This window comes from Bradyrhizobium sp. CCGUVB4N (genome assembly GCF_024199945.1).
In the GTDB taxonomy this organism is placed as follows: Bacteria; Pseudomonadota; Alphaproteobacteria; order Rhizobiales; family Xanthobacteraceae; genus Bradyrhizobium.
Genome location: NZ_JANADP010000001.1, coordinates 1,305,662 through 1,363,332 on the forward strand (window position 1 = coordinate 1,305,662; position 57,671 = coordinate 1,363,332).

The window sequence follows — 57,671 nt, forward strand, 5'->3', positions numbered from 1 at the left end:
GCGATGAACCGCCGTATCCTACGCCGATCGGCGGGCCTAATTTGCTCTCGTGTCGACCCTCGGCAGCGAAGCGTGATATTCGTCGACGCTGTCGAGGTCTATCATGGTCTTGCCTCCCATCTTGTAGGCCCTAATCCTGGCGTCGCCGATCAGCTCATAAGCCTTGGTCCTTCCGAATTTGCCATAGCGGCAGCCGTCCTTGAACTCGACGAGCCGGCGGCGATTGTTCTTTTCATTCTCAACCATGATTCCCGCATGTGCTTCGATGATCTCCACGAGAATCAAATAAAGCAGCTCTGAACAAGAAAGGATGTCCATGGCGCGACCTGCGCACCCTGGCGTACAAATCGGATGGACCGGAAGCGCTGTTGCTAGGACGTGCCTGCCATTCCCCGTGCTCGGTTGGGCCTCATTAGGCAAGGCCCGGTGCAACAGAGCCATTCAAACCCATCGCTTTGCAATGCCAGTCGTGGAAGCGACATGAAGCAAGTCGTAGCGCAGAGTGAACAGTTTTGGCGTGATGTAACGACGCAATCGTGATCAAAGCTTTGCAACGCTGGTCGCTGCGCCGGTGCGCAGACATCCGATTGAGCCAATGAAAAAACTGAACCCTCAACGCCTTCAGGTAGGCGACATCATCCTGACGTCGGGCCCGGGCAAGGTGAGCAAAATCCTCGCGGAATTGATGAGATCGGAGATCAGTTGGTCTCTCGTCCCGTCGACCAGATGTGGATCAACATCGGGGAAGCGATGCCGGTGCTCCAGGAGGGTGGCCCGGAGATTGCCGGCAGAGTGGAATGCATGGATGCCGATGATCAATCGGCCGCTCTCTCAGATTTGCGGGACCAGCTCAGCGATAGCTGTGGCCCTTGCGGACCGAGATCTCGTCGATGCCGATCGCGCGGGGGCCCGGCGTGCCAGCGCGCTTGAGCTGGGCCCTCATGTACTGCATCTCCAGCGTCTTGACCGTGTCCCAGTCGAGCTTCAGCTCACGGGCGACATCGCGGATTGATGCCTGCCGGCAGCGGCGGCCAACATAGAATGCAAAGCGTTTGGTGAAGTGCGGATTGTCCGCAAGAAAATCCAGCCCTTCGCGTTTCACGGCGCCGCAACGGCGGCAGGCGACGCGCCGCGCTTCGAATTCCAGAACAATCCGAAATCCCGCACTCGACAGGTCGCGAACCTGCCGCACCCGACGCTCGTACCAGCCGTGCTGGACCCGTCCGCAACAACCGCAAGCCGTTTTTTTGAGCGCCGATCAAGGCGCGCGATCCGCACATTCGGATCACCGAACACACCGCGTACGGTCGCTCTCGCCCGAAAGCCTGCGAACGAATATCCATCCGACAGACGCCGCTGTCGCTTCCCCGATTTGGCCATCGCTCAGCATGCCAAAATCGAGCGGCTGTCCGAGCTTACGAAAGCCCGTATCCACGAGCATTTCCGCCGCTATGATCCCCCAAAATCACCCACTCGATTCCCTGAAGGCCCATCGAAATCTATCGGCCGATGGAATCTGCCATTGCGGCCTGAACGGCACGTTTCAAATTCGATTGCGACCGTCCGACGAAGATCGAGCGCTGCCTCGTCGCGACACTATCTCGATGTCCTTGTTGCATCCGAGCAATCTCAAGTCAAAGTAGCCATCGAAATTTATGACGCAGTAAGACCGAGTGTACCATAGCCAAGCGTGGTTTTGTAGGTTCATAGCGAGCGGCGCCGTGTGAATGCCAACCATTCCTAGTAGGTGCGGCGACCGTCGGAATCTAGCATGCTCAGTCGCCATCAAGCGAGCGGACGCAAGCGAGCGGACGTATGGATTAAATTGCACTCGTTGTTGGATGATTGAAAATGTCGGACACGAGACAACGGCTCAGAGCCGCAATGTTCGAGAAGCTTGAGGCTTGACAGACCTGGTGCGGACGAACAGGAAATCGAAGTCCCGACACGATGAATTTTTGGAATGACACACACAAACACACACGGGCACTTCTTTGCCGGTGCTGCTGCATTTGAAAGTCAAGCGCGCGATGTTGGCATCGCCGATCTCTGTCTGACAGGCCGAACCAACCTTATAGAGAGCGTTGAAGAAGCACGTGGCCATCTAAAGGCCGCATTCTCTGTGGTAGGCCAGTACCTGAAAGTGCGAGCGTATGGCTGCGCAACTTGAGACGAGAGGAGGATTCCGATGTTCGAGGCTAAAGACTATCGCGTGTGTTGCCACCACTTTGTCACCCCAACCGACCGCGCCGTCTACCCGGCGCAGGAGCCCTTACTAACCTACCCTGAGGCCCTCCGGCACGTGCAGGCCGAGCAGGCCAAGGGCTACATGGTGGCCTGGGTCATCGACCGCGCCGGAGCAGGCGCCACGAAATGAGATTGGTGATTCGAACGCGAGCGTTCCCACTGGGCCTTGGTATGTATGGGACTGTTAGGGCTTAGTCCCCGGCAGCATCAGCTATGACCGAGTTGGCTGGCGCATTTTGAGGAACCTGCAGGGCCACCATGTCCGCACGGTGGCCCGGGAATTGCTGATCGACAAGCCGACCGTTGAAGGGATTACGTCCGTTGATGAAGTTGACAAGGCTTTCGGGCCGACAGGCGTTGGTTTTGTCCAGGCCAAGGGAACGAGACGAAAGGGACAGATACGAGTCAAATTGCTGCCGACATGCCGCCATCATTGAACGAGCAGCGGCAAGATTATGCCGAGAAGCTGCACAAGCGCATACTGCAAGAGCCGCTTCCGGAGATCGCGGCCGTCACCGAGATCGAGGCGATGCACGCGGCTGATCTGCCGCAGCATTCGCCGCGAGCCGTTGCCGGTCAGAAATGGCAGCTGCTGCGAACGAAAGCGGAGCCAATCAATGGCCTCTTGCTACCGGAAAGGAGGGCAAGCTGATGCTAGAGGCGGAGCAGTGTCGGTGCCATAGCCGGCGTCCATCAGGACCACGCCGCGCGGCAAGCCCACCGCGCGGGCCCGGCGCAAATGATCAAGTGGAATTGCCGGCTTCGTCTTGATGCTGATGTCGGGAACTCCGGCTTGACGTACACGGTTCGTCACCCACTCCTTTGGTAGGTAGAGCCGATAGGCGCCATCGGCTCGACGCTCTTGCGATCGCATGGCATCATCAGCCCGGTGCAGTTATCGCGAAGCGGTTTGGCTCGTTCCGCATGTCCGATCATGCTCGTAAGGCCGTCAATATATGCCGAAAACCGCGACGCAACGTTCCCCGAGTTTGTCAGACCCATCTCAGCCTCCCCACGCTGGAGTTGAGTCTTCTCAAATATATGATTTCTGTCGACAAGGGCCGCGACACTCTGCTCAGTAAGACTAGGTCTGCGTTTTGGTGGTTCGAATCATATCAAGCGGCCTCGGCGAGCTTGTAGGACCAGGTGTGGATGACAGGATACCGATTGACGTCGTCGATGCCGGCCATGATGCGCTCCTTGAGTTCGTGTTTTGAGGTCAACCGGATGTGGCGCAGGACGGAGCGAGCGAATTTGGAGAAGAAGCCCTCGATGAGGTTGAGCCAGGAGCCGTGCTTGGGCGTGAACGTAAACTCGAAGCGGCCTGCCGGTCGTGTATCGAGCCAGGCTCTGGTTTCTTTCGAGATGTGTGCGGAGTGATTGTCGAGAATCAACTTGATCGCGGTACCGGCCGGATAGGCAGCATCGATAAGTTTGAGGAATTCGATGAACTCGCGGCTGCGGTGGCGGTCTTTGACGAGAGCGTGGACCTTGCCGGTCAGCAGATCGATTCCAGCCAACAAGCTGAGCGTGCCATGACGTCTATACTCAAAATCGCGCGCAAAGGCCGGATAGACGCCTGGCACAGGGGGCAAATCCGGCGCCGTCGTCGCGATCGCCTGGATTCCGGGCTTCTCGTCGTAGGAGACGATCGCCACCCGCTTGCCCGATTTCTTCGACCTGGCTGCGCTCTTCTTCAGGATCTGGACCTCGCGATAGACACACAGGACCTCCGCCATTTTCTGCTCGAACTCGGCATCGCGACGCTCCAGATAGTAGCGCACCTTGTGCGGCTTGATTTCCTCTTGGCCGAGAATCTTGCACACCGTGCCCTGGACCAGGTTGGCAACGCATTGGTGTCCCGCCGACGGGCCATGCTCACGCGCATGGCGTGCCAGCAGCCGCGTCGTCCACAGCTCGTGCGGGTAGCCGTGCTCCTTGGCCTTCGCACGCCAAAGACACCAGCCAGGCCTTGGCCTCCGGCGTGATCACCGGCTCCTTGCCCGGTCGCGGTCGGTCGTCGAGTGCCGCCAGCGCACCATAGGCTACCGCCCGCTCGACGCAGCGCTGAACCGTCTGATGATGCACACCAAGTCTTCGTCCCACGGCAAAGAACGACGGGTTCTCGCGATAGGCCAGCAGCATTGCTGCCCGCGACACCCGGCTCGCCGACTCGGTTCGAGACCGCGAAAGAGCCGTCAACGTTTCAATCTCCTTCTCAGTCATCGCCAACTCGACTGCTTGCCGCCATGTTGCCATGATACCAACCCTCGTTCGGACAATCTCAAAACGAGGAATCCACGAACACCCTTCCAGTTCCGTGCCGGCTTCATGGAATCGGTCGTCTAGCGCGCGAACGAAAGAAGATGCTGCCGATCTGTTGGTGACTTTCTAAATCCGCACAAAAATGACGACAAGAATGGGCGGTAGGATGGTGAGGGAACTAAAAAGGCGGCCCGCAAAGGCCGCCGCCGAGTGTCGCAGTGGTGTGTGTTTCAGAAGGAGTATGGTTGCTCTTCGTCGTCGCGGTGATCGGCCGGCGCTTGTTGCTCCTGGATGAGTTCCTGGATCTTGAGGCAGTAGTGCGACCAGATGTTGTCGGATAGATCCTTGAGGAGCTCGTGGACAGCGAGCGCCTGCTCCGGGGTCCATTCGGGATTGATGAGGAAGCTGATCCCGAAGTTGAGGCCGGATGGTTGATGGTGGTTTCTGGTCATGCAACGTGCTCCTTCTCGTTGGTGCTGGCGGGCCGGCTTCGATGCTGTGTGCTCTGGGCCTCGGCGCGTTCCAGAGCTTCCTTGAGGCGGTAGGATTCGCCGTCGATGGAGATCACCTCGGATCGGTGCACGAGGCGGTCGACCAGGCTGACGACACATGCGGCATTTGGGAAGACCTCCGTCCATGCGGCGAAGGGCTTGTTGGTGGTCACGATTGTGGAGCGGGCCTGATAGCGCCGGCTGACGAGTTCGAACAGCAGGTCTGCGTGACGGTTCGAGTAGGATAGATATCCCACCTCGTCGATCGCCAGAACGTCGGCGGCGGCGTAGTGATGGAGCCTTCGGCGCAAAGCGGTATCGCTGTCGAGGGCGGCAAGCTCGCCGAGCATTTCGCTGGCCGATCGGAACAAGACCGAGTGACCGGCGATGAGCGCCTGGTAGGCGATATTCTGCGCGAGGGTCGACTTTCCGACGCCGTTTGGTCCGACGAAGACGATGTTGGTTGCGTCGTTCATGAAGGACAGCGACATCAATTGCTCCACTGCGGCGCGGTCGAGGCGCCTGGACCAGAGCCAGTCGTAATCGGCCATCGGTTTGAAGTGACCGATCCTGGCGTCGCGCAGGCGTCGCTGCAGCGAGCGCCGGGCACGTTCCTCCTCCTCCCATTGCAGCATGGGGGCCAGCCATGGGGCGCCGGCGATTTCGTCCCAGTGTTCGACCAGGCCGTTGAGGCGCAGCGCCTTGGCGCGGTTCAGCAGGGCATCATCAGTGCTCATCGTCGTTATCTCCAGAAGGGGTCAGTTGGTCGTAGCTGTCGAGGCGGTGCGGCCGGACCGTTGTATCCTTGCGCCGCACATGTTCGGGCAGGCTGGTTTCGACGGGCGGCGGTTCACCACGCTCAAGGCGCCGACGTTCGAGTGCGGCGCGGACCGTCGCCGCATGGACGGAGCCCGCACGCAAAGCGTCCTCGACCGCAGCCTGCAATTCCGTTGCGCCGTAGCGATCGAGCAGCCGCAGCAGCGCGGTCGTGAGCGCACCGATGTTGGCGCCACGTTCGGCGGCCCTGATCATCAGGGTCTGACAGACCGGCACGGCTCGGGTGAGGCTGTTGAGGCCGCGATGCTGGCGCGCCTCACGCTTGATCTCGACGAGATCCTTCAGGTGTCGTCGGTCTTCGATCTCTTGGCCACGATCATAGCTGCGACGGTGACTGGCGATCATTTGCGCGCCGTCGAAGATCCGGACCTGGCTGAGATCGGCCCGCACGCTCAGCATGCGCCGAACATGGGTATGGGGAACCGTGTAGTCGTTCAGGTCGAACCGCACATAGGGCGTTTTGCCGACCTTCACGGCGACCTGCTCCTCAACGGGATACGGGTTGGCGGGCAGCGGCAGAAGCAGTGGTTGCTCCTTTGCGAACGCCTGGCGTACTGTCATCTCGCGATCCTCCGGACATGGTCGGTCCGCCGCTTCGGATCGGCACCATTGTTCGGCCTGGGCATTCAGGTCGTCGAGATCGGTGAACTTGCGGGCGATGAAGAATGCCTCCCGGATATGCCGTATAGCGCGCTCGACACGGCCTTTTTCGTTGCCCCGGGCAACCGCGACAGGACGCGGCTCGAACCGATAATGGCCGGCGAAGGCAAGCAGCGTGGGATGGAATCGGATCGCATCACCCTGGCGCTCGAGCACCGCGCTCTTAAGATTGTCGTAGAGCAGGACCCGGGGCAGCCCACACCATGTGTTGAACGCGCCGATGTGGCCGCGCAGGAAGTTTTCCATGCGCGCATCGAGGAAGAAGCGCAGGTAGATGTCGCGCGAGTACGACAGCACCATGACGAACGCCATCAGCGGACGGCGGGCGCGACCGATCTCGATGTGACCGAAGTGCCCCCAATCCACCTGCCCTTGTTCAGACGGCAACGTGCGCAGCCGCAGGAACGCCTCGGCTGGCTTGCGTGGACGGTGCAAAGCGATCAGGTGCCGGAAGTAGCTGGGCGACCCGCGGTAGCCGCGCTCACGCATCATCGCATACAGGCGGCTGGCCGTGAGTGCGGGGAACTGCTCCAGCGTCTTCAGGACGATCGGCAGATAGGGCTCGATCTTCGTGGGGCGCAATATCGGCCTATTCCTGGGCAGTCCGGCCTGGGTCAGGACGCGATGCACGGTCGTGTGATGAACCCGCAACTGCTTCGCAATGGTGCCGCAGCGCCATTTCTCGACGTGATACAGACGCAGAATCTGCGCTTCCAATTCAGGGGTAACGGTCATCGGTCGGGTCTCGGCCTCCATAGGGGTGAGCATGACGAGGCCTCCGGCGACGCACGAAGCCGGTACGAAGGAACAGCGACAACCGACAGCCGCAGAACCGACAGCTCGGCATGGGCATGATCGATGTCGTCGCTCGCTCGCCGACGTCAGTAGGTGCAACAACGACATCGTCCGCAGGCCGGCGCAGTAGTGAACCGACAGGCCATGCGGGTGGAGAGTGATGCGTCACGTTATTGTGCCGCGCCCGGTATCGTCGGGCGCGGGTCGCATGCGCCAGGCGTCCGCGGCGGCTGCGCTGATAACGCCGTCCCGCCTCGCGCAGGCTCTCGCGGCGGGCAGCACGGGCGCAGTCATGGCCGCTATAGCGTTGTCCCCGGTCGCAGTTGCGGCAGATCGTTACCTGCGAACGGCAGCGGCCGCACAGAAAGAAGCGGCCCGTGAGCATCCGCGGCGGTCCTTTCGGAGCGCCGCCGGAGGTTGGTGGAAAAGGTCGACGGAATGCGCTGACAGTGCGATAGTGCAGGCCGCGCACCGTCCGTGGGGCGTGACATCGAGCCCCACTTGCCAGTTGAGATCGGTGTTACGCCGGTTTTGTTTCTGCGGCGCTGATTACCCGCAGATCTACCATAAGGCAGGCGCAAAGCGGGGTACGTCGAAAGGAGCCTCAGGGCGCCCGGAGACGTGCCCCGCGTCTTTTATTCCTCAACTCAGACGCTGGTCGTCGCCGCAAAGGCGTCCGCCCGCTTCGGCGCGATTGGTGAGCGCGCGTGCGGACGCCTTCGCTCTACCGCCGTCGTACCTCGTCGTCATTCTTGCGCGGTTTTAGAAAGTCACCAACACCGATCGGGTGTGCCTAATCGAGTATCGATCCAAAGACTGTGATGCACGTGCGGAGATGAAGCCATCGCCCTACGAACTGCCCCTTGATCACTGATATCAAGACCGAAGCATTCGGGAACGACGGCGGGTTTCACTTCAAAAAATCGAACGGCCCAGAGAATAGATCTCGTTTGCTTGATTCAAGAAATCACGCAATGCTGGTGGTCAAGAGATGGAAGAAAGCAAGACTGAAGTGGACCCTATGCTGAGGACCACTGGGTCTGGTTTTTTAAGTGGAGCTGCTGCCGTTCGTTCTTCCCAGTGACTTTACGCTACTCTTGCCTGCTGCTGTTGTGGCTGTGGGGATGTGGGCAACGCGCAGCGTTGTCCAAGCTTCTCGCTTGCGAGAAGCGTCATATCCACAGCCTGTGCGCCGGTGACACCGGCCCGCCAGACCGCCATCGGCGCGCGGTTTTCCAGCGCCTGATGAGGGCGCTGGAAATTGTAAAATTCGATCCATCGGGCGATTCCGGCTTTGGCCTCGGGGCCATCCGAATACCCCTTGAGATAGATGTCCTCGTATTTGAGCGAGCGCCACAGCCGCTCGATGAACACGTTGTCCATCCAGCGCCCACGACCGTCCATCGAGATCCTGACGCCGGTGGCGGCCAGCGTGCCGGTGAAGGCGGCGCTGGTGAACTGGCTGCCCTGGTCGGTATTGAAGATCTCCGGCCGGCCGAAGCGCGCCAAGGCCTCTTCGAGCGCAGACACGCAGAACGATGTGTCCATCGTGTTCGACAGCCGCCAGGCCAGCACCGCACGGCTCGCCCAATCGATGATCGCCACCAGATACAGAAAGCCCTGGCCGATCGGCAGATAGGTGATATCGGCCGCCCACACTTGATTCGGTCGGTCGATCACCATATGGCGCAGGAGATACGGGAAGATCTTGTGTCCCGGCGCCGGCTTTGTGGTTCTGGGCTTTGGTCCCAGCGCCGCGATGCCCATCTTGCGCATCAACCGCTGCACGCGCTTGCGATTGATGCGACAGCCTTCGCTATTGAGCATCGCCGTCATCCGCCGCGAGCCCAAGAACGGCCAGGCCGTGAACAGCTCGTCGATCCGCCGCATCAGCTCAAGGTCGTTGTCCTTGGCCGGCCGCGGCGGCCGATACACGCTCGATCGCGCAACGCTCAGCAGTTGGCATTGCCGGCGGATCGATAGACCCGCATGATCGCGCTGAAGCAATCCTCGGCGATCCGGCGCGCTCATCTTCCGGACCTCCTGGCTAAGAAATCCCGCTCGACCGTCAATTGTCCGATCTTGGCGTGGAGCTTCTCGACCTCCAGTTCGTGGGCCGCCTCGCCATCCCGACCAGCGCCCGCGTCGAACGCTCGAATCGCTTGATCCTGAAACTGTTTCTTCCAGGCATAAATCTGGTTCACATGCACCTGGTAGCGCTGCGCCAGATCCGTCACCGTTGATTGTTCTCGCAGCGCCTCCAAGGCGATCTTTGCCTTCAGCGCCGAATCGATTGTCCGTCTCGTCTTCTTCGTGGTCCGCTCCGTTTATCAAAACGGAACGGCATCCGCACCACCTAAGCCGCCGGTCCAAAATCCGGGGTCCACTTCAGGGCGAGCGGGACCCGGCCCACCGCTCGCTTAGCGAAGCGCGACTTGGAAATGGAGAAAGGAGTTCGAAAAGTGACGAAATGTATGCTGGTTGCCGGACGTTTCTCCGATGCGGCGTGCGCTCCAACAGGCCAAACGTTTCGCTGAAAGATCTCTTGCTGCTGCTCGAAATCAAATAGGACATGGGCCTTCATAAGTGACAACGATGATCGATGAAGACCTGGCTCGAATTCGGGCTCATCGCAACAACATGCACCGATGCAGACGCGTGCTAGAAACAAGACTGTCGGATGTAGAACGCGAGTTCATCGAAAGACGACTTGCAGAGGAGCAGGCCGCGCTCCACTCTCTTGCTGCCAAAACCTTCCCGCTTACATTTTCATTTCCGAAAGAACCGAACGCCTTCCCGAAACTTCAGGGCGGGCAAGGTTGCGATCGTGCGTAAGTATTAAGTATTGAACCCAATTCGGACTGTGTTCCAGCAACATCGGACCGGGAGGCCGGCGGTCAAATAAATAGGGCAGGTCGGTGCGCATTTCGAACAGCCGGACACCGTGTTGAAGTGCGACGGGCCGCAGTCGCGCTTTATCCGCTTGCTCGGTTTGGGGCCGCTGTTCATTGCGACCCAATGCTGTTTAGGAAGCCTGTCCAACTCGTTGCGCAGGTTGCGATCGCCTTTGTGATGTCGCGCTTGATGTTCTGACCAGCAGTCGCGATGGTTTGCGCCTTCAGTCGCGCCCGGGCCTCGGTGCGGGGGCGGACGTTCGATGTGGCAATGCTGAAGACGGCGTTCGCGGCACTGGCTGATGGACGGCGATGATGATTCGCATTCGTTCAAACGCGCGCGCGGGTAATGTGTCCCGAGTAGCTGTAAGAGTCTCACTCGCAGATCGAACGAGCGATGGCGCGCGGGCACTCTTGACGTAACGCCCGCGTTATTCGACGCGCCACTTGCTTCTTTGTGCGAGCATCACCGCAGAGTCGTGGAGACGCACGCGCGGATTCGCATCGCTTTGCACGGCGTCGGAGCTGCCCGCTCAATAGCTCCGATATACCTCGGTATAGGCCAATATACGCGGGTATGTGCGCACTACGCGTAAAGGATGCGTAGGCGTTGATCGCCGCATGTCGCCGAACGAGCAACAGACAAATTCGTCCAGAGTCATCAACGCGTCGACCGCGGACAGTGCGAAGTGTTGGCATTTAGCCGCGCATCAATTTTGATCGCTTCCCAAGCCCTTTGTGCTTTTGATTTCGTCATGAGGGTTCGCATGGAGAAAAACGATCTGAACGGACAGGTCGTCCAGCACCGAAAGAGAGTTTTAATCGAGATTCGATACAACCACTTGACTTGGGTTCATTCGCATTTGGGGGCTTCGATGTGGCTTAGTCGAATATCAAATCTCGCGCTGGCGTTGTCTGTCCCGGCAGCAACCGTCGCTGCCAATGCGGACGCGTTGTCAATTCACTTCTGGAGCGGGCTGCTTGTCGGTGGATCAATGTTGGCTATTTCCTTCGCGACATCGACGCGAGGGAAGACCGCAGCACCAACCTTAGACGATGTGATGGCCATTAACGCCTTTGAGTCCATCAAGGATGGTATCGCAGTTTTCGACTCCGACAAGTGCGTCCTGAGCAACAATGCTGCAGCTCACATTCTTGGGTTTTCCAATAGGAAAGAGATGCGAGGGCTGGCGCTCGCGGATATTTCGGTTGATCCGCAGCCGAATGGTAAGAGCGTTGCGCAGATGTTTGAAGAGACCAATAAAATCGTCATGCAATCAGGCCATGTCGCGATCGAGTGGTGGCTTCGCCGTAAGGATCAGACCCCTATTCCGATCAGGACAAGTCTTGTGGTGTCTCAATTCGAGGGCCGCCCGATAGTCGTGTGTGGTTGGCAGGACATAACTGACCTGGTCCGCATGCGCGAGGAGCGGTTGAGCCTAGCTAAGAAGTTTGAAAACGACGTGTCGCGGGTTGTCGATGTTCTGGCCGGCTCCATGCGGCACATGCAAGCAGTCTCATTGGCAATTACGGCCTCCACGGACGATGTCTGTCTTCGTACTGAAGGTATAGCCGCGATGGTGAAAAAGACGGAAGAAAACTCGAATGCCGTGTCGTCAGCTGCGCAGGAATTCTCGGCCTCAATCTCGGAGATCGGCAGGCAAGTTTCGACCGCGGCGGACACTTCGCAGGCTGCCCGGGATAAGACGGTGCACGCCGAAGCAACGCTAAGTGAGCTCGTTGCGTCGGTGACAAGGATCAGTAGTGTCGTCCAGCTCATCGAGGGAATAGCATCGCAAACCAATTTGCTGGCGCTTAATGCGACTATCGAGGCCGCGCGAGCTGGCGAATCGGGCAGAGGCTTTGCAGTGGTGGCGAGCGAAGTGAAGAATCTTGCTGCTCAGGCGGCAAACGCGACGAGCGAGGTCGATGTTCAGATACTTGCCATTCAGGAAAGGGCGAGACTGGCGGCGGCCGCAATGGTCGACACCGCTGAAATAATAGACAAGATGCGCGAGATCTCGAGCAGCATATCGGCGGCGATAGAACAGCAATCGATTGTTACGAATGACATCTCAGAGAGCATCACACACATCAGTGCTGATATGCGAGAGGCATCGCGAGATATTGACCGGCTGAATGATGCATCGCGCGCCTCCGGCTCATCGGCTGACCAAGTCGTCGACAACGTCCGAGAGTTGAACAACAATATCGGCTTGTTGCAGGGACAGGTGAGCGATTTTCTGATCAAAATACGAGCGTAGTGCGGTGCACGCTTCGCTTGTCAGTTTCACGAGATCGCGCTCCTGGCTGCTCGTCGATCAACGTCCAACTAGGAGGGACAGCCACGTGTGATCGGCCTCTATCGGATCCATGTATGCCCGAAAACACTATTTTGATGATATTGCGAGGCGAGGCTTGTTCTGAGCTCACGGTCGGCGGGTGATCGCGCCGACCCATTTTCTTTGTGTGGCGGCCCTGTGCCAGAACACGGCCGGAAACCAACTGGCCATCGCACGTTCGCGACTACCATGTTGGCTTCCGATGAAGTGTCCACACTGCCTTGATCAGCGGTGGCAAAAGCGCACCACGCATCGTGCGAGTATTTCTTTGGACTACCAGACGAACTTCGCGCCGTCCGGCAGTTCGCAGGCAAAATCACCCTGGTTCACGACCTCGGTCGCCCCGACCGCTAGCTTGGAGGCCCGCACGGTGAGCTTGCCTTCGCGGCTGAGGCTATGGCGAATGTATTCGGTAACCGGGTGTCCGGAGATGTCCACGGTTTGATGCGCATTGGCGAAGCTGATGCCGTGCTGGGCGCTCACCCTGAAGGCGCCAATAGTCAACCCGCCCTGCACGGCCGGTCCAGGCTTGCCGCCATCGACAGTGGTGCAGCGGCTGAGGTCCAGTATGAGCTTCACATCCTTGCCGCCCTGCAGGGCACTGAGCACTTCGGCGTATTTCGGCGAGGGCTCATCGGCCTTGGCGATCGTGCTCATGCTCGCAGCCACAAACACGGACAACAGGATCGGCAGGCGTCGGCCACTGAACTGCATATACTCTTCTCCTTCAAAACGACCACAGGTTGGGAACGCAGCACCTTGCCCGATGTCGTTCTCGCCAGCATCTCGGCGGATTCTAGACATAAGACTGGTCGCGCTCAGACAACAACATGTGACGCAAACGCACGCAAGCGGTTGAAGGCTAACCTAACGTCACAAACTCGCACGTAAGGTTTCTGAAGTGGTGTGACGACTTGTGACGTCCTCCGCGGGTTCTTCTGGTTCGGCTGTATCCCTTCTAGTCTTACTGCGTCACAAAAGAAGGCGCTGTTTGATCGGGCGAATGCAACAGGGACAGCGTGAGAGGGTGCGGACGATGGCAACGATCAGTCTTCGCCGCATCGTCGCAATCGAGTTCGGGATGTGACGTTCGGGTCGCAGCAGCGGAGCCTCTGGGTCGGTAACCGTTGGAAACCGCAAGTCTCTTGAACGGCCTGGTGGAACGAGATCCCGAGGGGGGAATCGTCTCCCTCTCGGAGACCAGGAATCCGTAGGCTGCGATGCACAGCGTAGCGTGGTGGTGGAAGCCACGCCAACCTCGCCCTTCGAAATGCCCGAGCCCGACCTCTTGTTTGAGATCCTGATAATCGCGCTCGATGCGCCAGCGCAGCTTGGTTAGATCGACTAGCCTTCCAAAAGTGATCGTTTCCGGCAACGTTGAAAGCCAGTATTTGGTCGGCTCGTCCTCACCTTCTGGCCATTCGATCAAAAGCCATTCTTCCGGTCGGCTTTCGGTGAGTTGGTAATCTCGATGCGCGACGCAAACGCGCGCGCGAGCGAAGCGCGACGATAGCCGCTCGGCCGCGCCCTCTCGCCACTTGATCGTGCGCCAGACCCGCTTAGGAAGGCAAAGAGCAAGCTCCTTGACCGAAATCGGTTGATGCTTGTGGTCGCGGCGCAGCAGCTTTGGTGGTCGCCCTTTGCCCGACCATTTTTTCGGCGGTAGCGGCGCCGTGTCGGATGTCCACACCGTGGTGTTTGGCAAGATACCAGCCACATAGGTCAACGCCAACGCGCTGATGCTGGTCCGCAGGTCCGTGTTGCAGCCATATCCGGCATCCATCAGCACCACGCCGCGAGGAAGCCCGGTTCTGCAGGCTGCTTCGATCTGTTCAAGCGCGATCTCTGGCTTGGTCTTAAAGCTGATCTCCTTGGGCACGCCCGCTTTGCGCCGACGTTTCTTATCTGCCGCCCATTCCTGCGGCAGATAGAGACGATACATCGCCGGCAGACTGGCGTGGTGATTGGCAAGCGACAGGGATACCGCGACTTGGCAGTTATCCTGCTTGCCGAGCTGCCCGCAATATTGACGCGCCACACCGACCGAGTGCGCTCCCTTCTTGGGAAAACCGGTGTCATCGATGATCCACGCTTCGATCGGTCCATGGCGCTCTATCGCCGGCAGTACCATCTCACCCACTTTGGCCAAAACACCCTCGTCAGACCAAGGCGATTGGCCGACGAAGTGCAGCAGCGACTGATGCTGCGCCGCCGTCCGATCAGGTGCCGTTACCGCTGCCATAGGCTCAACGCTTTTACGCTCCCCCGGCATGATTAAGCCGATGCAATAATCAAACAACGGCTGGGCCCGGTCCGCATGTCCGATCACACTCACAAGTTTCTCGACAAAAGCCGAAAATCGCGATTCACTGCCGCCTGATGTCCGGAGATCCATATCAGCCCCCGTTGCCGATGCCTGAATCTCAACAGGTAACTGATTCTCACAGGATCTCGCCCGCGATCTTTTGAATCAGACACTTTTCTGACTCAGTAGTACTAGGAGCCTGTCCGAGTAGTCCCTGTTCAATTGGGTGGGTTTCTGATTCTATTGGCGGCGATGAGCAAGTATTTTCGCCTCTGGAAGATTGATCAGCCGCAGCTTCTGCCGCCCAGCGTGCAGGATTTCGTACCAAGGGACCACTTGTCACGGTTCATCGTGGAACTGGTGCGGGAGAGCCTCGACCTCACCGAGATTAGCGGCAGCTACACGAGTGCGCTCGGCCAGCCGCCGTTCGATCCGCGCCTGATGGTGGGGCTGCTGCTCAACGGCTATGCGAGCGGCATCTACTCCTCCCGGCGCATCGCCAAGGCGTGCATCGAGCGCGCTGACTTCATGATGATCGCAGCCCTCGATGCGCCGGACTTCCGCACCATCTCCGAGTTCCGCAAGCGGCACCTCAACCAGCTGGCCGGGCTATTCGTGCAGGTGTTGAAGCTCGCCGAGAAGGCTGGGCTGGTACGGCTTGGGCATGTCGCGCTCGATGGCACCAAGATCAGGGCGAATGCGTCCAAACACAAGGCGATGAGCTATGGACACATGAAGAAGCGCCAAGCCGAACTGCAGGCCGAGGTCGATCGCTGGCTGGCCGCCGCCGAGGCCGCGGATGCCGAAGACGACAAGCTGCACGGCACCAAACGTGGCGACGAACTGCCCGACTGGGTCGCCGACAAGCAGAAGCGGATCGCCAGGATCGCTGCGGCCAAGGCTGAGCTGGAGGCGGAGGCCAAGGCCGCGGCCGACGAGGAGCGTCGCATCGAGGCCGAGAAGCAGAAGAGCCGCGAGGCTGAGGGTCGCAAGAAGACCGGCAAGCCCGCCGCGCCGCCATCCGACGAGCCTGCCGCAAAGGCACAGCGCAACTTCACCGATCCTGAAAGCCGCATTCTCAAAACCAAGGACGGCTTCATCCAGGGTTATAACGCGCAGGCGGCCGTCGATGGCAAAGCGCAGATCATCGTTGCACACGGGCTGACGCCGAGCACGAGCGACCATGGCCAACTGGTGCCGCTGGTCGATGGCATCGAAGCCAATCTCGGCCACAAGCCACAACAAGCTTCCGCCGACAGCGGCTATCTGAGCGAGGCCAATCTTGCGAGCCTCGAGCAGCGCGGGATCGACGGCTACATCGCCACCGGACGCGCCAAGCGCCCCACCGCCGACAACGGCAAGGTCGGCGGACCGCTGACACAGGCGATGAGAAAAAAGATTGCCGATGGCGGCTTCGACACCCCCTACCGGCTAAGAAAGCAGATCGTGGAGGCGGTGTTCGGACAGATCAAGCAGGCACGCGGCTTCCGCCAGTTCCTGTTGCGGGGCCTGGCCAACGTGCGTGCCGAATGGGCGATGATCTGCACCGCCCACAACCTCGTGAAGCTCGCTAACCTCGCAACGGCCGCATGAGCGGGATTCGTGTCGAAATGCGCCAACCAGAAAGCTATCTGGACGGGCTCCTAGACTAAAGGACGAATCGTAACGCAAAGAAGGCTCATCTAGAGGGTGAGTGGAAGCGTTTCAGGCGATTCATCAATCAGGATATGCGGCGACGGCTCGCGAGATTATTGGTTAGGTGGCCACGTAGACGTCGGTGCTGCGCGTTCCAAATCGAGGTCGTGACGGCGCATGGCCCAGTCCGCGTTGGGACGGAGAAACTCTAAGCTACTCGGCAAGCTGCGTCTGAAGCGCAGAGCTATTGTCTCTTGCTCTTACTGGCCAACAATCTGTTCTCCGCTCGCGGGATGTGCAGAAGGGCTTGAATCGAGCGTAGCGTCAAGTTGTAAGAAACGCGCGAAAACGTTGGCCATGAGACCTTCAAAATGACAAGACCGATCGACTGCGAGCAGGACCGCGGATTTCACGTCAGGGCTTGACTGGGCCAAGTCCGCGCGCTGGGTGGCCGCGTTCGTTTTCTCGTCTATAACTGCAGTTGCGCCGCATGCCACACAGGCTGCGCCCGCGACCGACAGTCTGAATTGGTCATCCAGTACCGAACCGAACGGCGCTTCCGCCGTCACCGCCAGGCAGTCGATCCTGCCGTTCTGGGACGCCTGGATCGGCGCCGACATGACGGTGGTGCGCCAGCCAGCCACGATGTCGGATTTTCTGGCGAAGAAGGCCGCTAATGGCGGAACCGTGCCGCAATCCTCCGGCAACGTCTGGGCTGTTGCGACCGCGCCCGGCGCAGGCATCATCTGGGACAAAGCGGTGTTGGAGGCGCGCGTCGATCCGGGCGCGGAGAGCAGCAAGATCGGCACCTCGCTCACCGGGTCGGTGCCGCTGCCCAACGTACACTCGCTGGCCTTGCAGATCGACTGCAACGTGCTTCAGCAGGGGAAGGTGTCGCGCTTCGGCATCGGCGGACAGGTAAGCAATTACGAGACCCATCAGTCGGCGAAAGTCACAATCGAAAAGATCGGCACTAGCTTTGTCGTCGGCCAGATCATGTCGACCACTGACGATAAATGGCTGCGCACCTTTGGCGCAGAGCAGAAGCTTTTCGAGGGCGTCACCATCGCGAGCTCAATCGGAGAAACCGCGCAAGGCACGACCAGCATGAGCTTGACCGCAGGATTCAAGACGAGCTGGTAAGGTGTCGACGAGTTTTTGGAGTGGCGACCTTTCCGAGGTCAGCGTGACGCCTTCATGTTCATCGATGAGCGCTTTTCGCTCAAGCGCGTAAAGTCAGAGTCCATACGTCGGACGCTCTATTTGTGCGCGACCGACAACAGCACGGGCACACTGGCGAATTCAATAATCATGGCTCTACATAGCTGCAGTGTTTGAAGTAGCCTCTGAGCCTGGTCAGCATTTCGGCAGCCGTTAAAAGGGTTGCCCCGCTATTGTCCACGCAGTCAATTGTGCATGGCCACTCTTTCAGCCGCCAGACCGACAGGTAGGCGACTGTTCTCGGCCACGAGTCACGCTATGCTCGTGCACTGTTCCGATGGCGAGCGCAGCCCTTAGCTGGCGGCGTGCCAACTTATATCCTTCTGGCTCGGATCGGCTAGTCGAAAGGCGCTGGCGTAGACGTGCGCACTTCGTTGAATGCAGCTTGATCTGTAGCTTTGAGATGCCAAAAAGAACTGTCTGTGTTTGTCATGGCATCTCAATTCACGGATGACACATCCGCTGGAGATAGCGATGAAACGGCCAACGATCGCCGACTTGGCGCAGGCAGCCGGCGTGAGTATGTCGACGGTAAACCGGCTCCTGCATGGTGGTGCCACGGTGCGCTCCGAAACCGTGGAGCACGTCGTGGAAACAGCGGAAAGAATCGGCTTTTACGGATTGGGCACGCTGCGCGAGCGCAGGAAGCCGCACCGGAATCTTGGATTTCTGATGCAGCGGTCGCATCGGCCGCTTTATCAGCTGTGGGCCGCACAAATCGTCGCTGCCGCAGCCCGGCGCACCGATACTGTTATCAAGGCGAATGTGCTCTTCGAGGACGACCTGGCCCCGGAAGCCGTCGCCACCAACCTCTTGAGCCTTGGGAAGGATAGCGACGCCGTCGCCGTCATCACCGCCGACCATCCACTGGTCAGTCAGGTGATCGACGAATTGCGGGCCACACGGGTTCCGGTCGTGGCCTATATCACCGACCTCTCCGCCGCGAGGCGTGGAGGCTTTGTGGGAACTGACAACTGGAAGGGCGGTCGAACGGCGGCCTGGTTCATCAGGCAGACGGTCCGCGAGCGAGGCAAGGTATTTCCCTTGATCGGCAGCCACCGCTATCAGTGCCAGAATATTTCAGACGCGAGTTTTCGCTCCTACATGCGCGAGCATGCCCCGGACTTCGACGTCAGCGACACATTGCTGGTTCATGAAGACCCCGGGAAGGCCCATGAAGTCATCCAAAAGTTGATCGATGAAAATCCGGACCTCATGGGCATCTTCGTCAATGATGGCGCCACTTCCGGTGTCTTAGGTGCGATGCGCGAGCTGTCTCCCGAACGACAGCGGAAAATCCGGATCGTCTGCCGCGACCTAGGACCTGAGACGCGCAAGGGCCTGAGCGAAGGACTGATTACCGCGTCCATATGCCATCCCTTCGACAAGATGCCGCAGGAGCTGATCGATGTGATGCTGCGCTTGGTCGAATGTCCAGACACGCCGTCAATCGAGCAACGACTCGTTCCGTTCGAGATCCTTACGCCGGAAAGCATATGGACATAATGAAGTAGGTATTGCCCGATTGCTGCTGAGGAAATCCATGAGCGGAGGCGAACAAGGGAAATCGCGATAGATTGCGCGCAAGTCCTCAACATCCGAATGATTGATACGAGCGGCACACTCTTGTGTGAAGGGCTCGCGCTGTGGTTGGTCGCCTGGTGAAACAGCAACGCCGCCCGCTTGAAATGATGGCAGGCGGCGTTACTCAGGACTCGGGAGGGTGGTGCAAAAGCCCGATAAACAATGGGTCTGCACGTCCTGTGCCAAAATTGATGTCTCGGGCTGTGATACGGCGCAAGGGTTTGGATAAGGAAGCTGCACGTGGCCAAGCTTCATCTGACTTTACCAATCACTCTGTCCCCGGACGGAGACGATGATCATACGAAAGGTTTCGCGCGCGTGTGTTCTGGGTGCCAGATGCGGGAGTCGATGAGACACAGCTGCGGCTGCGCGGTTCTTCATCCCTTCCTTCCGATCGGTCGCTGAAAAAAGAGTGGGGCGGCCCCGACGTCTTTGGATCGGGGGATGCGCCGAGTCCGCCCCAGCATCACCTGGGAGGTGGTGATGCGGCGTTGAAGGTAGCAAACAACCCGACGCTGCAGCACCTGCAGCTATCTCATGCCAGGACGGCCCCGATGAGGCTTGAACCGCACGCGGCGTGAAGTTGTAGCTTATGAGCTTTTATGTGTCTGTCTGATTTTATCTGGCTGTCTCAGGAGAAATGAAAGCCGCGCAAGATGACGACAACAAGAAACGAGTAGACAGGGTCGACATAGCGATGGTGATCGCCGGGATCGAACATTAGTCAGCTATTTCACGATCGATCCTGCCCCGTCACACACGCGTTCAACCTCGACCTGCCGTGGTCTGTGCAAAGTCGATAGTGCATCCGGCTCTATTCTCGATAGGATCCGGTTGCCAGCTCGCAATCCTTGTTCTGAGTCTGGCAAAGTGTGAGATCCAAAACACCAGGTGATTGTCCTCGCGAGTTCATGCGAAGCGCAATCACGCGCTCAATGCTCGTAAGGCGCGATGGCACGGCCCTTGCTGTTTCTCGCGATAGGCCAATAGGGGCCGATTTGAAGGAGCTGAACATGAGCAGCACGACAGGATCTTGGGCTTACGGAGAGAAAGTGCCGATGCCGAGCCAAGAACAGATCACGTCAAAAGAAGGTCGTGGCTCTTGACCAGCGGTGGTTTTGGGACCCTGCCGCCGGATGCGAAAGTTGCAGCTGGAGCGACCAGGGTGTGCGAAGAAATCGGGCGCAGCACTGCGGCTTAAGCAGGGCCGCAACTGCAGTACCGCTGACCTCGCCTTGCCCCTTGACGGCAAGGCGAGGAAGCGCCTGCGCGTCGCATCTCGAGAGACTTGGCAACCGTATGCGGTTGCTCATTCGTCACGTAGGAACGGATTGCCTCATCGGCGAGATAAACAATCCTCAGCGGAGCGCGGTGATGGTTTGTGCATACTCATTGCACCGCAATTGAAGATACTGCGATTTCGGTGGAGGTCCGGTGGGATTTGAGAGCGCGCACCATGGATCCTTGTTTCGTGAAGCCCTTTGGTCGGTCCGCCGCGCGCTCAACACTTTTGCCGATCTCGCTCATCATGAATGGCTGCGTGACGGATGATCATCGCAGAATATGGCGGATCAACAACGCCGTTGATTTCAAGATGAACTGGAACCAGTGACGAGTGGTGGACAGCGGCTGAGGCGTCATCCGCTTGGACCGTCCGATCCCTCCAGAGCAATCTTTACGCATTTGATCAAGGCTTGCGTGACAAGCGGTTTGGCAAGAAACCCGATCGCGCCGGCCTTGATCGCGTGGGCGCGCACTGCATCGTCCGGAAAGGCCGTGATCAAGATGAAAGGCATGTGATGGCCCAGGCCGCGCATGTGCCTGAGCAGATCTAGTCCGCTCATCGCCGGCATCTGGATGTCCGATATCACGCAGGACGCCTCGTGCAGTTCCGCCGATTGGAGGAATTCAAGGGCGGAGGCAAAGGTTTGAACGATATATCCGCACGATGTCAGAAGGTTGGTCGTTGCGGCGCGAACGGAAGGATCATCGTCGATGACCGAAATGACAGGTGGCGTTGACAAGATGACTGCTCTTGATCGGGGACTGCTTGCCGCGGCTGCGGCCGACGGTGGAAAGTGGGGGCGCGGCACAGGATTGAAAAGCATACTTAGGTTTGTAAGTCTCCCCTCGGACGAGAGATTCCAAGCGCTTCACTCATTTTTATCAGGTCGGCCAGCGATTTGGCCCGCATTTTGCGCATGACCTGCCCGCGATAGATCTTGACCGTAATTTCCGCGAGGCCAAGCTCGCCCGCCACTTGCTTGTTCAACAGGCCAGATGTGACCAGGGGCAGAATGTCGCGCTCGCGTGGCGTTAGACTTTCGAAGCGGGATCGCAGGTCGGAAACTATTTTCCCGAGGTCGCGCCGCTTGCGATCTCGTTCGATGGCGGCTTGGACAGCGTCGAGCAAGTCCTGCTCGCGTACGGGCTTGGTCAGGAAGTCGACCGCACCGCTCTTCATAGCCTGGACGGTCATGGGGATATCGCCGTGACCTGTGATAAAGATGATGGGAGTGTGGATGTTAGCCTTGGTGAGATCGGACTGGAGCTCGAGGCCGCTTGATCCCGGCAGACGGATGTCGAGCACGAGGCAACTCGGCAGCTCTGGCGGGTCGGCCTGCAAAATTTCGGCTGCAGAGCCGAAAGCCTCGACCCGGAGGCCCACCGATTCGAACAGATTTGTGAGAGCCTCGCGCATCGAAGCGTCGTCGTCGACGACGAGGACGACGGCGTCATCAGGACTTGTGCGCGACCGCATCTCTTGCGAGAGATCGCTCATGATACATCCTCTGGCTGTAAGCGCGGGACGATCCTAGATGTCACGCCGTATCTCCGGTCAGAAATCGAAAGAAAGCGCCTTGATGCGGCCACAACCTGTCTGTGCGGCGAATTCGCCAATTTCGTAGGCAGTCAGGCCTGACCGCAAAACTTCCCATTTTTCGATTATATGGACGATTCGTTTGCGGCAAAAGGACGATGCAGGCCTCCGACTGGGCTCCTGTTGTTGGCGGTCGAAAGGTCTTGCTGCTCTGGCGGAAGCGGCACGAGGGGGCGGTCTACTTACGGTTTGGAGGGCGCGAATTCCGCGGGGCCCCGACCGGTACTCTGAAGCCCGCGGAAATTCCCCGCCGCATCATGCTTGTTGCCATATGGCGGTGGTCGGCGCTGGCGAGGACCGCCCGACTCAGGTTAAGCAGCCGTTATCGATCGGTCCAACGCGCTGAAGGAATGAAATGGTCGCTGCCGCTCCAAGACTTCCCGCCTTCGGTTTTGCTCTCGAAGTGGATGGTCGACTGAAAGCTGAATTTGCGACCAAAGACGGGGCCTGGGCCGGAGCGAAGGAGCTAAAACAGCGCTTTCCCAGGCTTGAGATCAGAATTTATGACGCTCAGACAAAGTCCAGAGAGGAAGTCTAGCTTTCGGCGCCTGACTTTCCCGTTTTCGGTTGTTGCTGCGCGTGCGGCTGGCCGCACCGGGCCTCATATAAACCGAGCCGCGTCGCGTCTCGGTAGGGCCATCCGGCTTCGATCCCGCGCGCCCAAGCGATCAAGGTTGTGCCCTCGCCGAAGGCACTCGGGTCCCGGGGCCCCGGCGGGTCCCGCGCCGGCGTATGTAGGGCGCGCCTGCCGGTACCTTTTTAATCGATTTTGAGGACTGTCGTCGATCCTTGCGTCCCACCAACGGGCGACGCCGTGCTGCGTGCCTGCGGCTGCCTCCCTTGTGAGTTGCCGCGCCTAGCGTCTCTTCTTGCACCACACGATACATTCTCCCGGCTGCTGCAGCTCCATGTATCAAGGAAGACCAGCGAGGCGGCAAATTGGATTCCTCGCTTTTTGTCGGATGCCTGCCGACAGAGCTGAAGAGAAGAAGGTTGCGGACCCGCGATCTTGCACGAACTCATTCTTTTTTGTTCGAGAGCAGAGTGGGACGGATGATGGGGTTTCCGCGACTGTTTGAGGGCGGGCCGAAAGCGAGGCTCCTCGCCGACCGCCGCGGAGTATCGAATGATCAAAGCTATCGCTCTCTTATTCTTTCTCAGGCGACATGGTCTTCACCACAGCGGGGGCTGAGCTAGTACCCGGAATCAGAGCTGAGTGATACGGCGGCCTTTGAAACGGCGTTGACGGACCTTTTTCTTGGTCCAGACGAAGGGCTCGGCTCTGTCGTTGTATGCGTTGACGTAGGCATCGATGTGATCCTGAAGCTGCTTGAGGCTTGTGAAGGAGGTGCCGCTGAGCGACTGCCCCTGCAAGATCGAAAACCATACCTCGACCTGATTGAGCCAGGACGCACTTGTCGGCGTGAAATGAAATTGCACGTTGGGGTGGGCCTTGAGCCAGGGCTCGTTCTTCTTGTGGGTGTTGAGGTTGTCGAGGATGACGTGAAGCTTCCGGTTCGGAAAAGCCGCGGTGACGCTGTTCATGAAGTCGAGAAACTCGACGCGGCGTCGGCGTTTTGAATGCGTCGCGATGATCTTTCCGGTGGCGACTTCGAGCGCCGCAAACAATGTTGTCGTGCCATGCCGCTTGTAATCGTGGCTCTGGCCGGTCAAGGCGCGGCCATTGGGCAACTTCAGATAACCCTGCGCTCGCTCCAAGGCCTGGATCGAAGGCTTCTCGTCCACGCATAGCACAATGGCCTTCGCGGGCGGGGCGACGTAGAGGCCAACAACATCGGCGGCTTTGGCCGTAAAGTTCGGGTCGTTGCTCTCGCACCAGGACTTGCGAGCCACGAGGTCAATCTTGTGGATGCGCAGGAACCGCCAGACATATTGGACGTCAACATCGCCCAGTGCCTCGGCCAGCAGAGGGCCGGTCCAGCGTGCGAACCCTTGCGGGGCCGGCTTATCCAACAGCTTCAGAATCCGCTTGTCGGTAGCCTTCGTATAGATCGGCTGCTTGCCAGGCCGCGGCTTGTCTTGCAGACCTTCCAGGCCATGATCGGCATAGCGGCGCCGCCAAAGGCTGACAATCCGCGGCTGGACCCCGACTTCTTTGGCGATCGAGCGGGTGCTGCGCCCGTCCGCTGCCAACAGAACTATCCGCGCCCGCTTCAAATCGCGCTGCAACGTCACCGGCGAGCGACAACACGCCTCAAGCACCTTGCGATCTTTCCGCGAAAGGTGGACTTCTCTTGCTTCGGGGATCATCCCGACCTTGAATCATGACTCACGATCCAAGAAAAGTGGGTACTAGCCCAATATCCGACCCATGCAGGCTGACGCTTCAAGCCATTGGCGAAAGAGCATCGTGCCGCGCCCTTTGCAGGGTCAAAAGATCCGAGCGGTCGATGCTGAAGAGAGGATAGCGCTGGGCCACGCCTGAGCGGTTTGCCCCAAGCCACCGCAAGGTCGAGATCAAGTCTCCCTGATGGCGGCTGTCGGATCTCTGACGTGCTGTCAGAGCCGCGACACATCCGCTTCAGCGGATCGCCTTCTAGTTCAAGGTTTTCGCGTTGGCACGAGCTTTGAAGAGAGAAACTCGTTCAGGACGGAAGTTCAAGGATTCTCAGGTGACCGACGATCTCAATCACCCGCATACGAGGAACGTGACTTCGGGACATTTAACGCCAGTCCCCTTTTGGCTACGCGCTCTTGCGAGATTTTCCGGCTAGATCGAGCATGCCAGGATCCAGTTCGCGCCGGATACCCGTGCGATGTTGGAGATCGACCATTTCGGTGTGTCGGCCAGCAGCCGCATCTCTTTCACACGAAGGCGGTGCCGCTGACGGACGTGACGGTGCGCTCTCATCAGTCGGCGAGCAACGGGCGGGCCTCGAACTCAATGCGGATCAATCGCGCGCAATCGCTGATGTGAGCTCGCCTCAGTCGTCATCGCGAGTTTTAGGGCAGGGAAGCGAATCCTCTTCTCTCTGAAGCAGAAATTGTGGGGCCGGCAAAAAGAATCGGACAGCGTTATTTCTATGGACAAACTCGTCGAAAAGCCCCAGCTCGCCTTCCAGCACAAACGGACGATATGGGGGAAATACCATCACTTCGCTGTCGAGCTTGCCGAAGTTGCGAAGCTCGCATGGCCGATGGTGTTGACGCAGCTCGGGCAGGTCGCGATGATGACGACCGACCTTGCCTTGATCGGGCGCATCGGTCCTGAGGCGCTTGCCGCGGCAGCGTTGGGGGCCACGATCTTCCTCATTGGCTTCACTCTTGGCGTAGGTTTGCTGGCGCCGATCGCGCCCCTGGCAGCCCAGGCGTTCGGGGTGGAGGATCTTGCCGCGGTAAGATGCACGCTGCGCATGGGACTCTGGGCGGCGCTGCTGCTATCGCTCCCGATCATGGCATTCGCGCTACACGGTGAGCAAATACTGCTCGCTTGCGGCGAGGCGCCCGACGTGGCGCAGCTCGCACAGCAATACCTGTTCGGACTAGCCTTTGGCCTGGTGCCGGCACTGTGGTTTCAGGGGTTCCGCAACTTCATGGCCGCGGTCCACCGGCCGCAGCCGGTGTTGTGGATTACGCTTGGGGCCATCCCCTTCAACGCCTCCATGGCTTATCTCTTGATCTATGGGCGGCTGGGCCTGCCGCCGCTTGGCCTGTTCGGGGCCGGTCTTGCAAGCACCTTCGTGAACTTTGCAATGTTCCTGGCGGTTCTGTGGTTTACCACAATGCGCCGCCCTTTCCGAGATTATCACGTCCTCGCGCGTTTCTGGCATTTCGATTGGCCCTTCATGCAGCGGTTGATCGTGATCGGGATTCCGATCTCACTGATTGTTTTGCTGGAATACGGATCGTTTTCCGCCGCGGCGCTGCTTGCCGGACTGGTCAGCGTCAGCGCACTTACTGCCCATCAGATCGCAGTCCAGGTCGACTTGATGTTGTTCGTGGTTCCGCTAGGCATCAGCACGGCGGCGGCCGTGCGCGTTGGCCATGCAGTTGGCCGCGGTGACGGTCCCGGTGTCAAAAGGTCAGGGCTGATCGCTATACTGCTCGGCATTCTGGCTGCTACACTGCTGACGACCGCGGTCGTCGCGATGCGTTTTCAGATTACCGGTCTTTTTCTGGACCAGACGGCTGACGGCACCGGAGCGACGACAGAACTGGCGGCAAATCTCCTTTTGATTGGCGCGAGCTTCTTTATTAGTGATGCCGCACAGCACATTGCGGCGGGCGGTTTGCGCGGACTGAAGGACACCCGCCTCCCGCTACTGTTCGCCTGCATAGCCAATTGGGCGATCGGCTTCACCCTTAGCTACGTGCTTGGTTTGAAGATCGGGCTTGGCGCCATTGGTATCTGGATCGGATTGTCAATTGGGACGACCGTCTACGCGGGCTTTCTCGTTTTCCGTTTCCTGCTGCTCGCGAGCAGGTTTGCCTTTCAGAGGCGTCCGTCAATCTCGTAAGCCAGGTTATTACCAGCCAGAATGGTTGGACCATCAACAGGGGTGGCTCATCCGCTTGACCAATCAAACCCTTTGCTTCGAAAGATGATGCTGCTGTCGTGCAACCTCATCCGCTTGGGAAGCCGAGTGCCGCCGGTATTGTGTTGCGCGGAGTGGCAATCTCAGCTTCTCGATGACGCAAGCGGCTTTTTAGGTGCTCTTAGCTCTCGCGCAATTCTCCTCGCAAGTGTTCAATCTTGCGATGTGCTGAACGCCTTTGTTCCGATAATGCGGCTACATATAAGTATACGAAGATCGCGGCCAAGGGCCTTTCCAGCTACCTTAGCGCCAACGGACCAGCGGCCGGGACAGGACTGGCTGTCAAGCCCATGCCGCCGACAATGATCAATGCCGATCGTCATCGCGCTGATGATGATGGCGATCCTGATCGTGCCGAGGATTCATGATCCACGGCGAGCCTCGCGCTTTATGGATCATCCCTCGTCTGGCCTGTAACCCCCGGGGCGGGTTTGTTTAGGGGCAGCGCTCGCCAATCTGGCGGGCAAGGCTGTGCACTTTGCCGAGGTCGATGGCCGCGTAACATCCGACGTATGAAGTGGGCGGGATGTAGCAAACACCTCGAACGGATCCTTGTGTTTTGGCTTCGGATAGGTTTTAAGCCCGTCACTTCATGACCTTGGTGTGAACGAGAAGCGATTCATGCGGCTTTGCCATGCGCGAACAAAAGTGACGATGCCGACATAGCTCACACATTCGGACCGAATTGCGGCTCTCAAAGGAATCCCCCATGCCCAAAATGACCAAGAACCAGCTAATTGAGGCGATTGCTGAAGGAACGGAGATTTCCAAGGCTAACGTAAAGGCCGTCATCGAGCAGATGGCGAGTGTAGGCTACAGGGAGTTGAACCAGTCCGGAGAGTTCATCATTCCGGGCTTCGTAAAGATGTCGGTGGTGAACAAGCCCGCTACTGAAGCCCGTAGCGGAGTGAATCCCTTCACGAAGCAGCCGATGGAATTCGCGGCCAAGCCAGCCAGCAAATCGGTCAAAGCGTCACCGCTCAAGGTTGCTAAAGACGCGCTGCGGTATGAAGAAGTCCCCGCTCTCAGTGGCTAAAATGCGGCTGGAGTACCGAGGCGTGCGTCGGCGCTAGAGGCAATTAACGGAGTTCACGTTGGACAGCCTCGCAAAGCGAGGCTTGGCCCCCAAACAAAGGGCTACGAAATGCAGCTACTCGGCCCGCGCCCGGCTCGCCTCAGAGGTCGGGATACGCTCGCGACGCAGGTCGGGGAATGGGTGCAGCGATGGATTGCAGTTGGCGTGATGCCAATACCCGAAGCGGAAACGCGCTGGCCGCCAGCCGGCCGAAATCGACGTGGCGGTCGGCCATGTTCTTTCTGAGCAATTGCCGGATCGGTTTCCCATGACAGTCGCGGCTAAAAAAAACAACCCATAGCGATTGCGTCGTTCCCCTGACAGATGTGTCCATCGTCATCCACAGAGTCGACCCGGAGGAATTGAGGCTTCTTGTGAACTGCCCGAAGCAAAACGGCGAAGATGCGCGAAAGGCTTTGCATATTTCGCCGCGATCTGATCGAGGATGATTCCGATTCCGCCTCCATTCGTCCAGCAATAGGTAAGCCCTTTCGCCAATATCGACTGGGCCGAGAAGGTGGTGCTAGAATCGATCTCCGGATCGATCAGAACTTCGGACGGACCCGAATCGCCGCTGAAGGGGGAGCTGTGGCCAAGAAGCAAGCATTCCGAGGCGGCTGTTCGAATACCGCCCGTTCGGCAATCGCACATTGGATGTGATCAATCTCTTTTGTGCCGATCCGCGCACGCTCAATGATCCGCTCGACCCGCGGCCATCGCTTTGCTGATTCCGCATGCGGACCTTCGTCGGCGCGCAGCATCATATCGCTTCAAAAACGCGCGATGTATTCATCGACAGATTTTGCTGATCAGCACCCCAATGGCTCGTCGTTTCCCTGCGGGACCAGGGTTGTCGGCTGGCGCGGAAAACTCACCTTGAGCCGGGTTTTCACCCTTCAAGCTTCCTTCCCTGACCCAAGCTGCGGCGGGAGCGGAATTTCGTAGGCTTCGGCGACAGACGATGCAGGAGAGGAAGAGTGGAGCGGTGTTGGCCGTGACGGGTTGAGGGCCGGAGGAGAGTCTTCCGGCGCCCGTCATGGAGATTGCCCCCATGAATACGCAGGTTCTTGATGCCCACCGCGATACAAGCGGCGGTTACAGAGTGGATGCAAGTCGCGGCGAGCGCGTCGGTCGGGTGTCCTCGGAGTGGTTTTCCCGTCCCGCAGATGAGCGTTATCTCTCGCTCAACGCACTGGCCCGCACGGTGCGCGAGCGCACGGACCGCAGCAGGACGCGCGTGGTCGAAAGCGCGCTCATCCATGTGGAAGCAAGCCGTACCGACCCCGAGCGCTTGGTCCTGATGCTGCCTGGGTCGGACGAGCCAGTCGCGCCGACCCACTGGAGCTTCGGCCAGCTTGCAAGCCGGGTTGGCGCTCCAGCCGCTTACCTACGACAGCTCCCCGCGGCACTCGCTGGCATCAACCTGCAATATGGTCTGACCGCTAATCGCGTCGAACAGATCGAGACGCTCGAGACCGAGGATAGCCGCGTTGAGCTGCGCGCCGTCACCGGCCCCGACTACGGGCGGATCTATGATCACGAGTTGGTCGAGGCCGTGCAGCGCATCGCCGGCAATGGCACGGGCGACACGCGGTGGAAGGTGCCGGGTGTGCTCGACTGGTCGACCGGGAGTACAATCCCCAGATCGACATTTCCAAGGACACGACCATCCTCTATGCATCGGACAGGGACGTCTTCCTTTTCCTCGTCGATGATCTCAACCCGATCGAAGCTGGTCGTCTCCGGGACGGCTCGCCCGATCTCTATTTCCGGGGCTTCTATTGCTGGAACTCGGAAGTCGGGGCGAAAACGCTCGGCATGGCGAGCTTCTATCTCCGCGCAGTTTGCCAAAATCGCAATTTGTGGGGCGTGGAGGATTTCGAGGAAATAACCATCCGCCATTCTAAATACGCAGCCTCCCGTTTTGCTCACGAGGCAGCTCCGGCGCTGCTGAACTTCGCCAACTCCTCACCCATGCCATTCGTCAATGGTATTAAGACCGCCCGCGAGCGAATCGTGGCGCGCAGCGACGAGGATCGCACCGAGTTTCTGCGCCGCCGCGGCTCCTCCAAGGCCGGGACATGCCAGGTGATCGACGCGGTGCTGGCGGAGGAAGGCCGTCCGCCTGAAAGCATCTTCGATTTTGTGCAGGGCATCACTGCAGTCGCGCGCGACAAGCCGCATCAGGATGGCCGTCTGGACATGGAGGCCAAAGCCAAGAAGTTGCTCGGCCGGGTGGCGTGATTTTCCGCGACGCCGGGGATTTTCGGACTTAAAGCTCGGTGCGTCTGCGCTTTCCGATGCGCGGATTCAGTTGTTCTTTCTTTCGAAAAGACCGGAATGCGACGCCGTCGCGGGCCCACAATCCCGCGGCGGCTTTCGGTGGGACTCGCCGACAAACTCGCAGTTGCGTGCAGCACAGAAAGTGCACCGCAAGATGCTACCGCAGAGTGTCGGGCGCCGCCGTTATCGCGCGTTTGGACTCCTGGTGAAGCAGGAGCGCCTACTGAAGACCGCGTTGGTCCCCTGCATCGTCGGTGATGCGATCACCGAGATCAGCACGGAAGAGGACTCAACTCGCCGATATCGTTCATCGCGTCGCGCATCATCCCCTTCGGCCAGTTTCGTGCATCCCAGACGTTGCGCGAACAAGGCTGTTCCGAGCAAGACATCGCGCCTACCCTCTCCGTTTCCGTCGACATGATCAAATAGCAGCTCCGGCTCACGGCAGTCTGTCCGGCAGCGCGCTTCGCCGTGTTCGCGCGCGAGCGCGGCGCTTCCAGTACTCGATGAACTGAAGGGGCACGATCTCGTGTGCTTCCCCGCGCCGCGGCCCTGCCAGGGCGATCCGTTGTTGCAGCTTGCGCACTCGATGCGCGCCCGACGTGAGGGCGGCCGTGTGATAAGAGCTGAGAGGGCCGCGGTGACGGGTTTGAGCCGGCCTGGTCCAGAGAGAGCACCAGCCAGCTCGACCCGCTCCTGCTCTCCGAAAGAAATCTTGCCATGACCGAATCTCTCGCCGGCGGCGCTGTCGCCGCGCCGCTATCGATGCGTGCCGCCGCAAATATCATTTCCGCCGTCGCCAGGGCAGCGCGGCAGCTCTTGACGGACCTTGAACGCAACCGTCGTATCGATGGTGGTGTCCTGCGCAGCGCTATGAAGGCTGTCTTTGGCGCCTCGGACGCGGACGGCGCCTGGGACTGGAAGACCGCCTGCGACACCTACGAAGCGGCGACCGTCCTATTTGTTCGCAGGTTTGGTCCGGTCAGGCGGTCCAAGCCTGGTTCGACGGTCGTGATGCTGCCCCTGCTTGCGAGAATCGCAAATTGTCTGCAGACCCATACGCTCCGTTCCGAGGACTGTCAGGCGCTTCAGCAATTCTCGACTCCGATCCCGCTCGGGCTTGCGGCATGCACCGCAGGCGGCATTGCGCCGGCCGACCGCGTTTTGAAGCCCGTCGCGCGGACCGGTTTGCTCGCGACCTTTGCCGGGGATCAAAAGATTTTTCTCGCCTGGTCAGGCATGGCAGGCGATGTCGGCACCTTGTTGGTGACCCAGCATGTTCTTCCGAAGCTGCCCGTTGCGACTCCCCTCGTGGTTGACGCAATCGGGCGTCCTGCGATGTCGCGATCGGTCGGTGCCTTTGCACCACGCCCGTCGTCCACTTCGGGAGGCGGCACGCCAGAAGGTGTAGAACCTTCATACGAGACGACCGAATTGCCGCCGGAAAGCGCCAGACCCTCCGAGGCCTTCTACGAAGAATATGAATTGCAGCCGATCCGTATTCCCGGATCGTGCGCACATCCGATCAAGCTCCTGCAATCCGCGGCGGTGGCGTCCGTTGCGTTACCGAAGCCGAACGACCGTTCGCACCTGCCGTCAAGTCTTATGGCTGATGGCATTCTGTTGGACGTCCGGCTCGGCGCAGGCAAGGGCCAGGTCGCCGGTATCTTGCTCGACAATTGGCTCAAGGGCCGCCGCCGGGCGGTCTGGAGCAGCAAGTCTGACGAACTGATCGAAGATGCGCAGCGCGACTGGTCCGCGCTCGGCATGGCGCGGCTGCTTGTGAGACCGCTGTCGCGTTTCCATCAGGACACCCCGATCCGGCTTTCGGAAGGCGTCCGATTTACCACCTACGCTACGCTGCCCAGCAACGAACGCGATGAAATGCTTTCGCGTGTAACGCAGATCGTTGAATGGTTGGGCTCTGACTTCGACCGAATGATCGTCTTCGAGGAGAGCCACGCCAAGACCGTTTTCGAGCTCGCCGAAGATCTTCAGTTCCGCCGCGTACGAGTGATGGGTGTAAACCGCACTGAAGTCTCCGGGTTCAAGGGCACGATGGGGGACCGTCCCAAGTCTTACGGCCTTTTCCGCGAGATCATCTCCTGGAAGCTGCGCAGGTTCGCCCTGGCAGATGCGACCCGACCTGGGATCCGCGCCCAGATGCTGGAGCGCTATCCGCTTGGGCTAGTCGCCGAACGCGAGGCCGCGTGATGGGACGCCAGCTTTCCGAACTGGCACATCGTCTCGCGCGTGAGGCCGAGGCGGTGTGTCGCCATTATCTCTCCAACGGCCGGCGCCAAGGCCGCTACTGGACGGTTGGTGATGCCCGCAACACGCCGGGACGCTCGATGTTCGTGCGATTGATAGCCTCCCCCAAGGGGCCAGCCGGCAAATGGACCGACGCTGCAACGGGTGAGCATGGCGACCTGCTCGATATCATCCGCGAAAGCTGCGGGCTTGTCGATTTCCGTGACGTTGCCGGGGAGGCGCGGCGTTTTCTCAACTTGCCTCGATCGGCCTCCGCGCTGTCCTCGAAAGTTGTTGGCGGGTTCGCCCGAGGCGGCCGCGCGCCTCTTCGCCATGTCGCAGTTGGTCGCCGGAACTCTCGCGGAGGCCTATTTGCGTGGCCGGGACATTGCACCTTTCTGCACCGACGGTGAGCTGCGCTTCCACCCGCACTGTTACTACCGATCCGATGAGGACACCGAAACAGAGATCTGGCCGGCATTGATCGCTCGCGTTACGGATTTAAATGGCCGTATTACTGGCGTGCATCGCACCTGGCTCGATCCTCACGGCTTCGATCGCGTGCGCCTCGGAAAAGCGCCAGTCGACACGCCGCGACGTGCCATGGGCGATCTGCTCGGTAACGCCGTCCGGTTCGGTACCGCCGATGAGGTGCTTACGGCGGGAGAGGGGATCGAGACGATGCTCTCGCTCCGCTGCGCGGCTCCGACGATGCCAATGGCTGCTGCGCTTTCCGCAAACCATCTTGCCGCCCTGCAGCTTCCGCTGACGCTACGTCGACTCTACATTGCACGCGACCTCGATGCGGCTGGCGATCTCGCGGTAGCGGCCCTGACTGAGCGCGCCATGCAGGCTGGTGTTGAGACGATTGCCTTATCGCCTCAACTTTCAGACTTCAACGAGGACCTTCGAGCGTTTGGTCTCGCCGCGCTGCGAGCGGCACTGCGCATCCAACTCGCGCCGCAGGATGTCGTTCGCTTCATACACCGGGGGACGGCTAGGTGACAGATGTTTGTTCTGACGTCCTGACCGATCTGGTGAGGCCCATGCCCGACAGAGCCGCGTTGGCTTCAAAAGGTGATCGCTGCGCCGCAGCCCAAAGCCCCTTCGCATCGTGGAGTAGTCCAAAGCTAATAAAGCGGCCCGCGCGGGAGTAAGTCGGTTCTGTCACACAACTAAGATCCAACACTCGTTCTTGAAGTCAGCTTGGCTTAACTGCCGCGAAGACTCTCAGACTTGGCGATGCGTACATCGGAACGGGTAGCGAATAGCAGAACTCGCGTCGTTGTTCCGGAATGGGAAGCTCTATTCTCGCCAAGATCGGAGAGAGATCCGCCCATTGTCGGAAATCACTTGAACCGCACCTTGCGTCAGGTTGTAGGCACGCTTGGGGACTTGCTCATGACCAACGACGCGTAGAGTTGAAATGCTTGATTTGTGCACAGGAAGAGTCGTGTTCCGTCAGTCCTCAATGAACCCGGAGGAGTATTCGAGCATCATCAGCCTGCTCGACGTGATCAACTGTCCGGCCATTTGGATGGATCGAAACGGCTCGGTGCTGGCTGTGAGCGCCAAGGCTTCAAAGCTGTTTGACGGCGAGCTCTGCGTGCGTGGGCGGCGTCTTTACGTCACCGATTACCAATCGCGCATGAAATTGGAGGAGTTGCTGAATCGGGTCCGGTTGGCGTCCTGCTCGCAAGAGAGTTTAGCTTCGCAAGTCGTAATCCATCTTTCGGATCGTCGACCGATCATTATCGAAGCCGTCTTGCAAGCGTGGACTTGCAAAAGCCCGACTTGTGACAGCGGCGCTCTTCTTCTTCTGACGGATCTGAATGAGATCCCTGCCATTTCTCAAATTTCACTTATGGAGATATTCGGCTTGACTCGCGTTCAAGCGCATCTTGCACGACTCCTCGTCATGGGAAAATCGCTAAAGGAAATCGCCCGCGAAATGAACATTTCGGCGGGAACAGCTCGCAATCACCTCAAAGCCGTTTTTGTGCGGACAGCGACCAAGCGACAGGGCGAGTTGGTCTCGCTGTTGTCTCGTCTTCGTTAGTGCCGCGAATATTGGATGTAAGCAGCTTGCACCTTGGCGCCTTGATGCGAAATAGCCGACCGGCTTTCGTTGTTGCAGGCGATCGCAACACGAGCAGCCCACACGTAGCTATCTTGCTTGCTGTTAGGAATGGCGCGCGTTTCCTGTCCGAACAACTCCTATCATATGCAGAGCAGACCCACCCCAACTGGTCCGTCCATGTCTCGGATGACGGATCCAGCGACAGAACCCGCGATATAATTCAGGACTTCGCGGGCGGCGTGCCGCAGGAAGTGACCCTGCGCTGTGGCCCCCGCTCCGGAGCTGCGGCAAACTTCTTAAGTTTGTTGTCCGATGACAGAATCGAAGCGGATTATTTCGCCTTCAGTGATCAGGATGACATTTGGTATGCCGAAAAGCTAAGCAGGGCGATCAACATGCTGCGCACTGTGCCGTGCGAGAAGCCTGCTCTCTACTGTTCGCGAACTGAGCTGATTGATGAGGCAGGGCGCCATCTTGGATACTCGACCGCATTCAAACGTCCTCCGAGCTTTCGAAACGCGCTTGTCCAAAATGTCGGCGGGGGAAATACTATGGTGTTCAATTGTCTAGCCGGCGATCTGCTCCGGCATGTGCCCAATGAGATCGTTGTCGCCCATGACTGGATGACCTATCTTACGGTCTCCGCAGCAGGCGGGATGATCTTCTATGATCAGACCCCTTCGGTGAGATATCGTCAGCATCGAGACAACTTGGTTGGGTCAAATCTGGGCCTTCTGGCCGCAATTCATCGCGCGAAGAAGGTCCTTGCGGGTCAGTGGCGAGGCTGGAATTCCCTCAATGTCAGGGCACTGATGCACCACCTGTCACACCGCATGACAGAGGAGAACATGAGCGTTCTCGAGAGGTTCGTTGAGATGCGCCTAGCGGAAAGCCTCCCGCGACGTTTGTGGAGCTTCTGGCGGTCCGGAGTTTACCGGCAGACGCCGCTCGCAAATCTCGCAATGCTGTTGGCTGTAATCGCGAACAAGATTTGATGATCTGCGTCCGACGTGAATTTAGGTGCTTGCATCACCTCGAAGCTGCCTCCCGCGTATCTGATCGGTCCGCCCATTCGTCTTCGTTTGCTATTCACAGCGCTCACACGCTCGATGGTGTGGACCGCGGTCGTATTCAATACCATCGAAAGGAAATCACATGACGGTCGAAATCCAGTCTCTTGCCATCGCGGAGGTGAAGCTCATCCGCTCACCGAAATTCGGCGATCATCGAGGCTTTTTCTCTGAGACCTGGAATAAACGCGCGTTGCGGGAAGGTGGTCTTGATCTTGATTTCGTGCAGGACAACCACTCGTTCTCGTCTGCGACAGGCACTGTGCGCGGGCTGCACTTTCAGACCCCGCCGCGCGCGCAGGCAAAGCTTGTGCGTGTGGTACGCGGCGTCGTCTTTGATGTTGCCGTCGATATACGCGACAACTCACCGACCTATGGCCAGCACGTGAATGCTGTGATTTCGGCGGAAACAGGAAGCCAGCTTCTGGTGCCTGCTGGCTTCGCGCACGGCTTCATGACGCTCGAAGAGAACACGGAGGTCCTTTACAAGGTCACCGATTATTTCGCACCAGAATGCGACAGCGGCATTCTCTGGAGCGATCCCGATCTCGGGATCGAGTGGCCGCTATCCGGTGCGAGTGCAGTCATTTCGGACAAGGACAGCCGGCATCCGCGCCTTAGGGATTTGACTAATGTATGCTCCGAAGCGCGGGTTTGACGTTCAGGTTCCAGCCTTCGCTTCGGAACAACCAACAAGTATCTGCAGCGACCGACAGTGCCTGGTCTGGTGTTGGTTGGCCGTCGATCACCCTAGTATGGCGCATTTATGCTTGTGGCGTGAGCGTCATCGCAAATCCTTGCGATGAGAGTACGTCTCAGCATGATCGCTTGACCTCCGAGCTTAGTATGACCAGGCCCCGAGCACGTAGCCGCTGGGTTCTGTCGGTACATCGAGGCGACCAATTGGGTCCCGTCGCGGCATCTTCGACGAACCAGCGTGTTGCGCGGGCAACCACAGATACATGTTCGGATATACTTCTGACCGGGGATGCATACAGGTTGCCGGGTTGGCAGCGCCGAGCAAGCGACAGGCTGTCGATCGTCGGGGCGCGACTTTCGGCCTTACGGCTCGGGCCGTTTCTTTATAGTCTGGCCAAAGATCATTGCTGACCCATGCAGCAGAACGCCTATCCCTGAGAGCAACACGCCTCCGCGATTAAAAAGTGCTCATGTCCTGGATCCAGTGATGGGGATACTTACCCTGCTCGGTTCAAATGTGTGGACCCGTGCAATAGATAGTCCCCCGTTTCGTGAGATAATCAACCGTTGCGATTTGCGAAGAGATTGGCTTCGCCGCTGCGTAGATCACCGCGCTTGCCTTCACGACGCACGAGTCCGGATCAGTCCTGTCAGACAGTGCCTGATACCGACACCTACGTAGCCGATTGTTGGATCGCGCAGCAAAGTGCCCATCGCACGAAACATCAAAGCGTGTCGCTTCCTCAAGTGCGGTAGGATTGCTCCGATGTCGGTAAGGACGCGGTTCATCGCCTCGCGGTCACCGCGACGAACAGCCGTTACGTATTCGCCGTGAAGGTTGGCGTAGAATCGCGGCGCGATCAGGTCACGGACGAAATACCGATTCTGACGAGGATCGTCGGGAAAGGTCGTGGCAAGCTTGTATGCGTAGACCATACGCGACCTCGCCATGCGCGGGCTATACGATGTCGAGCCTGGATAGATGCGCCATTTCGAAAGAGGTTCGTCAAGATAGACGTGATCGTATCCGGCGCGAAACAGCCGTAGAAATAGGTCATCGTCCTCATAACCGGATAGCCTTTCATCGAATCCACCGACGGCCTCGAATGCTAGACGCGAGATGAGTGAGGCCGATGGCAGGATGAACATGTCCCTGGCCAGACACTCGATAATGCTTTGTTTCGGGTGTTGAGCCGGCACCCTATCCAAATAGCGCTTTGTGACCATTCCGCCGCTTTCATCGATTTCATCAAGGTTGCTGTAGACCCAGCCAAGCGGAATTCCGCGCTTCTTTCGGAATGGCTTGGACAGCCTCTCGAGGTGATGAGGATGCCAGACATCATCCTGATCAAGCAGGGCAATCAGACGGCTTTTGGAGTGGGAGATACCGAAATTTCGAGCAGACGATTGGCCGCCGTTCGGCTTGCGAAGAAGCCTGATCTTCGGATGTACCGTCGCCAGGCTTGCGACGATGGATGCTCCATGATCGGTTGAGCCGTCGTCCACAACCAGAACCTCGTTCGGGGGAAGGGTCTGAGCCAGCACGCTCGCGACAGATTCTTTGATGAACGTAGCGCCATTGTACATCGGAATAATAGCCACGATCGAGAGATCATCGGACGCCCCCATGGGAACTCCTAGTTGTCAACCTGCAGCAAAGCGGGTCTAATCTAAAGTTGAATCTATCGCAATGCGGGTGCCGAACACGTTTGCCGACAGCGCTGCGCGGAAGTCGTATCGCCGATGCGGATCAGCGCTCCGTGATCGACCAAGACACGTCGTCGTCCGACATAAGCAAGCAGCCCACCCCGACCGCGCCATCTGGGCGCCGGTGCATCCGGCGCCGAGCATGGTCGATCTCTCTGGCGGCGATGTGCTGATCGCTGACGTGCATCAAAACGATCCGGTTTCGGATGTCGTCGCGCTCGCGCAGGCCTGTAGCTGGCGTCTGATCGCCAACGCATCTGCGTCGACGATCCGGCCTACGCGCGGCGAGTGAAGAACGCGAGACTTCCGGGCTCCTTATCGCGGCCAAACGCGTCACCGTCAGCGTCATTCTTGAACGCACCTTCTCGTGAATTGAGGGATAGACGAAGTTCACGATCGCTTTGAAGCGATCGGCTTGCCGCTCTCCTTGGCATCGGCACCGTTATCAATCAGAGACCCATCCGGGCGCGAGGCGTCTTCCCTCAGATTGGCATTATCTCGAAGCTTCGCCGCCTTGCAAATAACCTGCTTGGAATTCAGCACGGCCTTAAACTCAATCCCGAACAGACGCTAGCAAATATCAAGTTCCACCAGAAAACATCTCCGAGTATGCTGCTAGGACAGCTTCAATTTCACCAAACATCTCGATTTGACCGCGCTCCATCCAAATGGCTTTTGTGCACCACTGCCGACAAATTTCGAAGCTATGAGAAGCAAGCACCAGGATGCTGGCTCGTTCAACGAAGGAAGCTACACGGTGCTGCGCTTTGGCAAGGAAAGCTGCATCGCCGGCCATGATCCACTCATCCATCAATAGGATTTCCGGCGAGAAGCAGGTTGCCACGGCGAACGTCAATCGCGTCATCATACCCGATGAATAGGTGCGTACCGGGATGCTCAAATAGTCACCGAGTCCCGTAAAATCGCCAATGTCCGCCATCTGCGATTCGATCTGGCTCGAGCTTAGCCCAAGCAGCATACCGCGCAGCCGGATATTGTCATATCCGCTCAAGTCAGCATCGATTCCCAAGGCGATATCAAACAGAGGTGATATCCGTCCACAGGACGCTACGTTCCCGCTTGTCGGTTGGTAGACCCCGGCCATTGCTCGAAGCAAGGTTGTCTTACCGGCCCCGTTGCTGCCGATGAGAGCTATGCGATCACCAGCGCTCAACCGGAAAGAGACGTTTCTGAGCGCCTCAACGACGATCCGATGACTGGCATCTGTTGCAAGCTGGCCGCCTGTGCCACGAAACAACAGATGCTTTTTGAGTGAGCGCGAACCTGTTTGGTAGATAGGAAAGGAAACGCTTACATCTTCAAACGCAAGCAGAGGCGTCCGCTCAGAGGCTGATGTAACCATCTTTAAATCCAATACGCGATTCGGCAGCGGAAGCGCGAAAGTAGATAGACTGATACGCCGATGTTGAGGACTGTGATCAATACGACTGCGAAGTAGTTTTCCGTTGATGGCATCTCTCCTAGGAGCGGCGCACGCGCCAGCTGCAGCAGATGAAAGAACGGATTATACCGGGTGATAAAGGCGTGTCCGCTCAGTGAGTCAGGCCGCCAAAAGATCGGTGTGAGAAAGAACAGAATTTGGACGACCGAATTGATGACTTGCGGAATGTCGCGAAATCTCGCGGAGACCATTCCAATTGTCAGGCTTGCAAAGATCCCGTTGACGACAATGGCCAAGAGACCAATGATCGCTAAAAGGGCAACCGATCCGGGCCAAATTCTGAAATAAATAACAACGCCCAAATATACAATGAAATTGTGCAAGAAAATGATCAGTTTGGTCCAGTTGAAACGAAAAACATAGACCGAGAAAGGCAGGCTAATTTGCTTGATGTAGCACTCAGAGCCGGTGAACAGCGTCCCACTCTCAGTCAAATAGCTTGCCATGAACGTCCAGACCAAGATGCCGGAACAAAAGAACGGAATAAATTGGTCGACTTCTTGCTGAAAGAGCTCGGCATATACCACGCCCAAAGCGATGACCATGACGCCCATGCTGGCGGTCAACCAAAATGGGCCCAGAACGGAGCGCCGATACCGCTGGACGATCTCGTTCCAGCCCAAGGACCCCCAAAGCCTCCAATGGGTCAGGCCATCCAGGAGATCCAAGCGGGCACTCCTGAAGCCTCGCGTGGTCCTCGTTGCCGGGCGGCGGACGTCGAACTGACTTCGATCAACAGACAATGGATGCATCGGCTTGCTCGGTTACTTCGCAGCGTGCTGAATTTGTCTCAAGTACGCAAAGACTTGAGATCTGAAGTGGGTTGAATCAATCATGCAGTCTGCCCGCGATAGTGGATCTGGATGCTATGCGCGCTCGAACTGGAGCCTCTTCGCTGAAGGGCTTCCCAATCACAGAATGATCACGCGCGGCTAGGTGATCTTGCCACGGCTTCCGGCGTCGCGGAGGAAACGCGAGTTCAAAGGATGTTGCCGCATCATTGACGAGATTGTCGTTGTGAAAGGGATCACGCGACAGTTCCAGGTTCCATGTTTTGAGCATGTAGGCGGCCTCGGCTCGCAAATCTTTCGAATTGCCTACGTGCGCGTCGGCGTTTTTGCGCCTGGATTGATGATGATAGAGCTCCGCATGCGGGGTCCAGATGTTCCGGTATCCGCAGCGTCTGACTTTCAGACAGAGGTCAACGTCATTGAACGTAACGGGCAGGTTGATTTCATCCAGTCCGCCGACCTGTTCGTACACCGATCTTCGTACAAGAAGACAGGCTCCAGCTACGGCGGAGACTTCGGAAACCAGCACGTTCCGACCGAAATATCCGGCCGCATTTCGGCGCAATCGATAATTGAACGGATTGGCAATACTGGGCAAGGCGAGCGCCAACCCGCCATGTCGAACGCGACCATCCGAATGGACCAGCCTGGCCCCAACCGCGCCCGCGTCGTCTCGAAGGGCCCATGAGACCATTTCGGAAAGCCAACCCGGATTGATGACCTCAATATCGTCACTCAACAAACCGAGTATTACTCCGTTTGCCTGACGGGCCGCCATATTGATCATTGCAGAATAGTTGAATGCGCCCCTGTGTGTGAGGGTACGAACGCGAGGATCGCCACTGAGCCTTTGAAGCAGCGATTGGCGTTCCGTGGATCGGCTTTCGTGTTCAACCACAAGAAGCTCGACGTTGGGATAGTCGGTCTGCTCAAGGACATCTCTTGCGCAAGTGGCAGGCAGGCCCGATCCGACGAGCGTTGGGACGATGAGGGTGACGGTCGGCGCCGTTGCTGGAGGCTTTCGGCGAACACGCACCCAATGCGGCAAAACGGGATGTGATTCCGCGACGGCGTTCTCATGACTTCTCTGCAGGTGTTCGTCGATGGCTCGTCGAGCCGCTTGAGCACACCGCGTGGGTTTTGCTTCGGAGAACGACTTCGCTCCAAAATCGCGACGCCAGTGATAAAGGACAGTTGGAATGTGGTGAATTCGATCGGGTGAGCTGGATTCAACACATCGCAGCGCGAGATCGTAGTCCTGGCTACCTTCAAAGCCCAATCGAAATCCGCCGACGCTCTCCAGGAGAGAGCGCCGATAGACTCCCAAATGACTAATGAGATTGTGGCCCAAGAACAGTTCTTTATTCCAGTCGGTCTTAAAATAGGGTGACTGACGGCGACCTCGCCGATCGATCTGATCTTCATCGCTGTATATGATGTCGAGATCGGAGCGGTCATTGAGCGCCACGGCGACTTCATAAAGGGCGTGTGTAGAAAGGACGTCGTCGTGATCCATCAAGGCGACGAACTCGCCTTGAACGAGCGATAACGCAGAATTGGAGGCGGCCGAAATGTTGCCGTTAACGGCTCGCCTGACCAGTTTGATTCGGGGATCTCTCGTCGACTCTTCCAGTAAGGCTTTTACAAGCCGATCCGGCGATGCATCGTCGGCAATGCACAGCTCCCAGTTTGGGTACAATTGCTCGCGAACGCTTTCAATTGCCGCGCGGAGAGCCCAGGTCGGCGGATTATAAACCGGCATAACGACGGACAATAGGGGCTTGTATCGTAAGAGGTCTACATGTCGACGGATTGCGTCAACATCTGACGGGGTTAGCGTGTCATATTGCTGTACCCACCTCTGGTATTGTCGAGTTTGCAGTTGGTTCGTAGCCTTGAATAGACGTTTGAGCGGCGAGCGCATCCAGCTCGGTAAGCTATGCGCGCGCGACCTCAAATCGTCGAGGTGTTCGTTTGAAGCGAGTTTGCGGAACACTTTCTTGCAGTCTCTCTATGCTGATCCTATGTTCCGCGGTCAGCTGTGGCCATCGGCAACGCCAACGACGTATCGCGCGTAGTCACCTTTTCCCAACGACCCGGCAAGCCGGATCAGTTGGCCGCGATCAATGAATCCCTGTCCGAAGGCGATCTCCTCTGGGCACGCTATTCTGAATCCCTGACGTCGCTCGAGCATGGAAACAAACTCCGCCGCGGTGAGCAGGCTGTCGGGCGTTCCGGCGTCAAGCCACGTGAAGCCGCGACTCATGCGCTCGACAGTAAGCTGCTCCCGATCGAGGTAAGCCCTATTCAGATCGGTGATCTCAAGCTCGCCTCGAGCCGACGGCCGTATACCGGCCGCCAGATGGGCAACCTGTGGGTCGTAAAAATAAAGTCCCGTCACCGCAAAGTTGGACTTTGGTTGTCTTGGCTTCTCCTCAAGGGAATTGGCCTTGCCGCTCTCATTAAAGGTGATGACGCCGTAACGCTCAGGATCTGAAACCTGATAGGCGAATACGGTGGCGCCGATTTTGCGTGCACGTGCGTTCGCAAGCAGCGCAGGAAGACCGTGCCCAAAGAAAATATTGTCGCCTAAGATGAGCGCCGAATTGTGCCCTTCCACAAACGTCGCGCCAATAACAAAGGCTTGTGCCAACCCCTCTGGCTTTGGCTGCGCCTTGTACGACAATGACATCCCCCATTGAGTGCCATCTCCAAGAAGGGACTGGAACAACGGCAGATCGTGGGGCGTCGCTATAATCAAAATGTCTCGAATACCTGCGAGCATCAGGGTCGTAAGGGGGTAGTAGATCATTGGCTTATCGTAGACCGGCAGAAGCTGCTTGGATGTCACTGCCGTCATTGGATAAAGGCGTGTACCGTTCCCACCGGCAAGGATGATTCCCTTCATAGTCCTTTCTCCTCATGCGAAATGCGATCCAAGCAGGCCGAGATGGATGATGGTGTCGGTGGCAAGCTGATCTCGAAAAGTGAGCGCAACCGTTCGGTGGAAAGTTGTGAATTGGTTGGCCGTAGGGCCGCGGTCGGATAGTCAGCGGACGAAATGGGTTCGACTGCGGCCGAGGGACCCGCGCGTTTCGCGCTCTCGCTAAAAATCAGACAGGCAAATTGATGCCACGTCATAGCGTCCACCCCGGCGAGGTGGGTAATCCCGCTATATTGCTGCCGCCAATGTCTCAACCTTCTGGCGATCGAGACGATCGAAGCGGCGATGTCGGGCGCATAGGTCGGGCAGCCTCGTTGATCGTCCACCACACGAACAAACTCGCGCTCCGCGCCTACCTTCAGCATCGTGCGAAGGAAATTGTGCCCAAACGGCGCATAAACCCAAGACGTCCGCAAGATCACGTGTCGAGGATTTGCAGCTGCGACAGCAAGTTCGCCCTCCAGTTTGGAGCGTCCATAAACGCCTTGCGGATTAGGTTGGTCCGTCTCTACGTAGGGGCCCGGCTTTTTGCCGTCGAAAACGTAATCAGTGGAGAGATGAACGATAGTCGCGCCAATCGCGTTTGCCGCTTTCGCGACTTCACCGGCCGCGTCGCGGTTTATGGCATAGGCTAGATCGGGTTCCGTCTCCGCCCGATCAACAGCTGTGTAGGCAGCTGGATTGATCACGATATCCGGCCTGAACGACGCAATTGCACTGGCCATGGATTGGGGCCGCGCAAGATCGAGCCCGGGCCGGCTCGCAAAACCAATGACCAAGTCGCTCACGAACGCAGCCAACTCCTTGAGGGACCTCGATACCTGTCCCTTCGTCCCGATCACGTAGAGGCGCACGATGTCCTCATCCTCTTACAAGACCGAGGCGTTCGCCGGCATATACCGTCTCTCTTAGAGGCTGCCACCAATGTTGGTTTGACAGGTACCAACGGACCGTCTTCGCAAGTCCGCTCTCAAACGCCTCTTGCGCCCGCCAACCCAGCTCGTTTTCGAGTTTCGAGGCGTCGATAGCATAGCGGCGGTCGTGACCCGGCCGGTCCGGCACGAATTGGATGAGCTCGTGATGCGACTGATCAGTTGGACGCAGTAGGTCCATCCACGAGCAAACCTGGCGCACCACATCGATGTTCCGGCGTTCACTTCTTCCGCCTATATTGTACGTCTCGCCCGGGCGTCCGCCCTTCAAAATGAGGCCAAGTGCGCGCGCATGGTCTTCAACATGGAGCCAGTCGCGCACATTCGAGCCAGTCCCGTATATGGGAAGCCGCTGGCGATCCAGGGCATTGAGGATCATCAACGGGATGAGCTTTTCCGGGAGTTGGTAAGGGCCGTAGTTGTTCGAGCAATTGGAAACGATCACCGGCAAGCCATACGTTCGACACCATGCCTTCGCGAGATGATCCGATGCAGCCTTGGTCGCAGAGTAAGGAGAGCTTGGATCGTACGGCGTAGCTTCAGTGAATAGTCCGCGCTCTCCGAGCGAACCATAGACTTCATCAGTCGAGACGTGCACAAAGCGAAAGTCCGGCAGATTTTGAGATGAGAAGTGTCGCCGGGCAGCTTCGAGCAAGGCGAAGGTCCCGATCACATTGGTTTGTACGAAGACATCCGCCCCTGAAATCGATCGATCAACGTGGCTCTCAGCGGCCAAGTGAACCACGCCATCGGGGCGATATTTGGCAAACAGAGCGTCAACGGCCTCCTTGTCACAGATGTCCCGCTGCTCAAAATGATAGCGCGGATTGTTGGCAATGGGTGCCAATGACGCCAAGTTCCCCGCGTAGGTTAGCTTGTCCGCCACGACCACTTCGTAGCCGAGCTCTAAAACGAAATGACGGCAAACCGCCGACCCGATAAAGCCGGCGCCACCCGATACGAGAATGCGCATTCAATTGCTCAAGCTTCGGCAGCTGAAAGGCGGGGTTACGCCAACCCGTCTTGGCTGCCCTTGTCCTTTGACAACGGGAATCGGTCCAGGGTTCCCGCAATCGACCTCGAAGGCGGGATCATCTCGAGCGATGGCGCGATCGCACCGAAGTGATGAGTTCGTCGGTCGGCTTGCATATCCCGGCCGTCGGCATCGATTGACGTACCCATGCGGGAAGCTTTGATGGAGCGCCAGTCCCATTTGGGATAGGCGCGTTCGTTATGGTCGCTGCGCAGCCTTCGGCGAGGAGCGGCTGCTCGGCCTATCGGCAACAGTTCGCCAGCCGAGGTGAAGCGTGAAGTTTGCGCGGCCCAAGGTCCACGCTATGTAGGCGCGTCTCAAACGTGCCACGATCATGAAGTGCGTAAGGCTAGCCGAGTACGGCTTTCGTGCTCTTGGCGATCATGCCGGTTGCCCCTCTGCCGAGTATCATGTGGAACAGCGGTTCTTGCCGGTACGCTAGCATGGTGGGCGGGCCAATATCACTGCAGCGCGCGTTCGCTTGAAATGGACTCGAAATAGGTCCGCTCAATGCAAAAGGCGCTTGCTCATTGAGGGGCCCTGATTGTTGCGCGCGTGCGGCCGAGGACACGGCGCCCTGGGCCCCATATGGTAACTGAGTTCAACGGACGATTTTTTCGAGCTAGTGGAGCCTACGCCCTTCGCGAGAAGAACCGCGGCAGGTGGATGCCGTCCCAAATGGGACGCGCGGTGAGTTTATTCCACTGCTATGTGCCTCGCTGGGACTCCCAAACCAGTCTGTGGCGTCGCTGCGCCGATCGAGGACAATCCCGTTGAGCGATTGGCAGAAGCGGGGCAGCAGGAAGCGTTGACGTCCATGACCCGCGAATGACACCACCTGCGCGCTCTTGGAAAAGGGGCCTCACGTTTGGTGAACATCGCGGGCTCGACAACAGGGCTGGTAAAAGGACCGTCAGCTCGTGGATTTGCCATCACGAAATCTCACTGGATCATCTTCCGCGCATCATCGACACAGACAGTGCCGTTCTTTTCCGAGTGTCCTGCTTGGGAAAGCGCGCAACAGCTAGCCGAATTTGGCGGAGGTAGAAATTGTAACCGCCTGTTTCGCGCGTCCTTCCAGGGAAACATGGTCGAACCAATTACGATATTGTGATCGATCCGCTTCATAAGCCTCAGTGCGGCCGCTGTTGGCTGCAATGGGACACGGGTGCTCAATATGCAGATAACGTCAGCTGTTCTACTTTGTTCTCGGCGATTTGTGTCCGAGGCGTCGCTCGCCTGCACAACGTGGAGCGGCCCAGAGGTCGGCCGTGCGGACAGCCTGAGGCTGCGGAATGTGGACATCGTCGTGCTTGCGCTTGTGGCCGGACTGCCCTGGTCGACGACCCTAACCAGCATACTCGGAATCGTAATCTTCTTTGGTATTTTGACAACGGTCCGCACAGAGCGGATGCTCGCGACTATCAGTCGTCCCGCCGGCGCGTTGCCGCTCGCGCTCGTGTTGTTAGCGGCGATAGGGGTAACCTGGGCAAGCGGAGTCTCTTGGGTGGAGCGGCTCAGTGCTTTGGGAAAAATGACCAAGCTACTGTTGCTCCCGCTCCTGTTGTTCCATTTCCAATCCAGTCCGCGGGCAAAATGGATGTTTGCAACCTTCGTAGGCTCGAACATGATTCTGCTTGCCTACTCGTTCGTTGCATCGGCGGTGCCGGAATTGGCGATTGTTCAAAGGGTCGGTGGCCTCGGCGTTCCCGTGAGAAATTACATTGACCAAAGCCAAGGGTTTTCGCTCGTTGCAGTGGCGTTGGCAGGCCTGTCATTCGAGGCTGCGTCGCAGCAGAAACGTCGTTGGGTTGCGGCGCTGGGTGTGGTCAGTCTCCTATTCTTTGCTAACCTTGCCTTCATCAACGTTGCCCGAACGGCGTTCGTCTATTTGCCGATAATGCTGGTCCTCCTGACAATACGTTACTCAAGCCAAAGAACTGCGTCGGTTGGGTTCATCGGAGCCTGCGTGTTATGCGGGGCATTGTGGCAGACGTCTCCCAATCTCCAACGAAAAGTCTCTGCGATTTTCATAGAAGTGGCTGCATTCCAGCCAGATGCCGAGATCGGAGAGAAAGAGCCTTCGGCAGCTGAGAGGCTTGAATTTTGGCGCAAGTCGTTTCAGTTCATTGAAACAGCGCCGGTCCTGGGTCATGGGACTGGTTCGATCCGACGCCTTTTCGAGCAAGAATCGATTGGGCGAACTGGAATATCGGCGCTGGTTGTGAGCAATCCTCACAATCAGACGCTTGCTGCCGCGGTGCAATGGGGCAGCGTTGGAATCCTCCTCGTCTGGACTATGTGGATAGCGCACGTACTGCTGTTCTGCAGCAGGGCCCTTGTCGCCTGGATTGGAATGCTTGCGACAGTGCAGAATATCGCAAGCTCGATTTTCAATTCGCACCTGATGGACGCGTACGAAGGCTGGCTTTACGTATTGATGGTCGGGATTGCAGGCGGGGAACTATTGCGGATTGAGAGTCGTAAGCCGGCCCCTTTGGATTCGGCCATCGCGCCCAGCTCGCGCCATGTTGAGTAGGCAAAATCTATCCGTATCCGCGTCACGTCCAAGTATCTTTACGGTTTCCGGGACGCTTCGGCGCTCCCCCGTTCATTTCAAGAATGCTTTGGTGGAACGCTCTTCAAGATGGCATCGGTCAAGTGTACACAGCCCCTGCAGCTCTAGTTTACTCTGCACGATGTCGCGCGCTCCGTATGCCCGGCTGCAAGCAAGACTCGCTGAATGCGATCCTTCGATTGGCCATGCTGACGCCCATCAGCTTCTCGAGCTGACCGCTTCCAAGGCGGTCTTGAAGGTTGATGGAGTTGGAATCGTTAAATGGCCGAAAGTCGAGTTGAAACATCGGCCCAGCGTCGCTCGTGAAAAGGCCAGCTGCCCTGCATGCGACGGGCCAGCCTATGCCCGCTCTCAACCAATTCTCTCCCCTTGGCCAGGTTTGCTTCAAACAGTTACCGGCCATGGCCCGGTCACCACTCATTGATCCAGATTCGCATTTCGCCTTCGCCACGATTAGCCCAGCTGAACCACGGAATGAATGTCAACCGCTGCGGTTGCCGCTGTCCAGGCACCTCGTCGTAGTGATAAAGCGGTGCTTCCTCAGAGAGCTTGTGCTGCAAACGGAACCCCTCGGCCTGCAGCAAAATCTTGCGGGCAAAGAGCCCCTTGCCTTCAACAAGCGAAAACTGGCTGTCTGCATCCAGCCAAATATTGTGTAGCTCCGGCCCATTGTCAGCTTCTTCCAGGCAGTAAACCAGAGGGCCACGCTGAATAGCCACTTTGCCGGCCAAATGGCGAAGTTGCGGATGACCGTACACGCGGCGCGCTTTCATGGGCAGCAGCAATTCGACGCGATCGCCCGGCCGCCACGTGCGCCGAATGAGCAAATACCCTTTGCGCGACTCGCAATTGACCGGTTCGCCGTTCAGCCTGGCTTCTGGCGCGCCGCACCAATCCGGCAGGCGCAGGGCGAGCGTATGGGTGATAGGCTGCTCGGATTCCACGGCGATCTCAACCTGGTCCTCCCAGGGATAGTTCCCGCTCATGCGCAGGCGCAGCGTATGCTCTCCGACCGCTAGCGCCACGCCATTGCCAATGTAAAGATTGACATAGAGCGCATCGGATCGTGGCGTATAGATGTAGTGACCGATTGATGTGAAAAGGCGCGCGATGTTCGGCGGACAGCAGGCGCACCCGCACCAGGGCTGGCGTACCGGTGTGACATGACTGTAGATGCGATTGGACCGAAGCGATTTGGGGTGAACTTCAAGCGGATTGACATAGAAGAAATGGCGTCCATCCAACGAAATGCTGCCCAGAACGGTGTTATAGAGCGCACGCTCCATCACATCGGCATAGCGACCGTCCGCCTCCATCTCCAGCATCCGGCGGGCGAACATCATCAGACCAATCGAGGCGCAGCTTTCCGAGTACATGGTATCGTTCGGCAGATCGTAGTCGCTGCTGAATGCTTCGCCGGCGCTTTGCGAGCCGATACCGCCGGTAATATAGATCTGCCGCTGCACCATGTTTTGCCATAGCCGGAGGCAAGCTTGGCGTAGCTGCTCGTTCTGGAGCAAACGTGCCAGATGAGCAACTCCAGTCATGAGGTATACAAACCGAACCGCGTGACCTGTTGCAGTCCGCTGCTCCGAGACCGGCAGGTGCGCCTGGCTATAGGCTTTATGTTTGATCACCCAAGGCGTTACGTGTGATTTCCGGTGGCCGGAACGCTGCTCATATTCTGTGTCATAGAAGTGTGGCTCAGTACCGCGTTGCTCGACGAAATAACTCGCAAGTGTGAGATATCGGCGCTCCTGCGTCACTTCGTAGAGGCGCGTCAATGCAAGTTCGATTTCCGGATGGGCATCATAGCCATGTAACTGATCGCGCTCCGGACCAAAAACCACGGCGATGTGGTCAGCCAGCCTGCGAGCGACGTCCAGCAGGCGCCGTTTGCCAGTAGCACGATAGAAAGCGATGCCCGCTTCAATCAAGTGGCCGGCGCAGAAAAGCTCGTGGCATTCACTTAGATTGCTCCAGCGCTCCCCAGGCGCCTTTACCGCGAAGTAAGTATTGAGATAGCCATCCCCGCACTGGGCGGCCGCAATCAGGTCAATCAGGTCATCGGCGGTTTTCTCCAGTTCTGGATTGGGTGTTTGGCACAGAGACCAGGCGACCGCTTCCAGCCATTTCGCCACATTACTGTCCTGAAAAACCGTGCCGTAGAACTCGCCCTTTGCTCGGTTGGCGGCGATCCGGAAGTTTTCTATCGCGTGGCTCGGCGGGACTTCGACGATACGATCGTTCAGCGCCTCCCACTGATGAGGAACCGTCACCTTTCTCACCAATTGCTGGTAGTTTCCAATGAGCGGATCCGTGATCCGTAAGTCATGGAGATTTACTTCCGTAACCAACGGACCATCCATCTCGCTCTCCCTCGTGTCGGGTGCACGGGCCCATAGTTCACGAAAGCCCACGCCATATCTTGTCGTTGCCGGGTGCGAATTGGCGACCCAGCACGTTCTGCATGCTACGGTCAGCTCATGCGCCTTTCGCGCCGTCCAAATTCCGGTGTGACGAGCGATTGAAGCGTCCCGTCGGGCATGTAATCTGTGTGAACGCACACTCTTCAAATAGAATGGGACGTTCTATGACGCTCGACGCGAACGACATTGTCGATCTTCCTACATCACGCTGACCAGCACGCTATCAAGACAGCAATTTCTGTGCCGGGAACATGAGCAGATCGTTCGTCCGAAACTAACATGCCCTCGACCTGGTGCGGGTTCAACGCGGATTCTGCGTCCCACGTTCGGCCCAGAGGCGCGGCAAAAGACCGTAGCGCTTTGCGATCACCTGACAGCGCCAACGCCGCCTCCGCCATGCACGATCGTTTCGCGAGCAAGCGTCGCGCCGCCTTCAACCGTTCGGCCGACCGGCCGGTGATGACGTCTTTTGCGTTCAGGAGGCCAGCACGTCGGCCTGCGGTGAGATCGACCCCAACACCTATCCGGCAGGCATCAAAGTCACTGATGACGAAATGGACGCCATCAACATCCTCCGCCATAAATTCCACGGCGACTGGAACTACACTATCAGGCCGCAAACCTCAGTTCGCAGCGATAGTTCCTGAACAAGCCCTTAGTACTACTGAGTCAGAAAAGTGTCTGATTCAAAAGATCGCGGGCGAGATCCTGTGAGAATCAGTTACCTGTTGAGATTCAGGCATCGGCAACGGGGGCTGATATGGATCTCCGGACATCAGGCGGCAGTGAATCGCGATTTTCGGCTTTTGTCGAGAAACTTGTGAGTGTGATCGGACATGCGGACCGGGCCCAGCCGTTGTTTGATTATTGCATCGGCTTAATCATGCCGGGGGAGCGTAAAAGCGTTGAGCCTATGGCAGCGGTAACGGCACCTGATCGGACGGCGGCGCAGCATCAGTCGCTGCTGCACTTCGTCGGCCAATCGCCTTGGTCTGACGAGGGTGTTTTGGCCAAAGTGGGTGAGATGGTACTGCCGGCGATAGAGCGCCATGGACCGATCGAAGCGTGGATCATCGATGACACCGGTTTTCCCAAGAAGGGAGCGCACTCGGTCGGTGTGGCGCGTCAATATTGCGGGCAGCTCGGCAAGCAGGATAACTGCCAAGTCGCGGTATCCCTGTCGCTTGCCAATCACCACGCCAGTCTGCCGGCGATGTATCGTCTCTATCTGCCGCAGGAATGGGCGGCAGATAAGAAACGTCGGCGCAAAGCGGGCGTGCCCAAGGAGATCAGCTTTAAGACCAAGCCAGAGATCGCGCTTGAACAGATCGAAGCAGCCTGCAGAACCGGGCTTCCTCGCGGCGTGGTGCTGATGGATGCCGGATATGGCTGCAACACGGACCTGCGGACCAGCATCAGCGCGTTGGCGTTGACCTATGTGGCTGGTATCTTGCCAAACACCACGGTGTGGACATCCGACACGGCGCCGCTACCGCCGAAAAAATGGTCGGGCAAAGGGCGACCACCAAAGCTGCTGCGCCGCGACCACAAGCATCAACCGATTTCGGTCAAGGAGCTTGCTCTTTGCCTTCCTAAGCGGGTCTGGCGCACGATCAAGTGGCGAGAGGGCGCGGCCGAGCGGCTATCGTCGCGCTTCGCTCGCGCGCGCGTTTGCGTCGCGCATCGAGATTACCAACTCACCGAAAGCCGACCGGAAGAATGGCTTTTGATCGAATGGCCAGAAGGTGAGGACGAGCCGACCAAATACTGGCTTTCAACGTTGCCGGAAACGATCACTTTTGGAAGGCTAGTCGATCTAACCAAGCTGCGCTGGCGCATCGAGCGCGATTATCAGGATCTCAAACAAGAGGTCGGGCTCGGGCATTTCGAAGGGCGAGGTTGGCGTGGCTTCCACCACCACGCTACGCTGTGCATCGCAGCCTACGGATTCCTGGTCTCCGAGAGGGAGACGATTCCCCCCTCGGGATCTCGTTCCACCAGGCCGTTCAAGAGACTTGCGGTTTCCAACGGTTACCGACCCAGAGGCTCCGCTGCTGCGACCCGAACGTCACATCCCGAACTCGATTGCGACGATGCGGCGAAGACTGATCGTTGCCATCGTCCGCACCCTCTCACGCTGTCCCTGTTGCATTCGCCCGATCAAACAGCGCCTTCTTTTGTGACGCAGTAAGATTAGTACTACTGAGTCAGTAAGTCGCAGATTTTGATTGAGAGAATCATTTATTTTAGGAGATTCACGCTTCGGCATTGGAGGCTGAGATGGATCTTCGGCGGTCGAAAGCTATTGAATCGCGATTTGCGGGTTATGTCGAGGGGCTGACGAGCGTGATTGGGCACGCCGACCGGGCCAGGCCGCTGCGGGACTATTGTGTGGGCCTGATGATGCCTTGCGAGCGCAAGAGCGTCGAGCCGATGGCGGCGATCACGGCGCCGGAGCGAACGGCGGCACAGCATCAATCGCTGCTGCATTTTGTTGGCGAAGGCAAGTGGTCGGACGAGAAGGTATTGGCCAAGGTCCGCGAACTTGTGTTGCCGAAGATTGAGCGGCACGGGCCGATCGAAGCCTGGATCATCGACGACACGGGCTTTCCCAAGAAGGGGAAACACTCGGTCGGGATAGCGCGGCAATATTGCGGCCAACTCGGCAAGCAGGACAATTGTCAGGTCGCGGTGTCGTTGTCGCTCGCCAACCGCCACGCCAGCCTGCCGGCGGCCTACCGCCTGTATCTGCCGGAAGACTGGGCGGGGGACGACAAACGTCGGCGCAAGGCGGGGGTGCCTGAGGAGATTGGCTTCAGGACCAAGCCCGAGATCGCGCTTGAGCAGATCACGGCAGCCTGCAAGGCCGGCCTTCCTCGCGGCGTGGTGCTGATGGACGCCGGTTATGGCTGCAACACAAATCTGCGCACCAGCGTCAGCGCGCTGGCGTTGCAGTATGTCGCCGGCATCTTGCCGAATACCAGTGTGTGGGCGCCGGGCACGGGACCGTTGCCGCCAAAAAAGTGGTCAGGCACCGGTCGGCCACCGAAGCTCTTGCGCCGCGACGGCAAGCATCAACCGGTCTCCGTCAAGGAACTTGCTCTTGGCCTGCCCAAGCGCGCCTGGCGCCCGATCGAGTGGCGGGAGGGGGCGGCTGAATGGCTGTCCTCGCGCTTTGCTCGGGTGCGGGTTCGTGCCGCGAACCGTGATTACAATCTCATCGAAAGCCGGTCGGAAGAGTGGCTGCTGATCGAGTGGCCCGAAGGCGAGAAGGAGCCAACCAAATATTGGCTGTCGAACCTTCCGAAAAACATCGCGTTCCGCCAACTGGTCGATACCGCCAAGCTGCGCTGGCGCATCGAACGCGATTATCAGGAACTCAAGCAGGAGGTCGGGCTCGGCCATTTCGAAGGACGAGGATGGCGCGGCTTCCACCACCACGCCACACTGTGCATCGCAGCCTACGGATTCCTGGTCTCCGAGAGGGAGACGATTCCCCCCCCCACGACCTCATTCCTCGGCGTGGTTCAAGGAACTTGCCGTTCCCGACGGTTACCGCCCCAGAGGCTCCGCCATTGCGGCCTGAACGCCACGTCCCGAACTCAATCGCCACCATGCGCCGACGCTTGATCGTCGCGCTCGTCAAATCCTTGTCGCGGTGTCCATGCTGCGCGGCATCCATCGTCAGAGAAACGTCGCGACGAAATTTGTGATGCAGTAGTATTAGCCGGCCACGGTCAAAGCGCTCGCGATTGGGCCTCCCGGCCAAAGCTTGGCGCACCATCACGTCGCGGCAAGGAGCGAACGAAAAACTGAGCTCGCGCTTTGATGGCGTGCGGTCCGTGCGGGCGTACCGTGATTATTGGCAAACCTCCCGATGATTGCAGGAATGATTGCTGCATCGAATGGTACGTCATCCGATGACGGCCCCAGGGTAGGCCGTTTTGGAAGGTTGATCGCACTTAAGCGGCGCGAGGTGTCATGGAAACCGGTCTGCGAAACCCTGCTTTGCAAACCAAGCTGAAGCGCGCATTCAGGCTGTTCCAGTCAATCAGCGCTGCCAACCGCGCCAGCGGATGACCCATGTCGATGATCTAATCGAGCGCCGGAAGCAACAGGCCTTTCTGGCGATCATCCCGCGGCTTGCTCGTCGCGTTCTCCAACGTCGACGACGCGGTCAGGAAAGCAAGACTCATCCGGCGCCGTCCTCCCAAAGATCACGATTGCGACGGAGTTCCGTGGAAGAGGACATTATCAACCGTTTGCAATCAAAGAACGCTTCACAGCTCGATGCCCCGATCGCTGAGCACCCGGTTCATGACCTCACTCTTGATCTCGCGGGTGATTTCTTTCGCGATCTGGGCTCCGAGCACCCGCTCGGCATCGAGGTCGCCTATCAGACCACGCTCGGCGAGCCCCTGGTTCAGGCGGGTTTGAAACTCCTCGCCCGTCGCCTCGGCGAGCCGCGCCTGCATCGCGGCATGGTCTTCGGGGGCGATGCGCCTCATAACCCTCTCCCAGGGTTGCCAGCTCGTTGCCAGATAGACCGCAAAGCCCGTCGTCTCCTGGCTCCGCACCGAGGTCTCGGCCGTGGCAATGTCATCCTCGTTGACGTGAGAGACATTCAAGAAGCGCATGGCCGGGGCGATGTGCCCGAGCTCCAACGGCTCGCGCAGCTGCGTCTGGTAGGCAAGATAGACCTCGATCTCGTCGACCTCGGCGTCCGGGTCGGCAAGGCGGAGCGAATCGACCGTCTGGCGCGCGATCGTGTCCAGCGCTTCCAAGCGGAACATGACACGGCCTTGCTGGAGCAATTCGTCGAGCCGACCGTCATAGGCGCCGTCCTCGACATCAGCGTTTAGGCGTGCGGTCTGCATGCGGTTCCAGGTCAAAGTGATGCGATCCTCACAGCTCATGCTTGCTTCGGATGCCAGCTCGAAGAACTGCTCGCGCAATGGCGGCCTGGCCATCCCCTGCCGCAGATCCTCGATCACCGCCTGCCGGAACGCGTCATTGCTATAGTTCACAGTGCCCCGGAGCCTGTCGAGGAAACTTGCATAGTCCTGGGCGCCTGGTTCTAGGGCGAAGCGTTGCCAGGCGGCTACCGCCGCCGCCTCGCCCTCCAGCCAGTCCGCGACAACCTCGTGCAGGGACCGCGGCGCAACTTCCTCCGCCCCTTCGTCCATCGAGAGAAAGATCTGCGGGCCAGCATAGTCCCCGGCGTGCATGGCTACCGATAGGTTGGTCGCTACCGGCTCAGGCAGCGGATTATTTTCCAAATCAACGCTGGACTCGCGGCCTAGCTGCGTCAGCATGGTTTCGGGAACGCTGGTCAGCTGATTGTTGCGGGCGCCGAGCCAGAGGAGCCCGCCGGGGAACGTCTCGGGCAGGCCGGTCAGCTCATTGTGGCTAGCGCTCAGCCATTCGAGCCCTGCAGGGAGGGGCTCGGGCAGATTGGTAAGCTGATTGTAGTCGACGTTCAGGCGCTGGAGCCTGGCTGGTAAGTCGGGCAGACTAGTCAGCCGGTTGCCGCTGGCATCCAACTCGCGAAGCGTTGGCGGAAGGGCGGTCAGATGAGTTATTTGGTTATTGTCGACCATCAGGCGCCGGAGCCGGGGTGGCAGGCCTGCGGGCAGGCTGGTCAGCCTGTTGCTGATGGCGTAGAGCCGCCGGAGATCGGCCGGAAGGGGGGCGGGCAAGGTGGTCAGGGACAAGAAAGATAGATCCAGACTCTCATTGCCATGGCCCTGCTCCCGCCAATCACTCGTTCGACTAACCGCCTCTTGCCGGTTCTCGCCTTCTGCCTGCCTCTCTTCGGCAGCCCAAACCGCCAAGATCTGATCCTGTAACGAGCCGGGGCTGGTGGCAGATACCCGCGTACTCGTCAAGGCTTCGGCCCATCGCGCCGCGGCGGGAGACCCAGGTTCGGAGGTTTCGGAATCGGACGTTGCGATCTCGGAAGTTTCCGAGGCGGTGCCAAGCTGCACCCGTTCTGTATTCATCGATGCCGTCTCTTCGGTAGCCAAATTGTAAGGGAATGCGCTGGAGCGGCGCTGTTCGAAGCTCGCGGCTGTCACCCTTGGTGGTGATCACCACGACTGATGAAGCAGGCGATTAAAAGATCGGCTCCCGTCAAACACCGCCCAACACGTTTCCCAATTTACCCACCGAGCAGTTGCTGCCAGAGATAGCGCGTCCGCACCAAATCTCAGTTTTCCAATCGCTTCAGATTGTTAAAGGGGTCCATCATTCCCCTCTGCCAGATCTGAGCAGATCAGGCAGATCGAGTCGTTCTCATGCTGACCGGTTTTGCTGTCGATAAGCTGACAAGCCCCATAGCGATCCCAAACTGCGCGGATGGAACTCTCGAAAATTTTGATGCCAGCGGCCCGCTGAAGAAAAGCCGGCAACGGTCAATCAGAGTTTCGAACTGACGGGTGCCGACGGCGGCGCGCCGGCAGCCTGCGCTCACGTCGGCGAGCTTGGTGCGCTTTGGGGGGCGCGTACGGCCTCGTGCTGTGCGACCCGCGCCAGCTCAGACGGTGCGGACGAAAGAAGAAAAGCAAGGGCTGCATGCCTGAACGACAACTGCTCGACTTGATCGAGTCCACTCCGCTGCAGCGGCGCGCCCGGCATGCGATGCGGCTTTGACGGTCGCCCGCTTGTCGTTCTTCAATGAGCAGAAGGTCATAATGCGAAAGAGCGCCGTGACCTCCGTTGTTGCACGGCCATAGTTGGCGACCTCCTCCACAATATTGCGCCGATTGCGAGAGGTGACCCCGCTCCCCGCCCGTTCCAGTGCACGACTTCCAGCGGACGCTCACTCTATCGGCGCCGTTCCACGAGGCGCAAGACATCCGCTCGCCACTGACGAATCAGCAACGCTGCAGCGAATTGCAGCATTGACGCATCTATATCTGCGAATCGAGGTTCATAGCGGGCAACGCCGCACGGACACGCAAGGCAAGAACTTCGCCGGGATGGTGACGCCGGATGCCTGCGACTTTGTGCATCGCATTGCTTCGATTCAGATCCAGCCAGTCGCTGGATCATGCCGAAAGCCATGCCGCTTGATTCAATGTTCGCCGGTCGGTCCAATCGAATCGTGTTCGCCTGGCACACCCTCGACATCCTTCGACTCGGGCAATTGCTGGTGGACTTGGGCAGGAGATGATTGAGCGGAACGCGACACAGGCGCGGCATGGTAGCGCTTGGTCAGCGGCATCAGACCGGCCGCGAAGAGCAGACTCAAGATCGTTACACCGAACACCCTGAAGGTCACCCAGACATCCGTACTCTGGGTTCGCCAGATGACCTCGTTCAAGATCGTCATGCCTGCGAAAAACATCGCCCAGAGAAGGGTGAGGATGCGCCAGCCCTTCGGTGTCAGATTGAAAATGTGATCCAATAGCACCACAATGAAGGAGCGGCCAAACAGAAGTCCACCGCCGAGAACCGTCGAAAGCAGTGCGCTGACGACCGTTGCATCGAGCTTGATGAACGTCTCGTCATGCAACACCAGCGTCAGCGTACCGAATACCAGCACGCTGACGCAGGTGATCAGCGCCGTGATCGCCATGTAACCCTTCACCACGAGGGAGACGATCTCTGCCAGGACAGTCACG

Annotated in this window: 42 protein-coding genes and 6 pseudogenes (1 of these 48 cut by a window edge); 20 read left to right on the plus strand and 28 right to left on the minus strand. The window is 58.5% G+C overall.

Translation table 11 applies throughout. The features are described from left to right. Window positions 1-36: 36 nt before the first annotated feature. The 4 genes and pseudogenes from NLM31_RS06075 to NLM31_RS42945 form a co-directional block, all read right to left on the minus strand. On the minus strand, window positions 37-318 hold the full coding sequence (locus tag NLM31_RS06075; protein ID WP_254128456.1) for a hypothetical protein: 282 nt from the start codon (window positions 316-318) through the stop codon (window positions 37-39). A gap of 303 nt (window positions 319-621) precedes the next feature. Further along, complete coding sequence (locus NLM31_RS06080) at window positions 622-819, minus strand: hypothetical protein (RefSeq protein WP_254128457.1); 198 nt, start codon at window positions 817-819, stop codon at window positions 622-624. A 31-nt stretch (window positions 820-850) separates the two neighbouring features. Further along, a complete protein-coding gene (locus NLM31_RS06085; protein ID WP_309143721.1) occupies window positions 851-1,102 on the minus strand; it encodes a helix-turn-helix domain-containing protein in 252 nt (83 codons plus the stop codon). An 18-nt stretch (window positions 1,103-1,120) separates the two neighbouring features. After that, window positions 1,121-1,234 (minus strand): annotated as a pseudogene (locus tag NLM31_RS42945) (hypothetical protein); the annotation flags it as partial. A 954-nt stretch (window positions 1,235-2,188) separates the two neighbouring features. On the opposite strand from NLM31_RS42945, the gene NLM31_RS06090 reads away from it, so the two are divergent. Further along, window positions 2,189-2,377 carry a hypothetical protein gene (locus NLM31_RS06090; protein WP_245288299.1) on the plus strand — a complete coding sequence of 63 codons (189 nt, stop codon included), beginning with the start codon at window positions 2,189-2,191 and terminating at the stop codon, window positions 2,375-2,377. 291 nt (window positions 2,378-2,668) lie between these two features. Then, window positions 2,669-2,899 (plus strand): hypothetical protein, encoded by a 231-nt coding sequence (locus tag NLM31_RS06095; protein ID WP_254191780.1) that lies wholly within the window; start codon window positions 2,669-2,671, stop codon window positions 2,897-2,899. A gap of 12 nt (window positions 2,900-2,911) precedes the next feature. Here NLM31_RS06095 and NLM31_RS06100 read toward each other — a convergent pair. The 7 genes and pseudogenes from NLM31_RS06100 to NLM31_RS06130 form a co-directional block, all read right to left on the minus strand. Continuing rightward, window positions 2,912-3,249 (minus strand): annotated as a pseudogene (locus NLM31_RS06100) (transposase); the annotation flags it as partial. Window positions 3,250-3,362: 113 nt separating this feature from the next. Then, window positions 3,363-4,163 carry an IS630 family transposase gene (locus NLM31_RS06105; protein WP_309143722.1) on the minus strand — a complete coding sequence of 267 codons (801 nt, stop codon included), beginning with the start codon at window positions 4,161-4,163 and terminating at the stop codon, window positions 3,363-3,365. Then, window positions 4,126-4,473: a helix-turn-helix domain-containing protein gene (locus tag NLM31_RS06110; protein ID WP_254191781.1), complete on the minus strand. Its 348-nt coding sequence runs from the start codon at window positions 4,471-4,473 to the stop codon at window positions 4,126-4,128. The genes NLM31_RS06105 and NLM31_RS06110 overlap by 38 nt, the downstream gene beginning before the upstream one ends. A gap of 269 nt (window positions 4,474-4,742) precedes the next feature. After that, complete coding sequence (locus NLM31_RS06115) at window positions 4,743-4,964, minus strand: hypothetical protein (protein WP_254191782.1); 222 nt, start codon at window positions 4,962-4,964, stop codon at window positions 4,743-4,745. Then, entirely contained in the window at window positions 4,961-5,740 is a 780-nt protein-coding gene (gene istB, locus NLM31_RS06120; RefSeq protein ID WP_254191783.1) for an IS21-like element helper ATPase IstB, read from the minus strand. The genes NLM31_RS06115 and istB overlap by 4 nt, the downstream gene beginning before the upstream one ends. Beyond that, a complete protein-coding gene (istA, locus tag NLM31_RS06125; protein ID WP_254191784.1) occupies window positions 5,730-7,268 on the minus strand; it encodes an IS21 family transposase in 1,539 nt (512 codons plus the stop codon). The genes istB and istA overlap by 11 nt, the downstream gene beginning before the upstream one ends. Before the next feature lie 1,113 nt (window positions 7,269-8,381). Beyond that, window positions 8,382-9,589, minus strand: a protein-coding gene (locus NLM31_RS06130) for an IS3 family transposase (protein WP_375167532.1) whose coding sequence is annotated in 2 segments (ribosomal slippage) — window positions 8,382-9,343 and window positions 9,343-9,589 — 1,209 coding nt in all. Because the reading frame shifts where the segments join, the coding sequence is not laid out codon by codon here. Between the two features lie 301 nt (window positions 9,590-9,890). Here NLM31_RS06130 and NLM31_RS06135 point away from each other — a divergent pair. Together NLM31_RS06135 and NLM31_RS06140 are read left to right on the plus strand one after the other, a co-directional pair. Then, window positions 9,891-10,130, plus strand: a complete 240-nt coding sequence (locus tag NLM31_RS06135) for a hypothetical protein (RefSeq protein ID WP_254128462.1) — start codon at window positions 9,891-9,893, stop codon at window positions 10,128-10,130. Between the two features lie 826 nt (window positions 10,131-10,956). Further along, window positions 10,957-12,453: a methyl-accepting chemotaxis protein gene (locus NLM31_RS06140; RefSeq protein ID WP_254128463.1), complete on the plus strand. Its 1,497-nt coding sequence runs from the start codon at window positions 10,957-10,959 to the stop codon at window positions 12,451-12,453. Window positions 12,454-12,804: 351 nt separating this feature from the next. Here NLM31_RS06140 and NLM31_RS06145 read toward each other — a convergent pair whose 3' ends face one another. Beyond that, window positions 12,805-13,245, minus strand: coding sequence for a VirK family protein (locus NLM31_RS06145; RefSeq protein ID WP_254191785.1), 441 nt, complete (start codon window positions 13,243-13,245; stop codon window positions 12,805-12,807). A 250-nt stretch (window positions 13,246-13,495) separates the two neighbouring features. Further along, window positions 13,496-14,926 carry an IS701 family transposase gene (locus NLM31_RS06150; protein ID WP_254128465.1) on the minus strand — a complete coding sequence of 477 codons (1,431 nt, stop codon included), beginning with the start codon at window positions 14,924-14,926 and terminating at the stop codon, window positions 13,496-13,498. 162 nt (window positions 14,927-15,088) lie between these two features. Here NLM31_RS06150 and NLM31_RS06155 point away from each other — a divergent pair, with 162 nt between their 5' ends. Next, the gene (locus tag NLM31_RS06155) at window positions 15,089-16,429 is read left to right on the plus strand and encodes an IS1182 family transposase (protein ID WP_254191786.1); all 1,341 of its coding nucleotides are present in this window, start codon (window positions 15,089-15,091) and stop codon (window positions 16,427-16,429) included. Between the two features lie 302 nt (window positions 16,430-16,731). Here the strand turns inward: NLM31_RS06155 and NLM31_RS06160 are convergent, their stop codons facing one another. After that, window positions 16,732-17,091 carry a hypothetical protein gene (locus NLM31_RS06160; RefSeq protein ID WP_254191787.1) on the minus strand — a complete coding sequence of 120 codons (360 nt, stop codon included), beginning with the start codon at window positions 17,089-17,091 and terminating at the stop codon, window positions 16,732-16,734. Here NLM31_RS06160 and NLM31_RS06165 point away from each other — a divergent pair. Together NLM31_RS06165 and NLM31_RS06170 are read left to right on the plus strand one after the other, a co-directional pair. Continuing rightward, window positions 17,090-17,614, plus strand: a complete 525-nt coding sequence (locus NLM31_RS06165) for a hypothetical protein (protein ID WP_254191788.1) — start codon at window positions 17,090-17,092, stop codon at window positions 17,612-17,614. The genes NLM31_RS06160 and NLM31_RS06165 overlap by 2 nt on opposite strands. 552 nt (window positions 17,615-18,166) lie before the next feature. Beyond that, window positions 18,167-19,198, plus strand: a complete 1,032-nt coding sequence (locus tag NLM31_RS06170) for a LacI family DNA-binding transcriptional regulator (RefSeq protein ID WP_254191789.1) — start codon at window positions 18,167-18,169, stop codon at window positions 19,196-19,198. Window positions 19,199-20,913: 1,715 nt separating this feature from the next. On the opposite strand, the gene NLM31_RS06175 is transcribed toward NLM31_RS06170, so the two are convergent. From NLM31_RS06175 to NLM31_RS06185, 3 genes are all read right to left on the minus strand, one after another. Continuing rightward, window positions 20,914-21,300: a response regulator transcription factor gene (locus NLM31_RS06175; RefSeq protein ID WP_254128471.1), complete on the minus strand. Its 387-nt coding sequence runs from the start codon at window positions 21,298-21,300 to the stop codon at window positions 20,914-20,916. Window positions 21,301-21,386: 86 nt separating this feature from the next. Then, window positions 21,387-22,058, minus strand: coding sequence for a response regulator transcription factor (locus tag NLM31_RS06180; protein ID WP_254128472.1), 672 nt, complete (start codon window positions 22,056-22,058; stop codon window positions 21,387-21,389). Window positions 22,059-23,363: 1,305 nt separating this feature from the next. After that, on the minus strand, window positions 23,364-24,428 hold the full coding sequence (locus tag NLM31_RS06185; RefSeq protein WP_254191403.1) for an IS630 family transposase: 1,065 nt from the start codon (window positions 24,426-24,428) through the stop codon (window positions 23,364-23,366). Between the two features lie 773 nt (window positions 24,429-25,201). Here NLM31_RS06185 and NLM31_RS06190 point away from each other — a divergent pair. The 8 genes and pseudogenes from NLM31_RS06190 to rfbC all read left to right on the plus strand — a co-directional run bounded on the left by NLM31_RS06190 (window position 25,202) and on the right by rfbC (window position 36,129). Then, window positions 25,202-26,635, plus strand: coding sequence for an MATE family efflux transporter (locus tag NLM31_RS06190; RefSeq protein WP_254128473.1), 1,434 nt, complete (start codon window positions 25,202-25,204; stop codon window positions 26,633-26,635). Window positions 26,636-27,422: 787 nt separating this feature from the next. After that, complete coding sequence (locus NLM31_RS06195; RefSeq protein ID WP_254128474.1) at window positions 27,423-27,749, plus strand: HU family DNA-binding protein; 327 nt, start codon at window positions 27,423-27,425, stop codon at window positions 27,747-27,749. Between the two features lie 1,090 nt (window positions 27,750-28,839). Further along, window positions 28,840-30,032: pseudogene (locus NLM31_RS06200) on the plus strand (DUF932 domain-containing protein). 759 nt (window positions 30,033-30,791) lie between these two features. After that, entirely contained in the window at window positions 30,792-32,285 is a 1,494-nt protein-coding gene (locus tag NLM31_RS06205; protein WP_256561077.1) for a strawberry notch-like NTP hydrolase domain-containing protein, read from the plus strand. Then, window positions 32,285-33,326 (plus strand): annotated as a pseudogene (locus NLM31_RS06210) (toprim domain-containing protein). Before NLM31_RS06205 ends, NLM31_RS06210 begins: the two are co-directional and overlap by 1 nt. A 448-nt stretch (window positions 33,327-33,774) precedes the next feature. Continuing rightward, window positions 33,775-34,380 carry a LuxR C-terminal-related transcriptional regulator gene (locus tag NLM31_RS06215; protein ID WP_254128476.1) on the plus strand — a complete coding sequence of 202 codons (606 nt, stop codon included), beginning with the start codon at window positions 33,775-33,777 and terminating at the stop codon, window positions 34,378-34,380. Window positions 34,381-34,493: 113 nt separating this feature from the next. After that, entirely contained in the window at window positions 34,494-35,396 is a 903-nt protein-coding gene (locus NLM31_RS06220; protein ID WP_254191790.1) for a glycosyltransferase family 2 protein, read from the plus strand. Window positions 35,397-35,556: 160 nt separating this feature from the next. Continuing rightward, window positions 35,557-36,129: a dTDP-4-dehydrorhamnose 3,5-epimerase gene (rfbC, locus tag NLM31_RS06225; protein ID WP_254191791.1), complete on the plus strand. Its 573-nt coding sequence runs from the start codon at window positions 35,557-35,559 to the stop codon at window positions 36,127-36,129. A 662-nt stretch (window positions 36,130-36,791) separates the two neighbouring features. Here the strand turns inward: rfbC and NLM31_RS06230 are convergent. Continuing rightward, on the minus strand, window positions 36,792-37,799 hold the full coding sequence (locus NLM31_RS06230; protein WP_254128478.1) for a glycosyltransferase: 1,008 nt from the start codon (window positions 37,797-37,799) through the stop codon (window positions 36,792-36,794). Between the two features lie 220 nt (window positions 37,800-38,019). Between NLM31_RS06230 and NLM31_RS06235 the strand changes: the two genes are divergently transcribed. Then, window positions 38,020-38,169, plus strand: a complete 150-nt coding sequence (locus NLM31_RS06235; protein ID WP_254128479.1) for a hypothetical protein — start codon at window positions 38,020-38,022, stop codon at window positions 38,167-38,169. 98 nt (window positions 38,170-38,267) lie between these two features. Here NLM31_RS06235 and NLM31_RS06240 read toward each other — a convergent pair whose 3' ends face one another. From NLM31_RS06240 to rfbB, 7 genes are all read right to left on the minus strand, one after another. Further along, the gene (locus tag NLM31_RS06240; RefSeq protein ID WP_254191792.1) at window positions 38,268-38,420 is read right to left on the minus strand and encodes a hypothetical protein; all 153 of its coding nucleotides are present in this window, start codon (window positions 38,418-38,420) and stop codon (window positions 38,268-38,270) included. A gap of 37 nt (window positions 38,421-38,457) precedes the next feature. Then, window positions 38,458-39,240: an ABC transporter ATP-binding protein gene (locus NLM31_RS06245; protein WP_254191793.1), complete on the minus strand. Its 783-nt coding sequence runs from the start codon at window positions 39,238-39,240 to the stop codon at window positions 38,458-38,460. A 2-nt stretch (window positions 39,241-39,242) separates the two neighbouring features. Next, the gene (locus tag NLM31_RS06250) at window positions 39,243-40,007 is read right to left on the minus strand and encodes an ABC transporter permease (RefSeq protein ID WP_254191794.1); all 765 of its coding nucleotides are present in this window, start codon (window positions 40,005-40,007) and stop codon (window positions 39,243-39,245) included. A 160-nt stretch (window positions 40,008-40,167) separates the two neighbouring features. Further along, the gene (locus tag NLM31_RS06255; protein ID WP_254191795.1) at window positions 40,168-41,904 is read right to left on the minus strand and encodes a glycosyltransferase; all 1,737 of its coding nucleotides are present in this window, start codon (window positions 41,902-41,904) and stop codon (window positions 40,168-40,170) included. 261 nt (window positions 41,905-42,165) lie between these two features. After that, window positions 42,166-43,038 carry a glucose-1-phosphate thymidylyltransferase RfbA gene (gene rfbA / locus NLM31_RS06260; RefSeq protein ID WP_254191796.1) on the minus strand — a complete coding sequence of 291 codons (873 nt, stop codon included), beginning with the start codon at window positions 43,036-43,038 and terminating at the stop codon, window positions 42,166-42,168. Beyond that, complete coding sequence (gene rfbD / locus NLM31_RS06265) at window positions 43,035-43,928, minus strand: dTDP-4-dehydrorhamnose reductase (RefSeq protein WP_254191797.1); 894 nt, start codon at window positions 43,926-43,928, stop codon at window positions 43,035-43,037. Before rfbD ends, rfbA begins: the two co-directional genes overlap by 4 nt. A gap of 7 nt (window positions 43,929-43,935) precedes the next feature. Next, window positions 43,936-44,979: a dTDP-glucose 4,6-dehydratase gene (gene rfbB, locus NLM31_RS06270; RefSeq protein ID WP_254191798.1), complete on the minus strand. Its 1,044-nt coding sequence runs from the start codon at window positions 44,977-44,979 to the stop codon at window positions 43,936-43,938. Window positions 44,980-46,336: 1,357 nt separating this feature from the next. Here rfbB and NLM31_RS06275 point away from each other — a divergent pair. Next, on the plus strand, window positions 46,337-47,578 hold the full coding sequence (locus NLM31_RS06275; protein ID WP_254191799.1) for an O-antigen ligase: 1,242 nt from the start codon (window positions 46,337-46,339) through the stop codon (window positions 47,576-47,578). A gap of 449 nt (window positions 47,579-48,027) precedes the next feature. Here NLM31_RS06275 and NLM31_RS06280 read toward each other — a convergent pair whose 3' ends face one another. After that, the gene (locus NLM31_RS06280; protein ID WP_254191800.1) at window positions 48,028-49,986 is read right to left on the minus strand and encodes a glycoside hydrolase family 127 protein; all 1,959 of its coding nucleotides are present in this window, start codon (window positions 49,984-49,986) and stop codon (window positions 48,028-48,030) included. A 563-nt stretch (window positions 49,987-50,549) separates the two neighbouring features. Here NLM31_RS06280 and NLM31_RS06285 point away from each other — a divergent pair. The 3 genes and pseudogenes from NLM31_RS06285 to NLM31_RS06295 all read left to right on the plus strand — a co-directional run. Continuing rightward, a pseudogene (locus NLM31_RS06285) lies at window positions 50,550-50,693 on the plus strand (hypothetical protein); the annotation flags it as partial. Between the two features lie 113 nt (window positions 50,694-50,806). After that, the gene (locus NLM31_RS06290) at window positions 50,807-52,237 is read left to right on the plus strand and encodes an IS701 family transposase (protein ID WP_254128465.1); all 1,431 of its coding nucleotides are present in this window, start codon (window positions 50,807-50,809) and stop codon (window positions 52,235-52,237) included. 89 nt (window positions 52,238-52,326) lie between these two features. After that, a pseudogene (locus tag NLM31_RS06295) lies at window positions 52,327-53,632 on the plus strand (IS701 family transposase). Window positions 53,633-54,326: 694 nt separating this feature from the next. On the opposite strand, the gene NLM31_RS06305 reads toward NLM31_RS06295, so the two are convergent. Both NLM31_RS06305 and NLM31_RS06310 read right to left on the minus strand, forming a co-directional pair. After that, complete coding sequence (locus NLM31_RS06305; RefSeq protein ID WP_375167467.1) at window positions 54,327-56,048, minus strand: NEL-type E3 ubiquitin ligase domain-containing protein; 1,722 nt, start codon at window positions 56,046-56,048, stop codon at window positions 54,327-54,329. A gap of 1,073 nt (window positions 56,049-57,121) precedes the next feature. After that, on the minus strand, window positions 57,122-57,671 hold the 3' portion of the coding sequence (locus tag NLM31_RS06310) for an inner membrane-spanning protein YciB (protein WP_375143530.1). The gene runs 128 nt beyond the window's last position; only the last 550 of its 678 coding nucleotides appear in the window; its start codon lies beyond the right edge, outside the window — the gene reads right to left on this strand; it ends in the stop codon at window positions 57,122-57,124.

What these genes read in the sequence shown, in the direction of transcription:
- NLM31_RS06075 (WP_254128456.1), bottom strand. Translation starts at nt 318, where the DNA reads ATGGACATCCTTTCTTGTTCAGAGCTGCTTTATTTGATTCTCGTGGAG.
- NLM31_RS06090 (WP_245288299.1), top strand. Translation starts at nt 2,189, where the DNA reads ATGTTCGAGGCTAAAGACTATCGCGTGTGTTGCCACCACTTTGTCACC.
- NLM31_RS06095 (WP_254191780.1), top strand. Translation starts at nt 2,669, where the DNA reads ATGCCGCCATCATTGAACGAGCAGCGGCAAGATTATGCCGAGAAGCTG.
- NLM31_RS06110 (WP_254191781.1), bottom strand. Translation starts at nt 4,473, where the DNA reads ATGACTGAGAAGGAGATTGAAACGTTGACGGCTCTTTCGCGGTCTCGA.
- NLM31_RS06115 (WP_254191782.1), bottom strand. Translation starts at nt 4,964, where the DNA reads ATGACCAGAAACCACCATCAACCATCCGGCCTCAACTTCGGGATCAGC.
- istB (WP_254191783.1), bottom strand. Translation starts at nt 5,740, where the DNA reads ATGAGCACTGATGATGCCCTGCTGAACCGCGCCAAGGCGCTGCGCCTC.
- istA (WP_254191784.1), bottom strand. Translation starts at nt 7,268, where the DNA reads ATGCTCACCCCTATGGAGGCCGAGACCCGACCGATGACCGTTACCCCT.
- NLM31_RS06135 (WP_254128462.1), top strand. Translation starts at nt 9,891, where the DNA reads ATGATCGATGAAGACCTGGCTCGAATTCGGGCTCATCGCAACAACATG.
- NLM31_RS06140 (WP_254128463.1), top strand. Translation starts at nt 10,957, where the DNA reads ATGGAGAAAAACGATCTGAACGGACAGGTCGTCCAGCACCGAAAGAGA.
- NLM31_RS06145 (WP_254191785.1), bottom strand. Translation starts at nt 13,245, where the DNA reads ATGCAGTTCAGTGGCCGACGCCTGCCGATCCTGTTGTCCGTGTTTGTG.
- NLM31_RS06150 (WP_254128465.1), bottom strand. Translation starts at nt 14,926, where the DNA reads ATGGATCTCCGGACATCAGGCGGCAGTGAATCGCGATTTTCGGCTTTT.
- NLM31_RS06155 (WP_254191786.1), top strand. Translation starts at nt 15,089, where the DNA reads ATGAGCAAGTATTTTCGCCTCTGGAAGATTGATCAGCCGCAGCTTCTG.
- NLM31_RS06165 (WP_254191788.1), top strand. Translation starts at nt 17,090, where the DNA reads ATGACGGTGGTGCGCCAGCCAGCCACGATGTCGGATTTTCTGGCGAAG.
- NLM31_RS06160 (WP_254191787.1), bottom strand. Translation starts at nt 17,091, where the DNA reads ATGTCGGCGCCGATCCAGGCGTCCCAGAACGGCAGGATCGACTGCCTG.
- NLM31_RS06170 (WP_254191789.1), top strand. Translation starts at nt 18,167, where the DNA reads ATGAAACGGCCAACGATCGCCGACTTGGCGCAGGCAGCCGGCGTGAGT.
- NLM31_RS06180 (WP_254128472.1), bottom strand. Translation starts at nt 22,058, where the DNA reads ATGAGCGATCTCTCGCAAGAGATGCGGTCGCGCACAAGTCCTGATGAC.
- NLM31_RS06185 (WP_254191403.1), bottom strand. Translation starts at nt 24,428, where the DNA reads ATGATCCCCGAAGCAAGAGAAGTCCACCTTTCGCGGAAAGATCGCAAG.
- NLM31_RS06190 (WP_254128473.1), top strand. Translation starts at nt 25,202, where the DNA reads ATGGACAAACTCGTCGAAAAGCCCCAGCTCGCCTTCCAGCACAAACGG.
- NLM31_RS06195 (WP_254128474.1), top strand. Translation starts at nt 27,423, where the DNA reads ATGCCCAAAATGACCAAGAACCAGCTAATTGAGGCGATTGCTGAAGGA.
- NLM31_RS06205 (WP_256561077.1), top strand. Translation starts at nt 30,792, where the DNA reads ATGACCGAATCTCTCGCCGGCGGCGCTGTCGCCGCGCCGCTATCGATG.
- rfbC (WP_254191791.1), top strand. Translation starts at nt 35,557, where the DNA reads ATGACGGTCGAAATCCAGTCTCTTGCCATCGCGGAGGTGAAGCTCATC.
- NLM31_RS06230 (WP_254128478.1), bottom strand. Translation starts at nt 37,799, where the DNA reads ATGGGGGCGTCCGATGATCTCTCGATCGTGGCTATTATTCCGATGTAC.
- NLM31_RS06235 (WP_254128479.1), top strand. Translation starts at nt 38,020, where the DNA reads ATGGTCGATCTCTCTGGCGGCGATGTGCTGATCGCTGACGTGCATCAA.
- NLM31_RS06245 (WP_254191793.1), bottom strand. Translation starts at nt 39,240, where the DNA reads ATGGTTACATCAGCCTCTGAGCGGACGCCTCTGCTTGCGTTTGAAGAT.
- rfbA (WP_254191796.1), bottom strand. Translation starts at nt 43,038, where the DNA reads ATGAAGGGAATCATCCTTGCCGGTGGGAACGGTACACGCCTTTATCCA.
- rfbB (WP_254191798.1), bottom strand. Translation starts at nt 44,979, where the DNA reads ATGCGCATTCTCGTATCGGGTGGCGCCGGCTTTATCGGGTCGGCGGTT.
- NLM31_RS06280 (WP_254191800.1), bottom strand. Translation starts at nt 49,986, where the DNA reads ATGGATGGTCCGTTGGTTACGGAAGTAAATCTCCATGACTTACGGATC.
- NLM31_RS06290 (WP_254128465.1), top strand. Translation starts at nt 50,807, where the DNA reads ATGGATCTCCGGACATCAGGCGGCAGTGAATCGCGATTTTCGGCTTTT.
- NLM31_RS06305 (WP_375167467.1), bottom strand. Translation starts at nt 56,048, where the DNA reads ATGAATACAGAACGGGTGCAGCTTGGCACCGCCTCGGAAACTTCCGAG.